General features: G+C 62.0%; 50 protein-coding genes, 1 pseudogene and 1 riboswitch (2 of these 52 cut by a window edge). Of the genes and pseudogenes, 20 read left to right on the forward strand and 31 right to left on the reverse strand.

The annotated features are described in order from the left end of the window. Positions 1 to 343, forward strand: the 3' end of a protein-coding gene (locus tag AC244_RS04355) for a flagellar biosynthetic protein FliO (protein ID WP_053247529.1). 608 nt of this gene lie to the left of the window's left edge; the window shows 343 of its 951 coding nt (coding positions 609–951); the start codon falls outside the window, past its left edge; its stop codon occupies positions 341 to 343. A 102-nt stretch (positions 344 to 445) separates the two neighbouring features. Here AC244_RS04355 and dksA read toward each other — a convergent pair whose 3' ends face one another. Further along, positions 446 to 865, reverse strand: a complete 420-nt coding sequence (gene dksA / locus AC244_RS04360; RefSeq protein ID WP_025427181.1) for an RNA polymerase-binding protein DksA — start codon at positions 863 to 865, stop codon at positions 446 to 448. A 413-nt stretch (positions 866 to 1,278) separates the two neighbouring features. On the opposite strand from dksA, the gene AC244_RS04365 reads away from it, so the two are divergent. The 3 genes from AC244_RS04365 to AC244_RS04375 all read left to right on the forward strand — a co-directional run bounded on the left by AC244_RS04365 (position 1,279) and on the right by AC244_RS04375 (position 4,500). Then, positions 1,279 to 1,800, forward strand: a complete 522-nt coding sequence (locus AC244_RS04365; RefSeq protein WP_053247683.1) for a SixA phosphatase family protein — start codon at positions 1,279 to 1,281, stop codon at positions 1,798 to 1,800. 124 nt (positions 1,801 to 1,924) lie between these two features. Next, positions 1,925 to 3,418 (forward strand): YcjX family protein, encoded by a 1,494-nt coding sequence (locus tag AC244_RS04370; RefSeq protein WP_053247530.1) that lies wholly within the window; start codon positions 1,925 to 1,927, stop codon positions 3,416 to 3,418. Further along, positions 3,415 to 4,500, forward strand: a complete 1,086-nt coding sequence (locus tag AC244_RS04375; RefSeq protein WP_053247531.1) for a YcjF family protein — start codon at positions 3,415 to 3,417, stop codon at positions 4,498 to 4,500. Before AC244_RS04370 ends, AC244_RS04375 begins: the two co-directional genes overlap by 4 nt. Before the next feature lie 9 nt (positions 4,501 to 4,509). Here the strand turns inward: AC244_RS04375 and AC244_RS04380 are convergent, their stop codons facing one another. Together AC244_RS04380 and AC244_RS04385 are read right to left on the reverse strand one after the other, a co-directional pair. Continuing rightward, on the reverse strand, positions 4,510 to 5,301 hold the full coding sequence (locus AC244_RS04380) for a molybdopterin-binding protein (RefSeq protein ID WP_053247532.1): 792 nt from the start codon (positions 5,299 to 5,301) through the stop codon (positions 4,510 to 4,512). Next, positions 5,298 to 6,158, reverse strand: coding sequence for a cytochrome b/b6 domain-containing protein (locus tag AC244_RS04385; protein WP_082366738.1), 861 nt, complete (start codon positions 6,156 to 6,158; stop codon positions 5,298 to 5,300). The genes AC244_RS04380 and AC244_RS04385 overlap by 4 nt, the downstream gene beginning before the upstream one ends. A 249-nt stretch (positions 6,159 to 6,407) precedes the next feature. Between AC244_RS04385 and AC244_RS04390 the strand changes: the two genes are divergently transcribed. Next, positions 6,408 to 6,959: a hypothetical protein gene (locus AC244_RS04390; protein WP_053247533.1), complete on the forward strand. Its 552-nt coding sequence runs from the start codon at positions 6,408 to 6,410 to the stop codon at positions 6,957 to 6,959. Between the two features lie 69 nt (positions 6,960 to 7,028). Here AC244_RS04390 and folK read toward each other — a convergent pair whose 3' ends face one another. From folK to folP, 3 genes are read right to left on the reverse strand one after another with little or no spacing between them, the layout of a single operon-like run. Next, on the reverse strand, positions 7,029 to 7,553 hold the full coding sequence (gene folK / locus AC244_RS04395; RefSeq protein WP_053247534.1) for a 2-amino-4-hydroxy-6-hydroxymethyldihydropteridine diphosphokinase: 525 nt from the start codon (positions 7,551 to 7,553) through the stop codon (positions 7,029 to 7,031). Beyond that, positions 7,543 to 7,911 carry a dihydroneopterin aldolase gene (gene folB / locus AC244_RS04400; protein ID WP_053247535.1) on the reverse strand — a complete coding sequence of 123 codons (369 nt, stop codon included), beginning with the start codon at positions 7,909 to 7,911 and terminating at the stop codon, positions 7,543 to 7,545. Before folB ends, folK begins: the two co-directional genes overlap by 11 nt. A 14-nt stretch (positions 7,912 to 7,925) precedes the next feature. Further along, complete coding sequence (gene folP / locus AC244_RS04405) at positions 7,926 to 8,777, reverse strand: dihydropteroate synthase (protein WP_053247536.1); 852 nt, start codon at positions 8,775 to 8,777, stop codon at positions 7,926 to 7,928. Positions 8,778 to 8,882: 105 nt separating this feature from the next. On the opposite strand from folP, the gene AC244_RS04410 reads away from it, so the two are divergent. Then, the gene (locus AC244_RS04410; RefSeq protein WP_053247537.1) at positions 8,883 to 9,512 is read left to right on the forward strand and encodes a DUF922 domain-containing Zn-dependent protease; all 630 of its coding nucleotides are present in this window, start codon (positions 8,883 to 8,885) and stop codon (positions 9,510 to 9,512) included. Positions 9,513 to 10,002: 490 nt separating this feature from the next. On the opposite strand, the gene AC244_RS04415 is transcribed toward AC244_RS04410, so the two are convergent. Both AC244_RS04415 and AC244_RS04420 read right to left on the reverse strand, forming a co-directional pair. Beyond that, positions 10,003 to 10,323 carry a 2Fe-2S iron-sulfur cluster-binding protein gene (locus tag AC244_RS04415; RefSeq protein ID WP_053247538.1) on the reverse strand — a complete coding sequence of 107 codons (321 nt, stop codon included), beginning with the start codon at positions 10,321 to 10,323 and terminating at the stop codon, positions 10,003 to 10,005. A 284-nt stretch (positions 10,324 to 10,607) separates the two neighbouring features. Beyond that, positions 10,608 to 10,976: an Hpt domain-containing protein gene (locus tag AC244_RS04420; RefSeq protein WP_053247539.1), complete on the reverse strand. Its 369-nt coding sequence runs from the start codon at positions 10,974 to 10,976 to the stop codon at positions 10,608 to 10,610. Between the two features lie 608 nt (positions 10,977 to 11,584). Between AC244_RS04420 and AC244_RS04425 the strand changes: the two genes are divergently transcribed. Next, positions 11,585 to 18,172: a kinesin gene (locus AC244_RS04425; RefSeq protein ID WP_053247540.1), complete on the forward strand. Its 6,588-nt coding sequence runs from the start codon at positions 11,585 to 11,587 to the stop codon at positions 18,170 to 18,172. A gap of 627 nt (positions 18,173 to 18,799) precedes the next feature. Then, a complete protein-coding gene (locus AC244_RS04430) occupies positions 18,800 to 19,732 on the forward strand; it encodes a ribose-phosphate pyrophosphokinase (RefSeq protein WP_053247541.1) in 933 nt (310 codons plus the stop codon). A gap of 346 nt (positions 19,733 to 20,078) precedes the next feature. On the opposite strand, the gene AC244_RS04435 is transcribed toward AC244_RS04430, so the two are convergent. From AC244_RS04435 to AC244_RS36235, 6 genes are all read right to left on the reverse strand, one after another. Then, positions 20,079 to 20,948 (reverse strand): cytochrome c1, encoded by an 870-nt coding sequence (locus AC244_RS04435; RefSeq protein WP_053247542.1) that lies wholly within the window; start codon positions 20,946 to 20,948, stop codon positions 20,079 to 20,081. Between the two features lie 32 nt (positions 20,949 to 20,980). Beyond that, the gene (locus tag AC244_RS04440; protein WP_053247543.1) at positions 20,981 to 22,303 is read right to left on the reverse strand and encodes a cytochrome b; all 1,323 of its coding nucleotides are present in this window, start codon (positions 22,301 to 22,303) and stop codon (positions 20,981 to 20,983) included. Positions 22,304 to 22,317: 14 nt separating this feature from the next. Then, positions 22,318 to 22,896 carry a ubiquinol-cytochrome c reductase iron-sulfur subunit gene (petA, locus tag AC244_RS04445; protein ID WP_053247544.1) on the reverse strand — a complete coding sequence of 193 codons (579 nt, stop codon included), beginning with the start codon at positions 22,894 to 22,896 and terminating at the stop codon, positions 22,318 to 22,320. A 365-nt stretch (positions 22,897 to 23,261) separates the two neighbouring features. After that, positions 23,262 to 25,127, reverse strand: coding sequence for an ABC transporter ATP-binding protein (locus AC244_RS04450; RefSeq protein WP_053247685.1), 1,866 nt, complete (start codon positions 25,125 to 25,127; stop codon positions 23,262 to 23,264). A 120-nt stretch (positions 25,128 to 25,247) separates the two neighbouring features. Beyond that, positions 25,248 to 27,101: an ABC transporter ATP-binding protein gene (locus tag AC244_RS04455; protein WP_053247545.1), complete on the reverse strand. Its 1,854-nt coding sequence runs from the start codon at positions 27,099 to 27,101 to the stop codon at positions 25,248 to 25,250. 55 nt (positions 27,102 to 27,156) lie between these two features. Continuing rightward, complete coding sequence (locus AC244_RS36235; protein WP_152975830.1) at positions 27,157 to 27,516, reverse strand: hypothetical protein; 360 nt, start codon at positions 27,514 to 27,516, stop codon at positions 27,157 to 27,159. Between AC244_RS36235 and AC244_RS04460 the strand changes: the two genes are divergently transcribed. Next, entirely contained in the window at positions 27,504 to 28,073 is a 570-nt protein-coding gene (locus AC244_RS04460) for a GNAT family N-acetyltransferase (RefSeq protein WP_053247546.1), read from the forward strand. The genes AC244_RS36235 and AC244_RS04460 overlap by 13 nt on opposite strands. A 6-nt stretch (positions 28,074 to 28,079) precedes the next feature. Continuing rightward, a pseudogene (locus AC244_RS04465) lies at positions 28,080 to 28,540 on the forward strand (tRNA (cytidine(34)-2'-O)-methyltransferase). A 77-nt stretch (positions 28,541 to 28,617) separates the two neighbouring features. Here AC244_RS04465 and AC244_RS04470 read toward each other — a convergent pair. Then, on the reverse strand, positions 28,618 to 29,193 hold the full coding sequence (locus AC244_RS04470) for an NADPH-dependent FMN reductase (protein ID WP_053247547.1): 576 nt from the start codon (positions 29,191 to 29,193) through the stop codon (positions 28,618 to 28,620). Positions 29,194 to 29,270: 77 nt separating this feature from the next. On the opposite strand from AC244_RS04470, the gene soxR reads away from it, so the two are divergent. Continuing rightward, positions 29,271 to 29,750: a redox-sensitive transcriptional activator SoxR gene (gene soxR, locus AC244_RS04475; protein ID WP_053247548.1), complete on the forward strand. Its 480-nt coding sequence runs from the start codon at positions 29,271 to 29,273 to the stop codon at positions 29,748 to 29,750. A gap of 116 nt (positions 29,751 to 29,866) precedes the next feature. Here soxR and AC244_RS04480 read toward each other — a convergent pair whose 3' ends face one another. After that, positions 29,867 to 30,127 (reverse strand): hypothetical protein, encoded by a 261-nt coding sequence (locus AC244_RS04480; protein ID WP_025427204.1) that lies wholly within the window; start codon positions 30,125 to 30,127, stop codon positions 29,867 to 29,869. 194 nt (positions 30,128 to 30,321) lie between these two features. On the opposite strand from AC244_RS04480, the gene hemF reads away from it, so the two are divergent. Beyond that, complete coding sequence (gene hemF / locus AC244_RS04485; protein ID WP_053247686.1) at positions 30,322 to 31,233, forward strand: oxygen-dependent coproporphyrinogen oxidase; 912 nt, start codon at positions 30,322 to 30,324, stop codon at positions 31,231 to 31,233. A gap of 117 nt (positions 31,234 to 31,350) precedes the next feature. On the opposite strand, the gene AC244_RS37085 is transcribed toward hemF, so the two are convergent. After that, on the reverse strand, positions 31,351 to 31,527 hold the full coding sequence (locus AC244_RS37085; RefSeq protein ID WP_161807835.1) for a hypothetical protein: 177 nt from the start codon (positions 31,525 to 31,527) through the stop codon (positions 31,351 to 31,353). Positions 31,528 to 31,683: 156 nt separating this feature from the next. Here AC244_RS37085 and AC244_RS04495 point away from each other — a divergent pair, with 156 nt between their 5' ends. Continuing rightward, entirely contained in the window at positions 31,684 to 31,956 is a 273-nt protein-coding gene (locus tag AC244_RS04495) for a BON domain-containing protein (protein ID WP_053247550.1), read from the forward strand. Positions 31,957 to 32,167: 211 nt separating this feature from the next. Here AC244_RS04495 and AC244_RS04500 read toward each other — a convergent pair whose 3' ends face one another. The 4 genes from AC244_RS04500 to AC244_RS04515 all read right to left on the reverse strand — a co-directional run bounded on the left by AC244_RS04500 (position 32,168) and on the right by AC244_RS04515 (position 36,312). After that, on the reverse strand, positions 32,168 to 32,752 hold the full coding sequence (locus AC244_RS04500; protein WP_234716846.1) for an ABC-type transport auxiliary lipoprotein family protein: 585 nt from the start codon (positions 32,750 to 32,752) through the stop codon (positions 32,168 to 32,170). 127 nt (positions 32,753 to 32,879) lie between these two features. Further along, positions 32,880 to 34,250 carry an MlaD family protein gene (locus AC244_RS04505; protein ID WP_053247552.1) on the reverse strand — a complete coding sequence of 457 codons (1,371 nt, stop codon included), beginning with the start codon at positions 34,248 to 34,250 and terminating at the stop codon, positions 32,880 to 32,882. Positions 34,251 to 34,334: 84 nt separating this feature from the next. Then, positions 34,335 to 35,144: an ABC transporter ATP-binding protein gene (locus AC244_RS04510; protein ID WP_053247553.1), complete on the reverse strand. Its 810-nt coding sequence runs from the start codon at positions 35,142 to 35,144 to the stop codon at positions 34,335 to 34,337. A 13-nt stretch (positions 35,145 to 35,157) separates the two neighbouring features. After that, a complete protein-coding gene (locus tag AC244_RS04515; protein WP_053247554.1) occupies positions 35,158 to 36,312 on the reverse strand; it encodes an ABC transporter permease in 1,155 nt (384 codons plus the stop codon). 138 nt (positions 36,313 to 36,450) lie between these two features. Between AC244_RS04515 and dgcA the strand changes: the two genes are divergently transcribed. Then, positions 36,451 to 37,434, forward strand: coding sequence for an N-acetyl-D-Glu racemase DgcA (dgcA, locus tag AC244_RS04520; protein WP_053247555.1), 984 nt, complete (start codon positions 36,451 to 36,453; stop codon positions 37,432 to 37,434). Here dgcA and AC244_RS04525 read toward each other — a convergent pair. After that, the gene (locus tag AC244_RS04525; protein WP_053247556.1) at positions 37,386 to 38,606 is read right to left on the reverse strand and encodes an MFS transporter; all 1,221 of its coding nucleotides are present in this window, start codon (positions 38,604 to 38,606) and stop codon (positions 37,386 to 37,388) included. The genes dgcA and AC244_RS04525 overlap by 49 nt on opposite strands. 104 nt (positions 38,607 to 38,710) lie before the next feature. Further along, a complete protein-coding gene (locus AC244_RS04530; protein ID WP_053247557.1) occupies positions 38,711 to 39,550 on the reverse strand; it encodes a UDP-2,3-diacylglucosamine diphosphatase in 840 nt (279 codons plus the stop codon). Positions 39,551 to 39,725: 175 nt separating this feature from the next. Between AC244_RS04530 and AC244_RS04535 the strand changes: the two genes are divergently transcribed. The 4 genes from AC244_RS04535 (at position 39,726) to AC244_RS04550 (ending at position 45,014) form a co-directional block, all read left to right on the forward strand. After that, positions 39,726 to 42,038 (forward strand): NADP-dependent malic enzyme, encoded by a 2,313-nt coding sequence (locus tag AC244_RS04535; RefSeq protein WP_053247687.1) that lies wholly within the window; start codon positions 39,726 to 39,728, stop codon positions 42,036 to 42,038. A gap of 177 nt (positions 42,039 to 42,215) precedes the next feature. Beyond that, positions 42,216 to 42,953: a helix-turn-helix transcriptional regulator gene (locus AC244_RS04540; RefSeq protein WP_053247558.1), complete on the forward strand. Its 738-nt coding sequence runs from the start codon at positions 42,216 to 42,218 to the stop codon at positions 42,951 to 42,953. A gap of 154 nt (positions 42,954 to 43,107) precedes the next feature. Continuing rightward, positions 43,108 to 43,752 (forward strand): acyl-homoserine-lactone synthase, encoded by a 645-nt coding sequence (locus AC244_RS04545; RefSeq protein WP_053247559.1) that lies wholly within the window; start codon positions 43,108 to 43,110, stop codon positions 43,750 to 43,752. A gap of 176 nt (positions 43,753 to 43,928) precedes the next feature. Then, on the forward strand, positions 43,929 to 45,014 hold the full coding sequence (locus AC244_RS04550; protein ID WP_053247688.1) for a DUF2865 domain-containing protein: 1,086 nt from the start codon (positions 43,929 to 43,931) through the stop codon (positions 45,012 to 45,014). On the opposite strand, the gene bluB is transcribed toward AC244_RS04550, so the two are convergent. The 3 genes from bluB to AC244_RS04565 all read right to left on the reverse strand — a co-directional run bounded on the left by bluB (position 44,923) and on the right by AC244_RS04565 (position 48,189). Next, complete coding sequence (gene bluB, locus AC244_RS04555) at positions 44,923 to 45,714, reverse strand: 5,6-dimethylbenzimidazole synthase (protein ID WP_082366719.1); 792 nt, start codon at positions 45,712 to 45,714, stop codon at positions 44,923 to 44,925. The two genes, AC244_RS04550 and bluB, sit on opposite strands and share 92 nt — an antisense overlap. A gap of 44 nt (positions 45,715 to 45,758) precedes the next feature. Continuing rightward, a riboswitch (cobalamin riboswitch) is annotated at positions 45,759 to 45,969 on the reverse strand. A 113-nt stretch (positions 45,970 to 46,082) separates the two neighbouring features. Then, complete coding sequence (locus AC244_RS04560) at positions 46,083 to 46,904, reverse strand: SDR family oxidoreductase (RefSeq protein ID WP_053247560.1); 822 nt, start codon at positions 46,902 to 46,904, stop codon at positions 46,083 to 46,085. A 91-nt stretch (positions 46,905 to 46,995) separates the two neighbouring features. Next, a complete protein-coding gene (locus AC244_RS04565; RefSeq protein ID WP_053247561.1) occupies positions 46,996 to 48,189 on the reverse strand; it encodes a phytanoyl-CoA dioxygenase family protein in 1,194 nt (397 codons plus the stop codon). Positions 48,190 to 48,289: 100 nt separating this feature from the next. On the opposite strand from AC244_RS04565, the gene AC244_RS04570 reads away from it, so the two are divergent. Further along, on the forward strand, positions 48,290 to 49,315 hold the full coding sequence (locus AC244_RS04570; protein ID WP_053247689.1) for a LacI family DNA-binding transcriptional regulator: 1,026 nt from the start codon (positions 48,290 to 48,292) through the stop codon (positions 49,313 to 49,315). A 257-nt stretch (positions 49,316 to 49,572) separates the two neighbouring features. Here AC244_RS04570 and AC244_RS04575 read toward each other — a convergent pair whose 3' ends face one another. From AC244_RS04575 to AC244_RS04595, 5 genes are all read right to left on the reverse strand, one after another. Then, positions 49,573 to 51,093 carry a diguanylate cyclase domain-containing protein gene (locus tag AC244_RS04575; protein WP_053247562.1) on the reverse strand — a complete coding sequence of 507 codons (1,521 nt, stop codon included), beginning with the start codon at positions 51,091 to 51,093 and terminating at the stop codon, positions 49,573 to 49,575. 162 nt (positions 51,094 to 51,255) lie between these two features. Next, positions 51,256 to 52,989 (reverse strand): ankyrin repeat domain-containing protein, encoded by a 1,734-nt coding sequence (locus AC244_RS04580; protein WP_053247563.1) that lies wholly within the window; start codon positions 52,987 to 52,989, stop codon positions 51,256 to 51,258. A gap of 165 nt (positions 52,990 to 53,154) precedes the next feature. After that, positions 53,155 to 53,982 (reverse strand): TolB family protein, encoded by an 828-nt coding sequence (locus tag AC244_RS04585; protein ID WP_053247564.1) that lies wholly within the window; start codon positions 53,980 to 53,982, stop codon positions 53,155 to 53,157. Between the two features lie 24 nt (positions 53,983 to 54,006). Further along, entirely contained in the window at positions 54,007 to 54,342 is a 336-nt protein-coding gene (locus AC244_RS04590) for a hypothetical protein (RefSeq protein WP_053247565.1), read from the reverse strand. 2 nt (positions 54,343 to 54,344) lie between these two features. Beyond that, a complete protein-coding gene (locus AC244_RS04595; RefSeq protein WP_053247566.1) occupies positions 54,345 to 56,027 on the reverse strand; it encodes an NAD+ synthase in 1,683 nt (560 codons plus the stop codon). A 269-nt stretch (positions 56,028 to 56,296) separates the two neighbouring features. Between AC244_RS04595 and AC244_RS04600 the strand changes: the two genes are divergently transcribed. Then, positions 56,297 to 57,671, forward strand: partial view of an LTA synthase family protein gene (locus tag AC244_RS04600; protein WP_053247690.1) — the 5' portion only. 548 nt of this gene lie beyond the right edge of the window; the window shows 1,375 of its 1,923 coding nt (coding positions 1–1,375); its start codon is at positions 56,297 to 56,299; the stop codon falls past the right edge of the window.

The raw sequence follows: 57,671 nt of genomic DNA on the forward strand, positions 1-57,671 counted from the left end.
CGACAAAGTGGAGGGCATTTTTGATGCCGCCCGCAGCCGGGTCCTGCCGACCCAGCCGCCGGTGCAGGAACAGCGCCCCGCACCTGTCGCACAACAGCAGCCCGTTGCGCAAAGTGCGCTGTCGGATTTCGAACGCATCCTCGACGCCGAAATCAGCGGAGACCTGCAGCGGCTGACACCGGCTGCAGCCGCTGCACGTCCGGAAAACCGTGTGCCGGTGGCCGCCACAGCCCGCCAGGAGCCGTTGCTCGGCGCACCGCTTGACGATGCCCGCAATGAGCCGACGATCGAGGAAGAGATGAACCGCATGCTCGCCGACATCTCCGCAGGCCGGAAACCCTGACGCATTCTGCGTCACGGCTCCATGAAACAAACACGTGAGCACAAAGAAAAAGGCGCGGTCAAACCGCGCCTTTTTCCAAAGCCTGATCCGGAAATCGGACCGTTATTCGTCCCTATAGACCTTTTCCCGACGCTCGTGGCGCTCCTGCGCCTCGATCGAGAGAGTTGCAATCGGCCGGGCGTCCAGACGCTTCAAGCCGATCGGTTCTCCGGTTTCCTCGCAATAGCCGTAGGTCCCTTCATCTAGCCGCTGTAGCGCCGCATCGATTTTCGAGATCAACTTCCGCTGACGGTCGCGGGCTCTCAGTTCAATCGCCCGGTCTGTTTCGGAAGAGGCTCTGTCGGCGAGATCAGGATGATTGGCGCTCTCCTCGGCCAAGTGATCCAGTGTCTCGCGTGCCTCGCGAAGGATATCGTTTCTCCAAGCATTCAGCTTGGCCCGGAAATAGGCCCGGTGGGTGGCATTCATGAATTCCTCGTCCTCGGAGAGAACAAAGGTACTAAGATCGATCTTCTCACTCAACGCGATTCTCCTGAAGAACATCTCATTGCGGCGGTGTATAGCCCCATGGAAGCCGCGATTCAAGCCTCGGATTAGACACTCAACCGTATTTTAACAATGCTTGCAATTCAGGCTAACTGGCGAATATTTCATCAAAATTACAGATGAGATCTTAGTCGTAAAGATGATCACCTACCCTTCGTCAAGAAGACCGGTCGTAACTTGGATGTCCTGCCGCCAGCGCGGCGCCGCCCTTTGCCGGGATTGCCGCGTCTGGCAGCAAGCGGGCAATCCCCTGAAAAAAGCGGCTCGCAGCTTGATCTTTGCATCGTCGACGGGAAAAGGTGGTGATCCGCCGCGAGACGCGCAAGACCCCGATCCGGCGATATTCGATCCCGTCGCGACCCGCGGCCGGCAGATACCGGAACTCATATATGCAAGACAGTGCCGCCAGGCCCTTCCGTCTCTTCCTCCTGCGTCATGCCCGCTCCGGTTGGGCCCTGCCCGGACAACGTGATTTTGATCGCGCGCTCGACGACACCGGATATGCCGAGGCGGAGCTGATCGCGCAGATGGCGGCCGATCGCGGGATCCGACCGGAGCTGATCTTGTGCTCGACGGCGGTGCGTTGTCGCCAGACCGCGGAACCCTTCTTCCGCACCGTCGGCGAAGACCTCGAGATCCGCTATGTCGACGCGCTCTATACCGGCCCGGCAAGTATCTACACCGACATCATCGATGCCCACCGGCATCTGAGTTCGCTGATGATCGTCGGACACAATCCGATGATCGACGAACTGTTCCACCGCTTTGCCGGAAACGAGGCGGCAGCAGACGCGCTTTCGCATGGGTATCCGCCCGCAGCCCTTGCTATCCTCGACGTCCCGGCAGGCTCTGGCAGCGTTGCTACAGCAACGCTGGTGTCGCTGATGCTGCCAACCAAGGAACCGAAATGACATGCCGTTGTTGCGGTGCGGGAAATGTTTCCTATATCGCCATGGCAAAGACCGCCCGCCACACCTCTCGGCGGCAGGCAATCGCATGAACGAAAGCGGCAAGGTCCGCGAGGGATAGCACGACTTGGCGCCAAATCTGACCAGCCTCAAAGACGACGCCCTGATCGCGCTCGACAATCTTACCGATCGTGCATCGGGCCTCGTCAATCCCTCCATCCGGTTGGGTGTCACCGGCCTTTCGAGAGCCGGAAAGACCGTTTTCATCTCGTCGCTGGTGCACAATCTCCTGAACGGTGGACGGCTGCCGGTGTTTGAACCGGTGCGCTCCGGCCGGGTCTCGAAGGTAAGGCTTGAGCCACAGCCGGACGACGCCGTGCCGCGCTTTCAGTATGAGGATCACATTGCCGCTCTGGTGCGCGATCGTATCTGGCCGGATTCGACGCGCGCGATCTCGCAGCTTCGCATTACCCTCGACTTCGAGAGCGCCAGTGGCTGGAACAGGCTGTTTTCGGCCGGCCGGCTGTCGCTCGATATCGTCGATTATCCCGGCGAATGGCTGCTGGACCTGCCGCTACTCGCGCAGGATTTCAAAGAATTCAGCGACAAGTCGGTGGCTCGCGCCCGTGCCCGCGGCCGCGCCAACCTGTCGGCGGATTGGCTGACGCTTGCCTCGTCTGCGGGACCGACTGCGACCGCCGACGAAAGCAGCGCGCGCCGGCTTGCCGAAAGTTTCACCGCCTATCTCAAGGCCTGCAAGGCGGACGCCCGTTCACCCTCGACCCTGCCGCCCGGTCGCTTCCTGATGCCGGGCGATCTCGAGGGGTCGCCGGCCCTGACCTTCTCGCCGCTGCCCGACCTGCCGGATGGCCGCGCACCCAAAGGCTCGCTCTGGGCGATGATGGAGCGTCGCTACGAGGCCTACAAGAAGCACGTCGTCAGCCCGTTTTTTCGCGAACATTTTGCCCGGCTCGACCGGCAGATCGTCCTCGTCGACGCGCTGCAGGCGATCAATGGCGGCCCGGACGCCCTACTCGATCTGGAGCAGGCGCTGGCCGATGTGCTGGCCTGCTTCCGTCCGGGCACAAACAGCTGGCTCTCGTCGTTCCTGACCCGAAGGATCGACAAGGTGCTGATCGCAGCGACCAAGGCAGATCATCTGCACCATGAAAGCCACGATCGTCTGGAGCGTATCACAGCGCGCCTGGTCAACCGGGCGGCCGCCAGCATCGACATGAGCGGCGCGGGGCTGGAAGTCATGGCGATCGCCTCGGTCCGGGCGACGCGCGAGGCAACGGTCGACCACGGCGGACATACGCTTCCGGTTATCGTCGGCACACCGATCGACGGCGAGAAGATCAACGGCGACACTTTTGACGGCGAACGGAAAACAGCCATATTTCCCGGTGACTTGCCGGATGATCCTGAAGTTCTTTTTAGGGCGATTGACGCCGATATGTCGGCTAAAACATTCGGCGACGTGCACCCGATGCCCGAGCTGAGTTTCGTGCGTTTCCGACCTCCGCATCTCGAAGAGACCGGTGGCGGCTTGAAGTTGTCGGTACCACATATACGGCTCGATCGGGCGATGCAGTTCCTGTTTGGAGACCGGCTGGCATGAGCGACGATTTCAACAGTCGGGGCCGCAAGCCCGGCGCCTTTTCCGTGAGCCCGGATCCGGAGCCGAAGCCGGCGGAAAGCGCTCGCCCCCGCCGCGCGCCGGCGAGCTTTGACGACAAGGTGGTGATGACGCCGGACGCGGAGGATCCCTTCCGGGAAACCACACTCGCGGTCGAGAGCCTCGCTCTGCCGGAGGCAAGTCCCCGCAGGCGTCGCCTGTCCGTCGGCAAGATCGCCATGGCGGCCTTCGGCATTCTCCTGTCGCTCGCGGCTGGCCTTTGGGTCGACCGCCTGATCCGCGACCTGTTCTCCCGCGCCGATTGGCTCGGCTATGCCGCTATGGGGGTCGTTGCCATCGGGCTCCTGGCGCTGCTGGTGGTCATTGTGCGCGAGCTTTCAGGCATGATGCAACTAACGGCCGTCCAGACCTTGAAATCGGAAACCGAGAGTGCGGCCGCTTCCGGCAACACCAAACTGGCGCGGTCTGCCTCGGAAAAGCTCGTCCATCTTCTCGCCGCCAATCCGCGCACGGCACGCGGCCGTACGCGGCTTAAGGAAACCGAAGGCGAGATCATCGACGGTCCGCATCTGCTCGACCTGACGGAGCGCGAATTGCTGACGCCGCTCGATCGCGAGGCGCGGCGTATCATCCTTGCCGCTTCCAAGCGCGTGTCGATCGTCACCGCCGTCAGCCCACGCGCGCTCGTCGATCTCGGCTATGTGCTTTACGAATCCGCACGCATGATCCGTGCCATGGCCGAGCTTTATGGCGGCCGCCCCGGCACGCTCGGCATGATCAGGCTGATGCGCGACGTCATCGCCCACCTCGCCGTCACCGGCTCGATCGCCGCCGGCGACAGCCTCATCCAGCAGGTGCTCGGCCACGGCCTTGCGTCAAAGCTCTCGGCGCGGCTCGGCGAAGGCGTGATCAATGGGCTGATGACGGCGCGCATCGGCATCGCCGCCATGGACCTTTGCCGGCCCATGCCTTTCCGAGCGCTGAAACGTCCCGGGATCGGTGATTTTCTCTCCGACCTCGCGCCCGGTGCCAGTCGCGCGACCGGCCAGGACGGCGACGTCTAGGCGGCAGTGCTAGATGCCCGCATACCAGTCGTAGCCGAGGTCTTCCCAGAAGCCGCCGCGTCCGCGTCCGAATGGCGACAGATCCGAGACGACCTCGATGGCGCTGATATACTTCGCCATCTTGTAGCCGAGTTGCCGCTCGATGCGGACCCGAAGCGGCGCGCCATTGGCAATCGGAAGCGGCCTTCCGTTCAATCCATAGGCAAGGATCGTCTGCGGATGGCGCGCATCGATAAGGTCGATCGATTCGTAGTAGGCCGCCGGTCCGGAAAGCCCGAGGTCCATGCGGTCGAAACAATGGAAGACGACATAACGCGCTTCCGGCTTGGCCCTGGCTTCATCAAGCACCCTGGCAAGCGGAACGCCGGTCCATTTGGCGATGCAGCTCCAGCCCTCGACGCAGTCGTGGCGCGTGATCTGGGTCCGCGACGGCATGTTGCGCAACTCGGTCAATGTCAGGCTGAGTGGCTTTTCGACCAACCCGGTGATACCGAGGCGGTATCCGGAGAAATCCTGCTGCCGGAGTGCGATGTACTCCGGATCGGTCGGCTCGGTCGAACCGTTCGGCCTTTGCCCCTGCCGGATTTCACTTTCGCCAAACTCAGGCGCCAACCGGTCGGCGTCCATTAGTAGCCGCTGCACTCGGTAAGTCAGATCGTTCGCCGATGCCAGGACGTCGCGGACTGGCGCTCTGTTTTTCAGCATGCCGTCAAATGCATCACAGCCGGCAAGCGGCAATGTCGAGGCGGCGATACCGGCGGCCGTCAGAAAGCGCCTGCGGTTGATCAGAAGTCGGCTCACTGTCCTGCCTCCTTGTGCGGCATCTCGCCATCGATGCGGTATCGTCCTGTTATCATCGAGCGCAATTCGTTGATCGGCCCGGCGGCAATCACCATGAAGATGTGTACGACGAAGAAGATGACGAGCAGAATCATGATGACGAAGTGGATCGTTCGTGCCGTCTGCCGGCCGGCGAAGAGATCGACCAGCCATGGCCAAGCCGCGTCCATGCCCGGCGACATCGTCAGCCCCGTCAGGATCATCAACGGAAAAAAGATCAGCAAAACAGCGGCATAAGAGAGTTTCTGCAAGCCGTTGTAACTGCGGCCATGATCGAACCGGAACCGCAGGTGGTTGATGAAGCTCTTTGGCAGGCTGCGGATGTCGGCGCCCGATGGCAGGATGTCACGGCGCAGGTGCCCGTTGATCAGGCTCGCAACCAACCAAACAAGAAAGACCGTCGCGAAAAGCCACGCGAAGAAGAAATGCACGACGCGGCCCGTCGCCAGGTCCTGATAGGACGGGACCGTCAACCAGGCCGGAAAGGCTCTGTAGACGCGGCGATCGTCGGGTCCGCTGACCCCAAGAACGCCCGTCGTGTCGAACTCGTGACCGAACAGCGTCGTCGTACCCTTGACCACCCCATCTTTGGTCCGCACGGCGCCGATGGAAAGAACACTGTTGTCGAAGGCAAATCCCGATTGCTGCCCGAGATAGAGCGTCGGATGGGCATTGAAGATCTGCAAGCCACTCAAGAGCAGGAAGAACAATGCCAGTGCCCACAGCCAATGGGTCAGCCGAGTGGCAAGTCCGTGGCGGCGGATTGTGAGCGTCCGCGAGACGTCCATTTCCGGGGTGTCGTTAATCGCCGCTGCCATCGTGAAACCTCCGCGTTTCAAGTGGATACGTACGCCGTTGCGATAGAGTTTCATAAACACGTCTGCGCGCATCGGTGCACATGACGGTGAGGCTGCTGTGACCGTCTCGCGGCCATCCGATCTGCTGCCCGCAAAGCGCTATCATCGACACAAAGAAGCCTTGGTATCCACCCGAAAGAAACCGTCCATTAACCATTTGAGCGCAAATGTGACTCCCAGTTTCGGACGTTGACCCATCAAGGATCGTTTATGTTCTCGCGCCCTTCTTTGATCGCTCGCGGCACTGCCGCCTTCGCGCTTGCAGCAACTGTCGGCGTTGCGACGCCAGCCATTTCCGGCGGCAAGGACAAGGCTTTCTTCGAGAAAGTCTCCGGCCAGTGGAAGGGTCCCGGCGAAATTGTCGCCGGAAAATACAAGGGTACCAAGTTCACCTGCGATCTCGCTGGCGAACCGGTTGCCGGCAATGATGCCGGCATCAAGCTCGACGGCTTCTGCCGGGTTGGCGTGTTTAAGCAGCCGATGTCGGCGCTGATCACCCAGAAGGGCGGCAGCTACACCGGCAAGTTCCTCGATGGCGCCGACGGCAAGGGCCTCGACGTGGTGTCAGGCAACGTCGCCAAGGACAAGGTCGTCGTCGGCATCAACCGCAAGAAGCTGAATGGCGCGATGATCGCCCGGCTTCAGAACGACTCGACGATGAACATCACGATCTCGGTCAAGGTCGAGGATACGATGGTGCCGGTGATCGGCGTCAGCCTCAACCGTCAGGTCGACAACATCGCCGTTGGCTCGATCAAGTAAGCGGCAGGACCGATCAAGAGAAAAGAGCCGGCCGAACGCAGGGACTTTTCTCTTGTACCCTACTCGATCTCAGGTCCCTGCCCGCCACCAGCCGCTGTCTTCGTCGGCCACCTCTATCCCGGTGACGTCGGCATCCGCCAGCCACTCTTCGACCCGCCGTCCGTTCACGCTCATGGCAGCAGCGAAGTCCGCAAGCGGCATCAGGACGAAACCGCGTGCGGTCATGCGTGGGTGCGGCAGTTCCAGCTTGGTCTCGGTCTGTGAGATGTCGCCGAAGGTCAGGACATCGATGTCGATCGTCCGCGGGCCCCAGCGCTCGTCGCGCACCCGCTTCATCTGCCGCTCGATGTCGAGGCAGGCATCCAGCAATGCTTCCGGGCCGAGCGTCGTTTCGACTTCGGCGCAGGCATTGAAGAACCAGGCCTGGTCGGTCTTGCCCCAGGGGGGCGTTCGGAACAGACGTGAAACGGCTCGAACCGTGCAATCCGGCCGGGCGTCGAGCATCTGCAGGGCTTCAGCCATGGCCTTTGGCGGCTCACCCAGATTTCCGCCAAGCCCCAGTGTCGCGATCGATCCGCTCATGTCAGGCGACATGCTCGACGGTCACTTCGACATAGTCGAGCACGCCGGGCACAGGTGCGTTCGGCTTGCGGACGGAAACCTTCGCGCGGCGGATCTGCGGGAAGCGCACACAGAGCGTCTTGGCGACCTCGAGGGCCAGCGCCTCGATCAGGTAGCGCCGACGTCCCGTGACGATTCGCTCGATCTCGGTAAAGGCGATGCCATAGTGCACGGTGTCGTCGATCGAATCATCGACCAGCGCCGTGCCCTGCTCTACTTCGAGCTCCGCATCGACGAAGAACCGCTGGCCGAGGAATTCTTCTTCGTCGAGAACGCCATGGCGCGCAAAGAAGGCACAGTTTTTCAGGGTGATCGTGTAGGTCGCGCTCATAGTTGTCCGTCCCGTCAGCTCTTCTTTGCACCCAGCATAGCATCCGCCATCATCAGCGCATCCCTGCTGTTTGCGACATCATGTACGCGGAAAATGGCAGCACCCGCCATGCGTAGCAGTGCCGTCGTCGCCGCGGTCGCGGCGTCGCGGTCGGCCGGCTCACGTCCTGTGACGGCGCCGAGGAAACGCTTGCGTGACGTGCCGACCAGAAACGGCAGCTCGAAACGGTGCAATTCCGCAAAACGCGCCATCAGTTCCAGGTTCTCATCCGTGTCCTTGGCAAAGCCGAAGCCTGGGTCAAGCACGATCCGTTGGTGTTCGATGCCGGCTTCTGCTGCGATCTGCAGCGAGCGCGTGAGAAAGTCGAATTGGTCATCGACCACATCGGCAAGCTTCTGGCGGTCGCGACCGGTGTGCATGACGCAGAGCCCCGCGCCCGTCTGCGCAGCAACCCGCGCAATATCCGGTTCGCGCTGAAGCCCGTGCACGTCGTTGACGATGTGGGCGCCGGCTTCGACGGCAAGCCGTGCCGTCTCCGCCCTGTAGGTATCCACCGATATGAGCGCATCGGTGTCGCGCGCCAATGCCGCGATGACCGGAAGTATCCGGCTCTGCTCCTCTTCGGCACTCACCGGCGCTGCATCGGGTCTGGTTGATTCACCGCCGACATCGAGGATCAAGGCACCCTCTTCGAGGCAACGCTTGCCCCGAGCGACGGCGGCTAACGTATCAGTGAAACGACCTCCGTCAGAAAAAGAGTCGGGGGTAACATTGATGATCGCCATCAAAACGCCACGCGACCCCAGTTCGAGGTTACGCCCATGGGCCAGTTTCCAGTAAAAATTTTGAAATGGATTGTAAGTCATTTCCCCTCACGATGCGCAGCCGACAACCATTTCGATTTGCTGTTGCACCCGCGCTGGCTATGCCCCAAGCTTGATTGAAGTTCAACTAAAGAGAACTACGCATTGATGTCTCTAGTACGCGTTCCGTTCAAAGCCGCCCTTCTTGCCCTTCTGGTAACGGTGCCCGTGGGCTCTGCATCCGGCGAAACGGTGATGAGCAAGAGCTTTTCTTATTTCTCGATCGGCGGTCGCACGGCCGCGGATCTCGACAAGGCTCTGTCCAAAGCCGGGCCGATGATGAAATCGACGGGCGCGCGCCATCCGGGCGCCACGCGCATCAAGTTTGGCGGAACCATCACCTACGTCAATCGCGGCGGACGCTGCGCGGTCGGCGTCGCCCGCGTCACGCTCAGCACGCGCATCATCCTGCCGCGCTGGAAATATCGCAAGCAAGCAAGCCGCGACCTCGCTTTGGTCTGGGATACGCTGTCGAGCGATATCAAGCGGCACGAGGAACGCCACGCAGAGATCGCGCGCAACCACGCCCGCAAGATGGAAAAGACGTTTCTGGCGCTGAAGCCGCAGGCGGACTGTGAAAAAATGCAGGAAAACGTCACGCGTGCCAGTGTCGAGGCGATCGCCAGCCATGACAAGGACCAGGCCCGGTTCGACCGGACCGAGGCGGCTAATTTCGACAAGCGTATGATCCGTCTGCTGCAATACCGGCTGGAAACGCTGAAAAAAACGCAGCGGTAGACAGGTCGACGCTCCACCATCACGACCGGCATAAGCATAGCGGCAATATACTTCGCCCTACCTGTTTAGCGCGCGGGCACCCACAGTATTTTATTGGTGAAATCTAGCGATAGCTGCAAATGAGCGACTCACCTACATTCGAAACATGAGACGTGAGGGGGAAATGAAACCCAACCCTCCGTTATCGAAAGCGATTTGGCGGGCCATGATGGGCCTTGCGGGACGTATAAATATTGCCGTTACTTGAAGTCAGCAGCGTCGGTTCGTTTCTTTAAGCGTAAAGCTCGACGACGCAGCAATACAGGTTCTCCTGGCGTGTCTTGATGCAGCAGATGTTCCCTCCCTCATCTGCGTGCGATACGCCCTCCTAGCCTCGCTCGTCACCCGACCAGCGAGGCGCTTTTTTGGCACAGATGGGCATCACAGACGGAGAGCGAGAGACGCGCAGGTGCATCGTCGCGACAGGCGCGCGGGTAGCCGCGGTCAGCGATCACGCCTGGCGTTCGGGCACGTGCACGACGAGCCCGTCCAGCGCGTCGCTGACCTTTATCTGACAGGAAAGCCGCGAAGTCGGACGTACGTCATAGGCAAAATCCAGCATGTCCTCTTCCATAGCTTCCGGAGCGCCGACGGCAGCCGTCCAGGCATCGTCGACATAGACGTGACAGGTGGCACAGGCGCAGGCCCCGCCACACTCAGCTTCAACACCCGGAACCGAATTGCGAACGGCGTTCTCCATGACGGTCGAGCCGTTCTCGACATCGAGTTCGTGGCGCGTGCCATCAAAGGCAACGATCGTAAGTTTTGTCATGTCACTTTCCGGAATAAGCTGATGGGACTGGCCGATAGCGCAAAGCCGCATGGTGCAGCGGGCGCGAATTCAGGGAAAGTTCTTCCAACAATTCGGCCATTCAGTCAACAAGAGCCGGCGGTGGCATCGCGGACGCGGCGTTTCAGCGCGGGCCGCGATGCACCTTTCTACAGCGCCGCGTGTCAAAAATGACGCGCAAAGGACGCTGTAACGCTTTAAACTTGCTGCATAATTTCTCCTTAAATCGGATCCGATTTAAGGATTTATGCAGTAGCAAGCTGCAATCAGCGGCAGAGCTTCAGGATGAACAGCTCCGCCTCAAGCACGCTTGCCGCAAGAACATCGGGCAAAGCGGGATCGGCCGGGCGCTGCTCGATCGCGCCCGCTGCAGCCGCAACGTCGACGGCGCCGACGGCGAGTGCTGCCCCCTTCAATTGATGGGCCGCCTGGGCACGTCCATTCACTTCGCCTTCGGTGATGTCCTTCATCACCTTGCGCGCTTGGCGGGCGAACAGTTGCAGCACTTCGATTTCAAGTGCCTTGTCGCCCATCGTTTGCGCGGCAAGATGGGCGAAATCGATGGGCTTCCTGCCGGAAGGAGAGGAGCTGCCCGGAGTATCGGGAGCTTCGAAGGCAATTCTGAGGGCCGCCATGAGCCAATTTCCCTATTGTTTGTATAGTGTTGGTCATTGTCCGATGCCGTCCCGCGTCATTCGCGGTCCGATTGCCATGGGCGGCACGGACGCCGTGACTGACGACGCCTGTTCACCAAGCACCGTCTCCGGACGATCGCTACGGTGTGCGCAGCTATCATCCTCCACGGGCGGGCGCTGCTATCGGCTTAAAACGGGGCGCAATATAGGCAGGAATCTGGGAAAATGGTTAACGACCGTTAAACCTCCTGATTTCCTTGTCTTTTTCGCCCTAAACCCCTCTACGGCATTAAGAATTCATTAGGATTTTAATGAAGCCGGAGTGCTGTTAATTGTAAGAACCTGGCTAATGTGTCACTACGATACGGTTAGGAACGGGCTTGCGTACGAAAATGGCAACCGTTCCGGTGGATAAGCTGTGCGAGTGGTGCCCTCGAGGGTCAATTCCGACTATCCATCGAGGAAATGCAGTGGGTGTTCAGTAGGGTATTGCGTAGATGTGATGCGCGTATCTTGCCGTCACCGCCCCGGTGAAGACAGTCCTGGCCGCCGTTGCGGACTAAAAGGACACGTTTCATCAGAGGCAAAAGGTAATGAGGCGTATCCCTATGGCGACGAAGAAGAGCAACGAGTCGATTGACGAAAAGGCCTTCCAGGCTCTGGAAGCGGCCCTTAAGATCGATTTTGACGAGCTTAAGGCGAGCCCTAACGACAAGACTTCCTTGGATGATCCGGAGGAAAATGTGTCTGACTCCACCAATCAGGCGGCTCAGCCCGATCACAGTCGAAATACAAAGCCTCAGCAGGAAGCCCCCCGCGCCGCGCGAGCAAATGACGCTGCACGCGGGCTCGCTCCGGAACCCGCACCGAAGTCGCCTCCCCTTTCTCCGGCAAACGACGATGGCCGCCGCTCTCCGGCGGCAATGTTGCGCGCCCTTGACGTTCGCTCGAACCGCGCCGCCATTCGTGTCGCCGCCCTCGTCTCGGTGGTCTGGGCCGTGGCCGGCCTCGGCGTTGCGAACCTGCTCTATGGCCCGCAGATCTGGCAGATCCGCACGCTGAGCGATCTCGCCGCCACCCCTGGTGCCGTCGGCGTCGCCATCGGCATCGCGCTGCCCATCATGCTCTTCTTCTCCTTCGCCATCATGATCGCCCGTGCGCAGGAACTGCGCAACGCCGCGCGCTCCATGGCCGAAGTGGCATTGCGGCTGGCCGAACCGGAAACCGCGGCGGCCGACCGGGTTATGACCGTCGGTCAGGCGGTTCGCCGCGAAGTCTCCGCGATGAACGAAGGCATCGAGCGCACGATTGCCCGCGCCACCGAGCTCGAAACGCTCGTTCACTCCGAAGTCAACGCACTTGAACGCAGCTACAGCGAAAACGAATTGCGGGTACGCACGCTGGTTCAGGAGCTGGGCCTCGAGCGCGAAGCCATCATCGGCCACTCCGAGCGCATCCGCTCGACCATCGCCGGTGCGCATGGCAAGCTGAAGGACGATCTCGACCAGGCTGGCGAAGACATCGCTTCGCGCATCGCGATCTCCGGCGAGGCTTTCGCCTCGTTGATCGACACGCGTGCAGCAGCTCTGAGCGAAAAGTCCGACACGGCGCTGCAGAACATCAGCACCATGCTGTCGAACCGCACGGACTCGCTCCTTTCCGGCCTGACAGCCGCCGGCCTCGGACTGAGCAGCGAGTTCGACACCCGCCTCGACCAGCTGAGCGACACGCTGACCAAGCGTGGCGAGCAGCTGCTCGGCCAGTTCGAGACCCGCGCCTCCTCGCTCGACGCCAACACTGAAAAGCTGAATGCCGCTCTGAATGAGCGCGCCCGCCAGCTCAATGAAACGCTCATTGCCCGCACCCGCGACCTCAACGAGAGCCTGAGCGTCGGCCAGCAGGCGATTGCCGGCGGCCTTGAAGACGTGCTTGCCACGCTCAACGCCACCCTCGACGAAAAGGGTGCGCATTTCCGCCAGAGCCTGCGCTCCAGCGCCGACGACGCCATTATGGATCTCGATCTGCGTGGCGGCTTCTTCGAAGAGAAGCTGCAGACGACCGTCGGCCAGCTTGCCACCGCCTTCGACGAACGCTTCCACGAGTTCGCCTCGGCCTTCGACAAGCGCGCAAGCATGCTCGACACCAAGCTGATGGAGAGCCTGCACCGCATCAACGAGACCGTATCCGGCGGTTCGGATGCCATCGGCGGTGCGCTCGACAGCAGCATAGAGAAGATCGGCTCGGCCCTCTCGGATCAGTCGCTGACGCTTGCGACCGCGCTCGGCGCGACGCACGACTTCATCGAGGAAACGATCGGCAGCCGCACGTCTGATCTCAGCAACCTGATCGGCGATGCCCACAGCCGTATCGACAGCGTGCTTTCCGAAAAGACCAGCAGCCTGATGGGTGCCCTTTCCGAGGCCCAGGATCGCATCGAGAGCGGCTTCGGCCAGCGCGCCGATGCACTGGCAACGGCACTGACGACCAGCGAGCAGCGGCTGACCGAGGGCCTCGACACCCGCACCGCGCAGTTCGTCGACGGCCTGCAGGCGGCCCATGCCCGCATCGAGCAGACGCTGACCGGTTCGACCGACGAAATCACCAGCGCCATCGCCGCAAGCCAGCACCGCCTCGACAACACCCTGTCTGAGCGCACCCTTGCTCTCTCTACCGTGCTTTCGACCGGAACGGACGCGATCGAAGGCGCTGTCGGCGAAACGGCCGACCGGCTGGAGCGCGTTCTGTCGGAACGCAGCCAGGCGATTGCAGAGACCCTGTCGAGCCAGACATCGGCACTCGACGGCGTTCTTGCCGAGCGTTCCGCCCACATCACTTCGACGATGACGGCCCGCGCCAACGAAATGGCGGACTCCTTGAGCCGTCATGCGGAAGACGTTGCCGACAACCTCACCTTCCGCGCCACGGCCGTTGCCGAGACGATGACGGACCGCGTCGGTGAGATCGAACAAAAGCTTTCGGACAGCGTGTCCCTCGTTGCCGAGAACCTCGGCGGCCGGGTCAGCCAGATTTCCGACACCCTCACCAACACCAGCGCCCGCATCGCAGAAGACCTCAGCGGCCGCGTCGGCAAGATCTCGGACGTCCTGACGGCCACGAGTGCCCATATCGCCGAAGCGCTGACGGCCCGCACCACCGAGGCGACCGCCTCGCTCGCCGGCAAGGCGACGGAAATCGAACAGACGCTCACCGGTCGCGCCGAGCACCTGCGCGAAACGCTGTCCTCGACGCACGAGCAGATCCGCGCCACGCTCGACGACCGGATCAATGCCATCAACCTCGCCGTCGACCAGGGCCGCGATCAGCTGGAAGGCATGCTGTCCGACCAGTCCATGTCGATTGCCACGAGCCTCGCCACCAGCGCCAGCATGCTCGAAATGTCGCTCGAAGAGCGCCAGGCGGCACTTGCCGGCATCATCGATCGCAGCGGCGAAACGCTTGAAGCCCGTATGCGCTCGACCACCGGCAACATCGCCGAGCGTCTGGCGGAAACGGCAGGCCAGATCAGCCTGGCTGCCGACACGCTGACCAATCGCGTCGACATGTCGATCAACGGCCTCAATGACCGTCTCGACGACACCGGCCTGCGCATCGAGACGAGCCTTGGCGCACTTGAAGAGCGCATGCGCGACAGCGCCGAAAATGTCGGTTCGATTGCCGATGCGGCCGGTGCTCGTGTCGAGACCCGTCTTGGCTCGCTTGAAGAACGTATGCGCGGCAGCGTCGATAATGTCAGCGCCATCGTCGATGACACGACCGCCCGTATTGAGACCCGTCTGGGTTCGCTCGAGGGGCGGATGCACGGGAGTGTCGATAAGGTCGGCGTCATCGTCGATGAAACCAGCAGCCGTATCGAATCCCGCCTCGGGACGCTGGAAGACCGCATCCGCGACAGCGTCGGCAATGTCAACGCGATCGTCGACGACACCGGCTTCCGCATCGAGGCCAGCATCGGCACTCTGGAGGATCGCATCCGCGACAGCGTCGGAAGCGTCAACGCCATTGTCGACGATACCGGCGCCAAGATCGAGACCAGTATCGGTTCCCTGGAAGGCCGTATTCGGGGCAGTGTCGGCAGCGTCAATGCACTTGTCGATGACACCGGCCTGCGCCTCGAAACGAGCCTCGGCTCGCTTGAAGAGCGCATCCGCGACAGCGTCGGCGGCGTCAACGCTATCGTTGACAACGCGGGCCAGCGCATTGCCGACAGCCTCGGTGAGCGCGCCGGCGATATCGACCGCGTCAGCGAGGAAGCGGCAAGCCGCATTTCCAGTGCCATCAATGCCGGTACGGACCGCATCGAGGAGCGTCTCGGCACCATGGACCGCGCCCTCAACATCGGCCTCGAAAACGTCAACCGGACGATCGAAGGCAAGGCCGCGGTGCTTGTCACCAGCCTGCGCGGCGCCGTCAGTGAAGTAACCCAGGAGATCGACGCCGAAGCCGGCCGCATCGAGGGCAAGACTGCGGACCTCGTCACCAGCCTGCGCGGCGCCGTCAGTGAAGTAACCCAGGAGATCGACGCCGAAGCCGGCCGCATCGAGGGTAAGACTGCGGACCTCGTCACCAGCCTGCGCGGCGCCGTCAGCGAAGTAGCGCAGGGGATCGACGCCGAAGCTGGCCGTATCAAGGGCAAGACCGCCGACCTCGTCAGCAACCTGCGCGGTGCCGTCGGCGATGTTGCCCAGGAACTCGACGCCGAAGCCACCCGCATCGAGGGCAAGGCCGCCGGTCTCGTCACCACCCTTCGCAGCGCGGTCAGCGAGGCAGCGCAGGAACTCGACGCGGAAGCGGCCCGTTCCGCCGGTCTTCTTTCCAAGGCCGGTCAGGATTTCGCCAATGTACTGGCGGCCCGCAACTCCGATTTCGCAAATGCCATCGAGCAGACCGCCTCGGCAACAGCCGCACGCCACGCCGAACTCGCACGCTCGGTCGCCGACGCATCCGACACCGCCACTGCACGCCTTGCCGCTACGCACGGCCAGGTCGCCAGCCACGCCCAGAACATCCAGCAGGGCCTTGCCGATGCCGAGAAGGCTCTGGAAGCGCGAAGCGAGGCGATCCGCAGCACGCTCGACGACCGGACCCGCGAACTCAACTCGATGCTCGCCGGCCGCTCGATGGAGCTGTCGCGCATCATCGACGAGCAGGCACGCCCGGTCATCGATCAATATGCCGCAACCGGGCGCGAGACTGCTGAGCGCATCGCCAGCCTGACGCAGGACAGCACCGATCGCCTGCGTGCGGAAAATGCCGCATTGGTCAATGCCATTACCGAACGCACCGGCGAGACGCTCAACGCCATCTCGCTGCGGGCCGAGGAAACGGCAAAGGCGATGAAGATGGTCGAGAACCGTCTGCAGTCGACAGCCCTTGGCCTGATTGACCAGCTCGCCGCCAACAACACGGCGATCGCAACCGTCATCGACCATGCAAGCAACAACCTTGGCGACATGGACCAGCGGCTCGAGGCTACGGCCGCCCGCTTCTCCGAAACCACGCGCCAGGCCTCCGACATGTTGTCGACCTCCACGCGCCTCATCGAAGGCAAGGTCGACAAGCTCTCGGAAATCTCCGCCTCCACACTGTCGCAGATCGGCGGCATCGTCGGGCGCTTCGAGGATCACTCCAAGGTGCTCGGCCAGGCCTCGGACCTGCTGGGGGCCGCCCAGTCGAACCTCGTCAGCACGCTCGAGGAACGCCAGGATGCCTTGCGCACCCTGTCCGTCGGCCTCGTCCAGCGCTCGGAAGAAATCGAACGCACCATGCGTGCACTCGAAGGCTTCGTCGATGGCGCCTTCCAGCGTGCCGAAGAGCGCTCCGGCCTCGTTGCCGGCAACCTGCGCAGCGGCATCCAGCAATCCTTCTCGGATGTCGGCCGCCTGCTGTCGAGCACCGAACAGCGCGCAGCCGAAGCGGCCGAATCCATGCGCAATGCGCTGGCACAGGCCGGTGACGAGGCTGGTGCCTCGGTTGAAGCGGTCTTCTCGCGTGCCGAAGAGCGGTCGCGCCAGATTGCCGACACGCTGCGCTCCGGCGTCGAGACCTCGTTTGCCGACGTCAACAAGACGCTCTCGGCGGTCGAAGGCCGTGCGCTCGGCGCCTCCGAAGCGCTCCGCCAGGCGATTGCCAAGGTGGGCGAAGATGCCGGCTCGGCGATCGAGGGTGCCTTCGCAAGCGCAGAAGAACGCTCCAAGGAAGTGACGTCCCGCCTGCGCGGCAGCGTCGCCTCGTCGGTCTCTGATGTCGAGCGCATGCTCAACGAGAGCGGCAAGAAGTCCGACGGCGTAGCAGCCCAGCTGCGCGACGCCGTTCGCGTGGCGATCGACGAAGCCATCGGGCGCTTCAGCGGCGCGACCGACGATATCCGCCGCTCGGCAGGCGAGATCCGCAAGGAACTCGACATGACCCGCGAAGAGCTGAAGCGCAGCGCCTTCGACCTGCCGGAAGAAGCCAAGGAAAACGCCGCCGTCATGCGTCGTGCCGTGGCCGAGCAGATCAAGGCCCTGCAGGAGCTGTCGGAAATCATCGGCAAGTCGTCGACGCAGCTCGAAGTCGCCCAGCCGCTGCGCCAGCAGCCGGTCGCAGAACCGCGTCGCCAGGATCCGGCGCCGGCACTGCGCGGCAGCCTCGGCATCGAGCAGGCGACCGTTCAGCAGCCTGCCCCGACCCAGCCGGCAACGCAGGCCGTCACCAGCGAGGTCGCAGAAGGCGGCGGCTGGATGCGCGACCTGCTCCGTGCCGCCTCGCGCGAGGAAGCTCCGGCTGCTGCGCCGCAGCGCCCTGCTGAAAGCCAGCCGGTCGCCCGCAGCGCAGACAACCGCAATCCGCGCCACGTGGTCGAGTCTTTGAACTCATTGTCGGTTGATATCGCCCGCGCCATTGACCATGACGCATCCGTCGATCTTTGGCGCCGCTACCAGCGCGGCGAGCGCGACGTCTTCACCCGTCGGCTCTACACGCTGAAGGGCCAGCAGACCTTCGACGAGATCAAGCGCAAGTACGACCGCGAGCCGGAGTTCCGCACCGCCGTGGACCGTTACATCGCCGATTTCGAGAAGCTGCTCGCCGACGTCGCGCGCAACGATCCGGACAAGCGCATCACCCAGACCTACCTCACGTCCGACACGGGCAAGGTCTACACGATGCTCGCCCACGCCGCCGGCCGCTTCAACTGAGGCAGCCCTAATCGATCAGATCTGACGGCCCCACCGCACGGTGGGGCCGTTTTCGTATGTGCCGGTCGCAACGCAAGCAAACGCCGAACCGGCGTCCTTTTGGGCGCAGCGAAACGTTTGGCATCGGCAGCACGATGTTGCGAATTCTAGAGCGTTTCCGGTTCAGACGGAGTCGCAGAAACCCTCTATCTCTTTGTTTTTACGCATTTCCTGACGGAAAACCGCTTCGCACTTTTCTTGGAAATGCTCTATTGCGGGCGCCATATCTTATCCAGTTACCACAGTTTATCTGGATACCACACGACGGAACCGATTGCCCTCCGCGGCCTTACCGGCTGCTGTCACCAACCAACAGCCCAACCAATGGGTTGCGGCGGCGCCACTGAGGCCTGTGTGCGAGAATAACGCAATCCTGTGCGGTGCCGCCGTGGTGCCGGGGCGCAGCCTGCGGGTCGCTCAATGCCTCCGTGCTTCTCTATGAGGCGTTGCCAATGACTGCTACCGGCCCAAACCGGTCATTTCGCAAAAATGAGAAGCGCGTCGTTGTGATTCCACACACAAGGCTCTAAAGGTGCCCGCGAACTTAAATCTCTGTTCCCGAAGGCTCCTTGAAACAGGATCGCGCTAATGAAGCTGGTGACCGGTAACTCCAACCGCGCCCTTGCCGAAGCCATTGCCAACTACCTAAATCTTCCCCTCACAGACTGTACGGTCAAACGCTTCGCCGACCAAGAAATCCACGTTCAACTCCATGAGAATGTGCGCGGCGAGGACGTTTATATTCTCCAGTCAACAAGCGCCCCCGCCGATGGCAATCTCATGGAGTTGCTTATCCTGACCGATGCGCTGCGCCGCTCATCTGCCCGCCGTATCACGGCCGTGATCCCTTACTTCGGCTATGCCCGTCAGGATCGTCGTGACATTGGCCGCACTCCGATCTCGGCGAAGTTGGTAGCCAATATGATTGCTGGTGCAGGTGTCCATCGCGTCATAACGGTAGATCTCCATACCGATCAGATTCAGGGCTTTTTCGATATTCCGACTGATAATCTTTACTCAGCGCCGGTCATGACCCGCGACATTGAGGAGAACTACGACTCCAAGAACTTGATGATCGTTTCGCCCGACGTGGGCGGCGTGGCACGAGCTCGCGCCATCGCCAAGCGCATTGGTGCCGATCTTGCGATCGTCGATAAACGGCGACCCCGCGCAGGAGTGTCGGAAGTTATGAACATCATTGGTGATGTGTCCGGGAAAAGCTGCCTTCTGATCGACGACATCGTAGATAGTGGCGGGACGTTGATCAACGCGGCTGAAGCCTTGTTGGAAGCTGGTGCCAAGGAGGTTTCGGCTTATATCACTCATGGTGTGCTTTCCGAAGGTGCCTGCGAACGCATCGGTGCCAGCAACCTCAAGGAATTGGTCGTGACCGATTCCATTAACGAGACCGAAGCTCAACGTCAGACCCCCAATATCCGACGCATCATTATCGCGCCGTTGATTGGCGAAGCCCTCGCACGCACGGCCAAGGAGCAAAGCGTTTCAAGCCTTTTTAACTGATTTGACGCATGGCGCGATACCAACTGCAATGGCCGCAGTTGGCGCATAGCTGCGATGGCGCTCCACTGCTGGTGGCACATTTGATACCGAATGCCGGAATTCTCCCGCCCGTGTGTGAGCGGCACACCGCTTACGCTTCTTGTGCCGTGTCGCCATGCGACACCAAGCCCCCGACAGGCCACACTGTGCCATTGACACGGCAACCGGCATGTCCTTACCCGTGCGGATTGACCTCGCACGCGTTTCGCGTCTCCGAACGAAAACAGCACCGCGCAAACAAAAATGGCCCCGGACGAACCGGGGCCTTTTCTCAGGTTTCGATCAAGCTGGCCGAGCCAGATTGCGATCAATGTTCCTTGTTGGCGTAAACCGACTTCTTGGTCAGATAGATGAGACCGGTAAAGATCAGCAGGAACACCATGACCATGAAGCCGGTGCGCTTGCGATCTTCCAGGTGCGGCTCGGCAGCCCACATCAGGAAGGCCGAGACGTCCTTGGCATACTGGTCCACCGTCTGCGGCGCACCGTCGTCGTAGGTAACCTGATCGTTGGAGATCGGCTGAGCCATCGCCAGTGCTGAAGCGCTGGCGAAGTAAGGGTTGTAGTGCGTGCCTTCGGCGACCTGAACGCCTTCCGGCGGCTCGTGATAGCCGGTCAGCAGCGCGTGGATATAGTCCGGGCCACCTTCCTGGTAGGGCCAGAACATATCGAAGACGAACTGCGGGAAGCCGCGTTCGATGCCGCGCGCCTTGGCGATCAGCGAGAAGTCCGGCGGTGCAGCCCCGTTGTTCGAAGCAGCAGCAGCTTCCTTGTTCGGGTACGGCGACGGGAAGTGGTCCGAAGGCACGGCCTTGCGGGTGAACATTTCGCCGTCGGCGTTCGGGCCGTCCTGAACTTCGTAGTTCGCCGCAAAGGCCTTCACCTGAGCGTCGGAATAGCCAAGGCCATCAAGTGTACGGAATGCCACCAGATTCATCGAGTGGCAGGCCGAACAGACTTCGGTGTAGACCTTCAGGCCGCGCTGCAGCTGGCCCTTGTCGTAGGTCCCGAACGGGCCGGCAAACGACCAGTCCTGCTGTTCCGGCTTGTGGATCGGATAGTGGGGCGTGCCGCCGCCATGCTCCTCGCCACCTGCCGCCTCTTCAGCGACAGCAGCTCCGAGACCGAGGCCAGCGACGACAGCAAGTGACAGAATGCCTGTTACAAGCTTTTTCATTGTTGTGGGTTCCTTATCAATCGCTGTTCTGATCAGACGCGTGCGGCGGCCGGCTGAGCCTTCGCATTCTTCTTCTCCAGCACCGCTTCGGTGATGGAGTTCGGAATGCGCTTGGGCGTCTCGATCAGGCCGAGAACCGGCATGATGACGAGGAAGAAGCCGAAGTAGTACAGCGTGCCGAGCTGGGAGTAACCCACATAGTTACCCGCGAGGTCGCCGCCAAAGATCAGGCCAAACAGACCACTGCCTTCCGCCGGGCGCGAGCCGAGCCAGCCGAGCATGATGGCGTTGACGACGAAGATCCAGAAGAACAGCTTGTACCAGGGACGGTAAACAGCCGAGCGAACCTTGGACGTATCAAGCCAGGGCAGGAAGAACAGGATGATGATCGAACCGAACATCACCAGAACGCCGCCGAGCTTGGAGTCGATCGGGCCGACATTGAAGGTGATGGCGCGCAGCATCGCGTAGAACGGCAGGTAGTACCATTCCGGAACGATGTGAGCAGGCGTCTTCAGCGCGTCAGCCGGAATGTAGTTGTCCGGGTGGCCAAGGAAGTTCGGCATGTAGAAGACGAACCAGGCGTAAACGAGCAGGAAGACGGAGACGCCGAGTGCATCCTTCAGCGTTGCGTAGGGCGTGAAGGGAACGGTATCGGTCTTCGACTTCACTTCGACGCCCGTCGGGTTCGTCTGGCCGGTCACGTGCAGAGCCCACACGTGAAGCACGACGACGCCGGCGATCATGAAGGGCAGCAGGTAGTGCAGCGAGAAGAAGCGGTTCAGCGTCGGCTGGTCGACGGCAAAGCCGCCAAGCAGGAACTGTTGGATCCACTCGCCTACCAACGGAAAGGCCGTGAAGAAGCCGGTGATAACGGTCGCACCCCAGAAAGACATCTGACCCCAGGGCAGAACGTAGCCCATGAAACCGGTCGCCATCATCAGGAGGTAGATGACCACGCCGAGGATCCAGAGGATTTCGCGCGGTGCCTTGTACGAGCCGTAGTAGAGGCCGCGGGCAATGTGCAGGTAAACGGCGATGAAGAAGAACGATGCGCCGTTGGCGTGCATGTAGCGCAGAAGCCAGCCGTGGTTGACGTCGCGCATGATCTTTTCGACCGAGTTGAACGCAACGGTCGCTTCAGCCGCATAATGCATCGCAAGCACGACGCCGGTCAGGATCTGGACGACCAGCATCACTGAAAGCATGGCACCAAAGGTGTAGGCATAGTTCAGGTTCCGGGGAACCGGATAGCTGATGAAGCTGTCGTGAATCATGCGCGGCAGCGGAAGACGGGAATCAACCCATTTCTCAATGCCAGTCGTTGGCGTGTAGGTTGAATGTTCAGCACTCATTATCAGTAGTCCCCTCAACCGATCTTGATAACTGTGTCGGAAACGAACGCGAAGGTCGGCACGGGGAGGTTTTCCGGCGCCGGACCTTTACGGATTCGGCCTGCCGTATCGTAGTGCGAACCGTGGCAGGGACAGAACCAGCCACCGAAATCACCGGCCTGACCAAGCGGCACGCAGCCGAGATGGGTACAGGAGCCGATCATCACGATCCAGTTTTCCTTGCCTTCGCCGGCGGAGCGATCGAGATCGTTCGCCTCGGCGTCAGTCGGAAGGTTGGCGTTACGCGCAACCGGATCCTTAAGGTCGGCAAGAGTGACCGCTTTGGCCTCTTCCACTTCCTTCTCGGTGCGGTTGCGGATGAAGATCGGCTTGCCGCGCCATTTGGCCGTCAGCGACATGCCGGGCTGCAGGCTCGATACGTCGACCTCGATCGAGGCGAGCGCGAGCGTCGATGAATCCGGACGCATCTGGTCGATGAAAGGCCAGGCCACCGCGCCGGCGCCAACGACGCCCGCCATGCCCGTAGCCAGATAAAGGAAATCGCGGCGAGTGGGCTCGCCCAAGGTCTCGCTTGAAGTGTCGTGTTCGCTCACGGCTAAACCATCCTCTCACGCAATGTTGCGGAAACCGCATCCGCCCAGCGAGATCCCTGCCCTTGCGGTTTGACCTAGGTCAAGGAAACACGCCCAATCAATGTGCTGGCACCTTAGCCGGCTTGCTGTTGCAAACACGTTATTCGGTGTCAGAATCCGTTAAGTTCTGCGCGCACACGGCTCGCAGATTCCCCGTCAATCCGGCGCGTTCTATGCTTGATCGCAAATTATGTCCAGCCTTGACAAGGGCGGGTGGGCAGATTGTCGCGGGGAAAAGCGCGGCCAATTGGCACAAGCACTTGACGGTTGGCATCCCCACTGGCCGACAGTCGTCGGAGGGGCGTGAAAATGGGCGCTGGACTGCCCTACTCCGCGGCTTCCTCGCGGGCCAGAAAGCCGCCGGATTGCCGCGACCAGAGGTCGGCATAAAGACCGCCCCGGGCGATCAGTTCGGTGTGGGTTCCGTCCTCGATGATCCGGCCCTTGTCCATGACGACGAGCCGGTCGAGGGCGGCGATCGTCGACAGTCGATGAGCGATAGCCAGCACCGTCTTTCCCTGCATCAGCCGGTCGAGATTAGACTGGATCGCCGCCTCGACCTCGGAATCGAGCGCCGACGTCGCCTCGTCAAGAACGAGGATCGGCGCATCCTTGAGCATGACGCGTGCGATGGCGATCCGCTGCCTCTGCCCGCCCGAAAGCTTGACACCGCGTTCGCCGACATGGGCATCGAAGCTCCTGCGGCCGCGCTGGTCCTGGAGATCGAGGATGAACTCGTAGGCCTCGGCCTTCTCGGCCGCCATCACCAATTGCTCCTCGCTTGCGTCCGGGTGGCCGAAGAGGATGTTGTCACGAATGGAGCGGTGCAGCAGCGAGGTATCCTGGCTCACCATGCCGACCTGCGCGCGCAGCGATTCCTGCTTGACTGCCGAAATATCCTGCCCGTCGATCAGGATGCGCCCGCCTTCAAGGTCGTAGAAGCGCAGGAGCAGATTGACGAGCGTCGACTTGCCGGCGCCCGAACGGCCGACGATGCCGACTTTCTCTCCGGGACGAATGACCAGGGAGAAGTCGTCGATGACGCCAGCGCCCTTGCCGTAGTGGAACTTCACATGCTCGAAGCGGATTTCCGGCTCGCTGACCGAAAGCTCCTTGGCGCCCGGCCTGTCGACAAGGCCGATCGGTTGGGAGACGAGCTCGGCCGAATTCTGGATCGTGCCGATGTTGCGCATGATCGAGTTGAACTGCGTCATCATGCGCCCGAGCAGCATGTTGAGCCGCAATATAAGCGCCAGCGTGAAGGCGACCGCACCCGAACTGATCACGCCGCCAAGCCAGAGGTGAATGGCATAGACCGCAATAGCCGCGATCATCATGCCCGACAGGAGCGCAAGTGATGCGCGAACGGCAGTCAGAAGCCGGGTAAAGGGAATAACTGCGCGCTGGAAACGATCGAAGCCGGCGCGGATATAGCGATCGTTCTCGTCGTCACGGCCGAAGAGCTTCAGCGTCTGGATGTTCGAATAGGCATCCACCATCCGGCCGTTCAGCATCGAGGCCATTTCGGCGGTGTCGCGGGCATGCTTGCGGATGCGCGGGACGAAAAAGCGCGCCAACGCCAGGAAGATGACGATCCAGAATGCCACCATCGCCGCAAGGCGCCAGTCGAGCTGGGCAACCAGCGCCATGGTCGAGGCGGTATAAATGACGATGAACCAGACGACCTGCAGCAGCGACACGATCAGGTCGCTGGTCGCCTGTGCGCCCGACCAGACCTTCGTCACGATCCGTCCGGAAAAGTCATTCTGGAAGAAGGAAAGCGATTGCCGCGCGACGTGTGTATAGGACTGCCAGCGCACCAGATTGAGAAAGCCGGTGATGATCGACTGTTCCTCGACGAGCGCCGCCAGCGACACCGCGACGAAGCGGAACACCAGCACCGTCAGCAGCATGAACAGCAGTTCGGGGCCGTTGGCGGAAATCAACCCGCTCCAGCCCGCTTCCGGCTTCACCGTGTCGAGCAGATCGACAAGCCGGCCGACGAAATAGAAAAGCCCTGCCTCCAGCATGGCGACAAGGCCGCCAAGGATGGCCATCGCCAGAAACGGCCCCTTGGCCTGACGGGCATAGAACCAGGCGAAACCCCACAGTGATTTCGGCGGCTGCAATCGCTCCCGCGGCGCAAACGGCTTGATCGAGTTCTCAAAGATGCTGACGATGGCGCTGAGCATGGTTCCGATATAGGCGGTTCGGCGGCAACAGCAATCGCTTTCCGCCATCGAGCGCATTACAATTGCTTAACGTCAAGTGGCAAACCCCGCCGCCTGCATGCGCGGCGGGGCCGCAGCGGATCACTCCGCCGCTTCTTCCTTCTCGGCGTCGTCGGCGATGAAGCCGCCCGACTGGCGCGACCAGAGGTCGGCATAAAGGCCGCCCTTGGCCACGAGTTCGGCATGCGAACCCGTTTCAACGATCCGGCCGGCCTCGAGGATGACGAGGCGATCCATTTCCGTCAGCGTCGACAGCCGGTGGGCGATGGCGATCACCGTCTTGCCGGCCATCAGCGCGAACAGGTTCTCCTGGATCGCCTGCTCGACCTCGGAATCGAGCGCGGACGTCGCTTCATCGAGAACGAGGATCGGCGCGTCCTTGAGGAAGACGCGGGCGATGGCGATGCGCTGGCGCTGGCCGCCGGAGAGCTTGACGCCTCGTTCGCCGACCTGGGCATCGAGCGCCCTGCGTCCCCGGTTGTCCTCGAGACCCTGGATGAACTCCCAGGCATTTGCTCGCTTCGCCGCGGCAATGATCGCCTCGTCGTCCGCTTCCGGATGCCCATAGGCGATGTTGTCGCGGATGGAGCGATGCAGCAGCGAGGTGTCCTGCGTGACGACGCCGATCTGGGCGCGCAGGCTATCCTGGGTGACAGTCGAGATATCCTTGCCGTCGATCCGGATTGCGCCCGATTCCACGTCGTAGAACCGCAGCAGCAGGTTCATCAGCGTCGTCTTGCCGGCGCCCGAGCGTCCGACCAGACCGATCTTCTCGCCCGGCTTGATGTCGAGCGACAGGTGATCGATGACGCCCTTCGCCTTGCCGTAGTGGAAGCGAACGTTGTCGTAGGTGATCGCGCCCTTCTCCGCCGTCAGCGGCTTGGCGTCCGGCTCGTCGACGATGTCGTGCGCCTTGGTCATCATGCCGATGCCGTCATAGACCGTGCCGATGTTCTCGAACAGCGCCGAGACTTCCCACATGATCCACTGCGACATGCCGTTGATGCGCATGGCAAGACCGACGGCAATCGCAATGGCGCCGACCGAGATGGCACTTGTCAGCCACAAATGGATGCCAAGCGCGCTGATGGCAAAGAGCGCAATGCTGTTGTTGGCGTATACGAGCACATGGAACAGCGTCACCTTGCGCATCTGGCGATGCACGGTGTCGAGGAAGCCGTCCATGCCGGCGCGCGCATAGGTTTCCTCGCGACCCGCATGCGAGAACAGCTTGACGGTACCGATGTTGGTGTAGCTGTCGACGATACGGCCGGTCATCATCGAACGTGCGTCCGCCTGCTCCTTGGAGATCTTCTGCAGGCGCGGCACGAAATAGCCGACGATGCAGATGTAGATCACCAGCCAGACGGCGAGCGGCGTCACCAGCCGCCAGTCGGCAGCAGCAACGACGATCAGCATCGTGACGAAATAGCTGACGACATAGACGAAGACGTCGAGGATCTTCATCACCGTTTCGCGGACAGCAAGCGAGGTCTGCATGACCTTGGTCGCCACGCGGCCGGCGAATTCGTTGGCGAAGAACGTCATGCTCTGACGCAGCAGATAGCGGTGCATCTGCCAGCGGGCGATCATCGGGTAATTTCCGAGCAGCACCTGGTGCATGACCAGCGAATCGATCGCCACCAGCGCCGGCAGGCCGATCAGGACCAGACCGCCCATCCAGATGAGCCGGTGGCCTTCCGCTTCCAGGAAGCTCTCGCGATTGGCGTTCGACAGCCAGTCGACCATGTTTCCGAGAAACTGGAACAGAGCCACTTCGCCGATCGCGATCAGCATTGTGCAGACAGACATGATGAGCAGCCACGGAACCGCAGGCTTGGAATAGTGCCAGCAGAAGCCGAAAAGGCTTTTCGGCGGAAGCACAGGCTCTTCCGTCGGATAGGGATTGAGGCGGGATTCAAACCAGCCAAACATTGTCTTGCTCCTTCAGAGTATTTTGAAGGAAGGCGGGTATCTCTCCCCGCATTCTTTATCGTGAAAATTTCAGTCCGGAAATGCTGCCCCGCCATAGCGGGTTTGTCTTCCGGAGTTCCGGAAGCGCGCATAAATCTCTTGAAAGATAGGTCGCGGAACCGGTCAGGCCAAACGGTGGCCCATCACTCCTGGAAGGCGTGTCAACATCAATATAGTCATCATTGCCTCCGTCGGTTCGCGTTGAAGAGGTCTTCTGTCTACCTCTATTCGCCTCGATATGCCAGATTGTCGCAGGCACTTTCTTGCCTGTTTTTTCATCGTTCGGCTGGATGTTGCCCATTCGGCACAGATTAGGGACCACAAAATCAGCACGAGCGCGGACGGCATCGGTAGGAAACGCATATGAACGCTTCATCGACCACCCCTCCCGAACTGAAAGGGCATGGTTTCCTGCTGAGGCGCCCAATCGGTGGCGACGTCGACGCACGGCTCGCCCTTGGGCGTGACCCGGAGATCTACCGCATGTTCGGAGGCAGCGCCTCTCCTGCCCGCTACGGGCGAGCGGACGCAGAGATGTGGCTGCAACGCACCATCGAACATCCGGCCGCCTGGATCATTGATCGCAACGGGCTCATCGGCGAAGTCAGGCTCGACAATATCAACCGGCACGACCGGCGCGCCTCCTTCGCCATCGGCATCCTCGATCCGAAACTGCTGGGCCAAGGGCTTGGCACCGCGGTCACGAAGCTTGTATTGGGCCATGCGTTCGGCGAACTCGCCCTGCATCGCATTTCGCTGCGCGTGCTTGCCTTCAACGAACGTGCGATTGCCAGCTACCGCAAATGCGGCTTCTCGATCGAGGGGCGCGAACGGGAGGCGGCACTGATCGATGGCGAATGGCACGACGACATCATGATGGGGATTCTTGCGCACGAATTCTCCGCCGCACCAGACATGCCGCAAGGAAAGTAAACAGACGTGAGTGACCTTCGCATCGCCCTCTACCAGCCCGACATTCCCGGCAACACCGGCACGATCCTGCGCCTTGCGGCCTGCCTTGGCCTTGCCGTCGACGTCATCGACCCGGCGGCCTTCGCCTTTCCGCCCGCAATCAGAACCGCCCCGACATGGACTTTACCGCCTCGGCCCCCCCCCCCCGCCACATCAATTGGGAACGGTTCGAGGCGTGGCGTGTGCCGACGGGACGCAGGCTTGTGCTTGCCTCGACCAAGGCCGCCGTGCCCTACACCCGTTTCGAATTCCGCCCGGACGATATTCTGCTGTTCGGCCGGGAAAGCGCCGGTGTGCCAGACCATGTGCATGATCGCGCGGAAGGCCGCATCCTCATCCCGATGGCCGAGGGGCAACGGTCGCTGAATGTCGCCATGTCCGCCGCCATGATCGCCGGCGAGGCGATCCGCCAAGTCCAGTCGTTCTGACAAGCGTCGCATCATACCGTCCCTGCCCTTCCTGATGGGGGTTACGATGGCGCCACCAACGGCAGCGCCCTTCAAATTCAGGCGGCCACTTCGTTATAGGGCGTCAGCTTGCGCGCCTGCTTCAATGTCCGCGCCCACCAGATGAGCCGATCCATCATCAAGAACAGTGGCGCGCGCATCTCCTCTGGCTTGTAGAGGTTGCCGGCCGCATCGAATTTCGACCAGGCCTTGGCAAACTGGACGCCGTCGCGCAGCGTTACCGCATGCAGCTCGCCAAAGACCTGCCGCAGTTGCTCGACGGCGCGGATGCCGCCCGAAGCGCCGCCATAGGAGACGAAGGCGACGGGTTTGGCATGCCAGGGCTCGTAGACTGAATCGATCAGCTCCTTCAGCGCGGCCGGGTAGCCGTGATTGTATTCCGGCGTCACCACCAGGAAGGCATCCGCCTCGGCCACCTTGCGCTCCAGCCACTCGCCGGGATTGACCGCAGCACCTACGCCACGGGACGCTCTCAGCCGCGCTGGGTCGATAACCGTGAGATTGAACACGTTCGAATCCGAAATCTCGCGGATCAGCCAATTGGCGACCGTATCGCAGAAGCGCCCCTGTCGGGCGCTGCCGTAGATCACCGCAAGCGTCATTTTCTCTGTCATGGGGGTCGGCTCCTTGTTGTGAATTCCATGGAGCTCATGCTATAAAACCTCAACATTAGTTGAGGTCAATAGCTGTCATGACGATTGTAAGAAACAGCGAAATGCGGCGCGAGCTGACTGTCGGCGAAGTCGCAGAACGCAGCGGTGTCGCGGTTTCTACCCTCCATTTCTATGAGGCCAAGGGACTGATCCGCAGCAATCGCAGCCGCGGCAACCAGCGTCGCTATCCCCGCAGCGTGCTGAGGCGCGTGGCAGTGATCAAGGTCGCCCAGCGGACCGGAATTCCGCTTTCGGAAATCCAGGAGGCGCTGACGGTGCTGCCGGACGACCGGCCGCTGACGGTACAGGATTGGGCACGGCTGTCGGAGAGCTGGCGGGAGCAGCTGAACACGCGCATAGCCAGCCTGATGGCGCTGCGCGACCATCTGACGAGCTGCATCGGTTGCGGATGCCTGTCGCTCAGGGAGTGTCCGCTGCGAAATCCGCACGATGTGCTCTCGATGGAAGGCGCCGGGCCGCGGCTGATGGATGCGACGGAAGAGGACGGTCAGCCCTAGGACGCATTGCGGCCGCGTGGCGGCAATTGGGCAAGCGCCACCATGCTTGCTAACGTGCCGAAGGAAAACAAAATGGCGATCGTCATAGCCCAGCGATTGCCGGCCGAGCCGGGGCGTCAGTCGGCGGTCGGCAATCGGCGCATGGTGAATTCGATCTCGTCGCCGTCGAGCTGGCGCCAGCTTTCCACCTCGGTCCAATAGGCGGCTTTCGGCCAGGTATCGAACCATTCGCGGGCCTTGGCGCGGGCAGCACTTCGATCGAGCCGAAAGGTTTCACGCACGAAAAGGCCATCGCCTCGTGTCGGATTGTCCCGGCGATGCCGGGCGATCTGGCGCCGCAAACCATCAAGCGGCGGACCTGCGGGTATTCTTGCCATGGGCCATACCTCTGGAGGTAAAGATAGTGTGAGTATCGGGCCATTGCGAGTCCGTTTTACACTGCCCAGCCGATGCGGCACACTGGCCCGATGACCCGACCGCCGTTGCCAATCTGGCGGAAATATGAACTGTGGCGCACATCAACGAATCGGCGGCTTTCCGGCGCGCAAAGCCGCGAACAGGACAAATTTTCATGGAACGACCGCAACTACCCCAGGGGCTGCCTGCCGATATCGAAGACAAGAAGGCTGCAGCCAGGGCCTGGTTCGAAAGCCTGCGCGATACGATCTGCGCCGCGTTCGAGGCTGTCGAAGATGATCTGACCGGCCCCTTGTCGGACCGTGAACCGGGCCGCTTCGTCGGCAAGGAGTGGAGCCGAGACGGCGGCGAAGGCGGCGGCGGCCGCATGTCGATGATGGAAGGCCGTGTCTTCGAGAAGGTCGGCGTTCACACCTCGACCGTGTTCGGCGAATTCTCGCCCGAATTCCGCGAGCAGATCCCGGGCGCCAGCGAAGACCCACGTTTCTGGGCGTCGGGCATCTCGCTGATCGCGCATCCCGTGAACCCCAACGTTCCGGCCGTGCACATGAACACCCGCATGGTCGTCACCACCAGCAACTGGTTCGGCGGCGGCGCCGACCTGACGCCGGTGCTCGACCGCCGCCGCGTCATGACCGACCCGGACACCCAGCTGTTCCACCGCGCCATGGAGATCACCTGCAACCGACACGCGGTCGCGGATCACGCCAGGTTCAAGCAATGGTGCGACGACTACTTCTTCCTGAAGCACCGCAACGAGCCGCGCGGTACCGGCGGCATTTTCTACGATTGGCTTCAGTCTCCGGCCGAGCAAGGCGGCTGGGAAGCGGACTTCGCCTTCACCCGTGACCTCGGCAAGGCGTTCGCGCTCGTCTACCCCAAGATCGTGCGCACCAATTTCAACACGCCATGGACCGAGGAGGATCGCGACGAGCAACTCGTTCGTCGCGGCCGCTATGTCGAGTTCAACCTGCTCTACGATCGCGGCACCATCTTCGGCCTCAAGACCGGCGGCAACGTCGAGTCGATTCTTTCGTCCCTGCCCCCGGTCGTACGCTGGCCCTAGAGTATTTCCAGGAAAAGTGCGAAGTGGTTTTCCTACAGGAAATGCTTAAGAACAAGGAGATAGAGCGTTTCTGCTGCGAGCCGGAAACGCTCTAGCGAGCCTGAAGGTGCGCAGGCGTCATTTGCAGATGCGCACCTTCTTGATCACCACCCTGCCATAGGCGCCGTAGGTCTTCACCGTCTTGACGACGCAGGTCTGTCGCTGGCCATAGCTGTAGTTGCCGGCTTTTGCCGGCATGGCGATAGCAAGGACGGTCGTCATCGCAAGTGCGACGGCGAGGAAAGAATGACGCATGGATGGTTCCCCGTTCGAATTCTGCGGCCAGGAATGACGTGCGATCCGCATGTGCGACCGATCGCATGAAAGCCAGGTTCGCGCTGTTTCGATTGGAACACCTGAACAAATGGCCGAGCGCAGCGTTGTCTTTCCACCAAGGAAAGAGGCCGGACGATGATCTTCAAGAAGCGCACATTCCACGGCATTGAGCCGGAACGCAGCACGGGGGACCACCCCGCCGAACTCGAACGCCGCGTCGCGCACGGACTGGCCGTGACGCCGGGACTCGATGCAGCCGACGTCACCGTCGTCTGCAAGGGAAATACGATCGTGTTGGCCGGCCATGTCGCCACGACAGCTGAAATCGCCCGCGCGGAAGAAGCCGCAAGGCTGACGGAAGGGGTGGCGGAGGTGGTCAACCGCATCGAGGCGGCAGAGATCAGATAGATCTGACGCGTTTCCAGAAAAAGTGCGAAGCGTTTTCCGTCAGGAAATACGTAAAAACAAAGAGATAGAGCGTTTCCGCGGCTCCGTCTGAACCGGAAAACGCTCTACAGCGCCGCGCGTCTTATCAGACGCGCAAAGGACGCTGTAGCACTTTGAACTGCTGCATGTTTTGTCCTGAAATCGGCTACGATTTAAGGAAACATGCAGTAGGTCAAATAGAGCTGAGTGTCCAGCCGACGATCTCAGCTACAACAGTCGCGAAGGCCTGGTCGAGTGCCCTCACGAAGGCCGGGTTGTCAGTGCCCTTCACGCCTGCAGTCGCGCGGAACGCCTTCTGTACGCGCACCGTGCCGTTCCGGTCATTGACGATCTTCGCAAAGATCTCGACCACCGCCGTGTCGGCGCCTTGCGTCGATATCTCGAAGGACCGGATATCACTGATCACCTGATAATCGATCGCCAGCCCCTGGCCTGGCTTGCCGACGCCGCCGACCTTGCCTGAGTTTTCGAACGCCTGAACCAGCTTCGCCTGCACGATGCGCGGCAGACGGTCGCTCCATTGCGCCTTGGAGAGATACTGCAACTCCGAGCCGGAAAGGCGGATGACGACCTGGTCGCCGTCGAGCGCCTTCAGAGCCGTCGGTTCCGGCACGAGGATCTGCTTGTTGGTCGCTGCACGTCCTTCGACGACGGGCGAAGCGGAAAGGCTGAACGTGTCGTTGACGGCGGCACGGGTCCCGCATCCCGCCAACAAGACAGCCAGCGTGAAGACCAGGGCAGAGCGCATCGCTCCCATCTCACGCACACACACCAGCCCCGAAAAATTCATACTGCCCAAACCCTTGTCCAATACGCAGCACCTTAGAGCGCTCTCTTTAATGAAAGCAACCCGCCCGGCCCCACGCCGGCTTTGTCTACCCGACTCAGCGTCGGGTGCGACCATCGTATTGTTTGACAGTTTCGCCGCCGAACAAGAGGCGCTGCGGATTTTTGTCGAATGTCGAGATCGTATTCTCGAGGCTCTGTACGGTGCGGCGCGTATCGGTCACCAGCGCCTCGACATCGCGAAGACCGGAGCCCGAGAAGCGCTTCAGATTGTCGGCGATCGGGCCGATCTGGGCGTTGAGGTTGTCGGCCATCTTGCGGAACGATTCGAGCGTCGTGCGCGCCTCGGCCGAAAGCGACGGCGCATCGGCATCACCGAGGAAGCCGTCCACCTTGACGAGAATGCTGTCGACCCGGTTCGAGGCAGCATTCAGCTTGCTCGCCATCTGCGTAACGTCAGTGATCGTGCGATCGATGTCCTGCTGGCGCGCGGTGATCTTTTCGGCAAATTGCGTGATGTTGGCGACCGCCTTGCGGGCGTCGGCGCTGGCCGCCGAAATGTCGTTGACGACCAACTCGACCTTCTGCTTGTCGACGGCAGCCACCAGCGTATCGACGCGCTCGAGCGTCTTTTGCGCATTCTTGCCGAACTGGTCATAGGTCTCGACCGTGCGCTTGAACGCCGCGATGGTTTCGGAAACTCCGCCCGAGGCGGCCTTCAGGTCGTTGCTCAACTGCTCGACGTTGCTGACGATATGATCGATCTTCTTCGGATCCACCGACTTCACCAGCACATCGGCCGAGGCCAGCGTCGAATCGAGCTTCTTCGACGCGGCATTGATTGATGCCGAAAGCTCGGTCACGCTTTTCAGGAAGTCGTCAATCGCGCCGGAATTGTCGGCAAGCGCCTTGGAGAATTTCTCGGCATTGCCGATCGTGCCCGTCAGCGGCCCGCGCACATCCTTGACGAAACCCTGGATGTCGGCGATTGCATCGTTGGCGCGGTCCATGATCGCGTCCGCCGTCGCGAGCAGGCTCGTGACGCTCGACTGGTCCGCGAGGATACGGGCCTGCGTGCCCTTCTCAAGCGCGCTGCGCAGAATGTTCTCGTCGCCCTTGTTACCGCCGCTGAGCTCGATATAGGCGGCACCCGTCAGTCCCTGCACTTCCAGCGTCGCCTTGGTCGATCTCAGCACCGGCGCATCGATCGAGACTTCGGTCACCGCGATAGAGTAGCGCGGATCGTTGGCGTCGATCGCCAGATTGCGCACCGAACCGACGGGAATGCCGTTGAAGCGGACCGGAGAACCGACGGAGAGCCCGTTGGCGGAGCCGGGAATATTGACGACCAGCTCGACCATTTCGCCGCTGCGGCCATATTGCGACATCCAGTAGACGAAGCCGAAGGCCGCCGCGATCACGAACACCGTGAAGAAGCCGACAATGGCGTAATTCGCTTTAGTTTCCATTCGTTCCGACTACCTCAGTGGCCGTCCTACCGGCCGTTCTTCTGCTCAGGACACCCATGGGACAGTCCGACGGGCACCCTGCCGCTATTCGTCGTGCCGCACGATCGACCGCGCGCGCTTGCCCCGGAAATAGGACTGCACCCAGGGATCGTCGCAGGCCAGCATGTCCTCGACGGTCCCCTCGACCAAAACCTTCTTGTTTCCAAGCACCGCGATGCGATCGCAGACCGAAAACAGGCTGTCGAGGTCGTGAGTCACCATATACACGGTCAATCCGAGCGTGTCGCGCAGCTTGGCAATCAACTCGTCGAACTCGGCCGCACCGATCGGATCGAGGCCCGACGTCGGCTCGTCGAGAAAGACGAGATCGGGGTCGAGAGCCAGCGCCCGGGCGAGTGCCGCCCGCTTGATCATGCCGCCCGAAAGCTCGGAAGGATATTTGTCGGCCGCCTCCGGCGCCAGTCCCACCAGCTCGATCTTCAGGCGCGCCAGCTCGTCCATCAGGCTCTGCGGCAGATCGAGATATTCACGCATCGGCACCTGGATGTTTTCGCGCACCGTCAGTGCCGAGAACAGCGCGCCGTGCTGGAAAAGCACGCCGAGGCGCATGTCGAGCGCAATCCTGTCGGCCTCCGACATCTTGTCGTATTCCGCGCCGAGGATCTCGATCGTGCCGGAGCGCTTGGCCAAAAGCCGGAGAACCGTGCGCATCAATACAGATTTGCCGGTGCCGGAGGCACCGACGAAGCCGAGGATTTCGCCGCGGTAGATCTCGAGGTTGAGCTTGTCGAGAACGATGTGGGAACCGAAGCCGACCGTCAGGTCGCGCACGGACAGAACCGCTTCGTGCCCATTGGCGGCTTCCGGCTGTCTATCTGTGGCTGCTTTGCTCATCGTTCCATTCGCCTCAGAAGTCGATTGCCGCATAGAACATGGCAAACAGGCCGTCGATCAGGATCACCACGAAGATCGATTTGACCACCGAAGACGTCACGTGGCGGCCGAGCGATTCGGCGCTGCCGCCCACCTTCAGCCCTTCGACCGCCGCCACCACGCCGATGATCAACGCCATGAACGGCGCTTTGATCATGCCGGCTGCAACCGACGAAAAATCGACGGCTTCCTGCAGGCGCGACAGGAAGGTCGCAACCGTGATGCCCGAATAGGTCCAGGCGACCAGAGCCGCACCGGTCAGTGCTGCGAAGTTGGCAATGATGGTCAGGAGCGGCAAGGCGATCGTCAGCGCCACAAGGCGCGGAAACACGAGGACGCCGACCGGACTGAGGCCCATCACCTTCAGCGCGTCTACCTCTTCGCGCATCTTCATCGAGCCGATCTCGGCGGTGATCGCGCTGCCCGAACGACCGGCAATCATGATTGCCGTCAGGAGAACGCCGATTTCGCGCAGCTGCAGGATGCCGACGAGATCGACGACGAAGACTTCGGCGCCGAAATAGCGCAGCTGGAATGCGCCCTGCTGCGCAATGATCGCCCCGATCAGGAAGGACATCAGCATGATGATCGGCACGGCCTTGACGCCCATGCGGTCAATCTGGTGAACGATGGCGGCCGGCGAGACGCCGCTGTGTCGTCCAAGCTTGAGCTGGGCGCCGCGAACCGCCGAGCCGAGAATGTACATGGCCGCGACGATATCGTTCCAGGTCGCGAGCATCACCTCGCCGACCGGCGCGAATATCTGCTGGAACAGCGGAATATGCTCGCCTTCGTCTTCCGGTGTCGGCAGTTCCGCCGGCAATGCGCCGATCAGCTCGACATAGCGCTGTCCGCCATCGACGAGCTGGATCTCGTCCTTTTCAGGACCGGCAATCTGCGTCATGAAACGCCGGATGATCCAGGCCCCCGCCGTGTCCATGGCCGTCACACCCGATAGATCGAACTGCCTGACGCTGCCGCCCTTGCGCGCAAGCTGATCGAGCTTAGCGCCCATGGCTTCGGCTGTCTCGTGCCGCCAGACGCCTGAAAAGACGTAAGTGCCACCAGAGCCTCCGGCGTCTCCGCCGAGCGCGACATCCGCAACGATCTTGGTCTGGGAACGCGTCACCTGGTCTCTGTCATCCCGATTTGCTAACCGCTCGTAAAAGCTTGCTCCGTCATAACGGCTCACATCCTTGATGTCATCCGGACGAAGCCGGTAACATCGCGACCAATGTGCCAGATAGCCCCCGCCGGAGAAGATTTCATGTCAACTGTGCTCGAAGCGACAACCGAAGACTTCCCGATTGCGGGCACATTCACGATTTCGCGTGGTTCGAAGACCACGGCAAGCGTGGTGACCTGCCGAATCACCAACAACGGCACCAGCGGTTGGGGCGAATGCGTGCCCTATGGCCGCTACAGCGAAACCATTGCCTCGGTGCTCGCCGAGATCGAAGCCATTCGCCCGGAGATCGAGGCGGGGCTGACGCGCGTGGAGCTACAGTCGGCGATGAAGCCGGGTGCTGCCCGCAACGCCGTCGACTGCGCGCTCTGGGATCTGGAAGCAAAGCAGAAAGGCAAATCTGTCCATGAGCTTGCCGGCCTTTCCTCACCCGAAACCTTGACAACAGCCTATACACTATCGCTTGCCGAACCCGAAGCGATGCGTGCACAGGCAGCGCAATATGCCCACCGCGCTCTGCTCAAGATCAAGGTCGGCACGTCGGACGATGCCTCGCGCATCCGCGCCGTGCGCGAAGGTGCGCCGGAGAGCCGCATCATTCTCGATGCCAATGAGGGTTGGACGCCCGACAGCCTCGCCTATCACTTCGCCATCTGCGCCGAACAGCGCATCGACCTGATCGAGCAGCCGCTGCCGGCGGGCAATGATCAGGCCTTGGCCACGATCGCCCGCCCCGTTCCGGTCTGCGCCGACGAGAGCGTGCATGCGACCGGTGACCTCCCGGCCCTCGTCGACCGCTATGATGCCGTCAACATCAAGCTCGACAAGACCGGTGGGCTGACGGAAGCGCTTCGCATGCGCGAGGCCGCGACGTCGCTCGGCCTCAAGGTGATGGTCGGCTGCATGGTCGGCACCTCGCTCGGCATGGCACCGGCAATCCTGGCGGCGCAGGGTGCGGATTTCGTCGACCTCGACGGCCCGCTGCTCCTGGCGCGCGATCGCACGCCCGGCCTGCGCTACGACGCTTCGCTGGTCTTCCCGCCGGAGCCGCGCCTCTGGGGCTGAAGGTACCAGGCGGCGACGGCAAAGCAGCAGCCGGCAAAAGCGACGACCGACATCGAATAGAACCCGTTCACCCCGTACCAGGCATAGAGATAGCCGGACAGGAAGGTGAAGATCGCCGTGAAGATGCCGGTGTAGAAGAAGTAAAGCCCCTGGGCCGATGCCTCCTGCTCCTCGACGACGCGCTCCACCAGCTTGTTCTGCATGCCGGTGTGCATGATCGCGTAGGTGAAGGCGTGAAAGCACTGCAGCACGAAGTAGCCGGAAAAGCCGAGATCCATCGGGAAGATGATCCAGCGCACCACCGCCAGCGAGCAACCCGACAGGATCATCGTCCAGACGCTGAAGCGCCGGATGATCGCCTTGGCGAAGATGAACATCGTCACCTCGGCGGCAACACCGGCGCTCCAGAGAATGCCGATTTCCGTGCCGCTATAGCCGATATGCTGCCAGTAGATCGCCGAGAAGGCGAACAGCATCGCATGGCTGGCGTTCACCAGCGTCACGCCGACCAGCAGCAGCTGCAGATCAAGCTGGCGCAACGACTTCGGCGGGGGCTCGGTCAGCGCCGTGATCGGTGACGGCCGCCGCGGCCGGCCGACACGCGGCGCCGCGAAGGCCATCAGGATCGTCAGGCCGAAGCCGATCGCCATCGCCGGCAGCACCATGTCTCCACCGAAGATGCCGATCATCCAGCCGCCGAGCATGGTGGCCCCGATAAAAGCGACGGAACCCCAAAGCCGCATCTGGGCATAGTCGAAGCCCCAGCGCCGGACACCGGAAAGCGCGATCGCCTCAACGATCGGCACATAGGGCGAATAGACCGCCGACTGCAGCGTATAGATGATCAGAACCGGCCAGAACTCGCGGGCGTAAAACAGCACGAAGGCCGTCGCCAACGACAGGAATCCGGACCAGATCAAGACGATCGTGCGCTCTCCGAGCCGGTCGGCGATCACACCCGCTATCGGCGCTGTAAACACGCGTACGAACATCGGCAATGCCAGCACGACGCCGATCTCGAAATCGCTCATGGAAAGCGTCGTCAGCCAGACCGGAAAATACGGCATGGCGAAACCGTTGACGATCAACGGAGCGCAGAAGAGCAAGGCGGTGCGAAGCGTAAAATAACGCGGCGGAGGGCCCACGGCAGCGGGCGCTTGGGAGGGAATCATGGGCGAACCTGATGGCTATGGGCCAGCAATAGCATAGCCCACCGCGGGATCGCCATAACCTAGATTTCGCTACAGGCGACGTTTGCGTCTCGCCACCGTGCTAGTCAGGCCGCCCGTTGCGTCAGCAACTGGGCCAGCAAGCGTTCCGCCTCGGCAGTCCCCTCAGCCTCGACGGCGCCGCCGCGCATCTGGTGCCAGGTGATCAGCTCCATGGTACCGTCGTGATGTTCAGCGATCGCCGTGCAGCTTTCGACCCAGTCGCCGGTATTGATGTAGCGCACGTCGCCGATGTCGTCGATCACCGCATGGTGGATATGGCCGCAGATAACCCCTTGCGCGTCATGGCGCCGCGCCTCGTCGGCAACCACCTTCTGGAACTCGCCGATGAAATTGACGGCGTGTTTGACCTGCAGTTTCGCCCAGGACGAGAACGACCAATAGGGCATGCCCAGCCGGCGACGAATGGCGGCAAGGCCGATGTTGATGGCGATCGCCGTATCGTAGGCCCAGTCGCCGAGATAGGCGAGGATGCGGGCATTGCGCACAACCACGTCGAATTCGTCGCCATGCAGCACCAGATAGTTGCGGCCGTCAGCACCCTTGTGCATGTGGCGCTGCGCCACCTCGATGCCGCCGAAGTGAACGCCCGGGAAATCGCGCATGAACTCATCATGATTGCCGGGGATATAGATGATGCGTGTGCCCTTGCGCGCCTTGCGCAGCAGCTTCTGGACGACGTCGTTGCAGTTCTGCGGCCAGTACCAGCTGCGCTTCAGCCGCCAGCCGTCGACGATGTCGCCGACGAGAACGATGGTCTCCGCCTCGTGATGGCGCAGAAAATCAATGAGAAAGTCGGTCTTGGCGGCCTTGGAGCCGAGGTGGACGTCGGAGATGAACAACGTCCTGAGATGTCGTACGGAGTTGTTTTGCGGTGCCGCCATCATACCAGCCTCGTCTTGATTGCGCCTTCTCAGGCCCGTCAAAACCAGACTCGTGTTTCAGGAAGATGACACGGACGCCGGCCGGTTCGTCGCACCGGCCGAAAAGAACCGCGCAAAAACTGTACGCGCTTCGCAATTCATGCAACAAGGCCACGTCCAAAAAAGAGGAATGCAGACTATGAGCACGGGCGACAAAACCAAATCCCAAACAGGTCCAGCCAGCGGCGACATCGACCAGCAGGCCCTTTTCTTCCATCGTTACCCTCGCCCTGGGAAGCTCGAAATCCAGCCCACCAAGCCGCTCGGCAACCAGCGCGACCTCGCGCTCGCCTATTCGCCCGGCGTGGCTGCCCCCTGCATCGCCATCCGCGACAATCCGGAAATGGCTGCCGACTACACCGCACGCGCCAATCTTGTCGCGGTCATTTCCAATGGCACGGCCGTTCTCGGCCTCGGCAATATCGGCCCACTCGCCTCCAAGCCGGTGATGGAAGGCAAGGCCGTCCTGTTCAAGAAATTTGCCGGCATCGACGTCTTCGATATCGAGATCGACGCTTCGAGCATAGAGCGCATGGTCGACGTCATCTCCGCGCTGGAGCCCACCTTCGGCGGCATCAACCTGGAAGACATCAAGGCGCCGGAATGCTTCGAGGTCGAGCGCCAGCTGCGCGAAAAGATGCAGATCCCGGTCTTTCATGACGACCAGCATGGCACCGCGATCATCGTTGCGGCCGCCATCCTCAACGGTCTGGAGCTGGCCGGCAAGGACATCGCCAAGGCCAAGATCGTCACCTCGGGAGCGGGTGCTGCAGCGCTCGCCTGTCTCAACCTGCTGGTCACGCTTGGCGCCAAGCGCGAGAACATCTGGGTGCACGACCTCGAGGGCCTCGTCTACAAGGGCCGCGAAGTGCTGATGGACGAATGGAAGTCGGTCTACGCCCAGGAAAGCGACAACCGGGTGCTGGCCGACAGCATCGGTGGCGCCGACGTCTTCCTCGGTCTCTCCGCCGCAGGCGTGCTGAAGCCTGAATTGCTCGTGCAGATGGCCGAAAAGCCGCTGATCATGGCACTTGCCAACCCGACGCCGGAAATCATGCCGGAGGCTGCCCGTGCGGCGCGCCCGGACGCAATGATCTGCACCGGCCGTTCGGATTTCCCCAACCAGGTCAACAACGTGCTTTGCTTCCCGCATATCTTCCGCGGTGCGCTCGACTGCGGCGCAAGCACGATCAACGAAGAAATGAAGATGGCTGCGGTCCGTGCCATCGCCGGCCTTGCTCGCGAGGAGCCGTCCGATGTGGCCGCCCGCGCCTATTCCGGCGAGACGCCGGTCTTCGGTCCCGATTACCTGATCCCGTCGCCCTTCGACCAGCGCCTGATCCTCAGGATCGCGCCGGCCGTCGCCAAGGCTGCCGAGGAAAGCGGCGTCTCCACCCGTCCGATCCAGGACTACGACGCCTATCTCGACAAGCTGAACCGCTTCGTCTTCCGTTCGGGCTTCATCATGAAGCCGGTCTTTGCCGCCGCCAAGAATGCACAGAAGAACCGCGTGATCTTCGCTGAAGGCGAAGACGAGCGCGTGCTGCGCGCAGCACAGGTCCTGCTGGAAGAAGGCACGGCCCGCCCGATCCTCATCGGCCGTCCGCAGATCATCGAGACGCGCCTGCGTCGCTACGGCCTGCGCGTTCGTCCGGACGTCGATTTCGAAGTGGTCAACCCCGAGGGCGACCCGCGCTACCGTGACTATGTCGAGGATTATTTCGCCCTCGTCGGCCGTCTCGGCGTCATTCCGGAAGCAGCCCGTACGATCGTGCGCACCAACACCACCGTCATCGGTGCGCTTGCCGTCAAGCGCGGCGAAGCCGATGCGCTGATCTGCGGCGTCGAAGGACGCTATAGCAAGCACCTTCGCGACGTCTCGCAGATCATCGGCAAGCGCGAAGGCGTTCTCGACTTCTCCGCCCTCAGCCTGCTGATCTCGCAGCGCGGCGCCACGTTCTTCACCGACACCTATGTCAGCTACTGCCCGAGCGCCGAAGAAATCGCCCAGACAACCGTCATGGCGGCACAGGAGATCCGGCGCTTCGGCATCACGCCGCACGCGGCCCTGGTTTCGCACTCGAACTTCGGCTCGCGCGATTCGGAAAGTGCGAGCAAGATGCGCCAGGCGCTGCAGCTTGTGCGCGAACTCGCGCCCGACCTAGAAGTCGATGGCGAAATGCATGGTGATTCCGCCATCTCCGAAGTGCTGCGTCAGCGTGTCATGCCCAACAGCACGCTGTCGGGCGAAGCCAACCTGCTGGTCTTCCCGAATCTGGATGCCGCCAACATCACGCTTGGCGTCGTCAAGACGATGACGGACAGCCTGCATGTCGGCCCGATCCTGCTTGGATCGGCGCTGCCGGCGCACATCCTGTCGCCGTCCGTTACCTCGCGCGGCGTCGTCAACATGGCGGCACTCGCCGTCGTCGAAGCCAGCCATCCGGGCTAACGGCGCCCTCGTTTACAGGGCCGCTGAACCTGGCGGCCCTGTGTTACTCCCGCGATCCCGGGCAACAACCATTGTTTGCAAGGATCGACAATCCACAGCAAATACGGCTGTCGCTTCTGGACAAAAGGTGAACCCCCAACCATTGTTGGGTTTCAGGGCAAGAATTGGTGTTGTGGCATGACTGAACAACAGGCTGTCCTCGACATGCTGGAAATCCTGGAATGCGGAGGCTGTATCGAGCCGGCCCATTTCTTTACGTTGATGCGCCGTACCTTTCGCATCGCTCATCTCCTTTATCTTGAAGCCGAGCCCCACCCCGACGAGCTCAAGATCTGCCGGTTGCACCACACCTTCGGTGCCTACGCGGCCGAGCTTTATCTGACGCGGGGGCTCTATCGCATCGACCCGATCCTCAAGCTGGCGCTCGGCGGCGTCAGGCCCGTGGAATGGACAACGGCGCGCCATCGCTTTCCCGAATGCGAGCCATTGTTCAAGACGGCCGAAGAGATCGGACTTTCCAGCGAAGGTGTCGCCCTGCCGCTGCCCTCGCCGGCCGGCCGCATGGCGTTGCTTGCCATCAACGTCAACATGTCGGCCGCAGAGTGGTCGATCTATCGACGCAACCACCTGCGCGACTTCCAGCTCGCCGCCAACCTGTTTCATGCCGGCATGCTTGAGAACGCAGCCATGACGGGGGGGCTGAACACGCGCGACATGCGCCTGACGGGCCGTGAAACCGAGGTTCTGACCTGGTCGGCGGCGGGTAAAAGCTACTGGGAGATTGCCACCATTCTCGGCATTTCCGAGCGCACCGTGCGTTTCTTCATGACCAACGCCCGCCGAAAGCTCAACGTCGTCTCCAACACGCAAGCGGTGGCGCAGGCCGTTCGCCATGCGCTGATCCCGACGGTTTGATCCGGCTCCAAGACACTCCTCCCTCGCCCATCTGAAAACCCGTCGAAATTTAGAGGGAAAAAACCGTTTCCGGAACTGTCACTACCGACAGTTTCGTCACTTCCGCAGGACTGACAGCATCGCGCCATCCCCCAAAACAAGGATGGAGAGAACGATGATCAGGATCCTCAACGGCAGGACACGCGGACAGCACCCGCAGGCCATCGACGAGATGTTCAAGCTGCGTAAGCGCGTCTTCCACGATTTCCTGAAATGGGACGTGCAGACCGATGGGGAATGGGAGATCGACAATTATGACAAGTCGAATCCGCTCTATGTGCTGTCCTATTCGCCGGAGACGGGAAAGCTGCGCGGGTCGCTGAGATTGCTGCCGACGCTCGGCCCCAACATGCTGGACGATACGTTCCCGATCCTGCTTGGCGACAACCCGCAGGTCCGTAGTGCCTCGATCTGGGAATCGAGCCGCTTCTGCATCGACCCGGAGATCTCCCAGGATCGCGCCTCGAACCAGGTGACCGTGGCCGCCGCAGAACTGATGTGTGGTGTCGGTGAACTCGGACTTGCGTCCGGTATCAGCCATATCGTGACGGTGACCGACGTCTTCCTCGAGCGGATGTTCCGCCGCATGGGTTGCCCCGGCGAGCGCATCGGCGAGCCACACCGGATCGGCTCGGTCTATGCCGTGGCCGTCGCCTGGGAGGTGACGCCATCGCTGCTGAGCGCCATGAAGGCAGTGGCCGCGATCGAAGGCACGGTTCTCGAACGGCCGATGTCGCTGGAAACGGCCCGCGCCGCCTGACATCGGATCGGCACCTTCCATTCCTGCGATCGGACGGAGCTGTTAACGCAATGCGAGGCTTGTCGTTGCACCGGCGGCGACAAGCCTTATGATAGGGCGGAAACAGGAATTGCCGACGGCGACCGATCCCGCACAACAAGGGTGGCGCCGCGCGGTTGCAGGAAGAGACGTTCGCCTTGTTCCGGAACATCAAAACCCTTGCGGCGGCGAGCCTGCCGTTGCTTCTGGTTCTGGCCGATCAGGCGCTGGCCTCCAGCGTCTGCGACCGCCTGAACACCCGGCTTGCCGAACTCCCCGCCGCCATCGCAACAACGGCCGATACGCGCGACTATGCGAGCGCGATTTCGAGGCAGAACATCGAGTTGCGCCGGGCGCGCAACGACCGCCGGCGCGCCGGCTGCGGCACGGGCAGCGTCGTCGTCTTCAACGGCGGCGACCCGGATATCTGCTCCGACATCAACAGCCTGATCGCCGAGATGGAAGACAATCTGCGCATCCTCAAGTCGGAGCGCCAGCAACTCGTGTCAGGCGATGGCGACGACACGCGCCGGCGAATCCTGGCCGCGCTCGAGATCAACGGTTGCTATGGCGACCGCGAGGAATTCGCCAGCGCCGACCCGGATGAGCCGGAAACGCATCGCAACATCCTGCGCGACCTGCCGCCGGACGAAAGCTACGGACCGATGCTGCGTGACGGTGAGATGGGCGTTTACCCACCGGAAAGCGGCGTCTATTCCGGCACGCTTCGCACCATGTGCGTGCGCACCTGTGACGGCGCCTTCTTCCCGATCTCGTCCGAGGCAAGCCCGGCGGATTTCGCCCGCGACGAGCAGGCCTGCCGCGCCCGTTGCCCGGGTGCGGAAACGGAACTCTTCTTCCACGAGCTTGCGACCGAAGAGAGCGACCAGATGGTCTCCGCCTCGACGGGGCGTCCCTATACGGAACTGCCGAACGCTTTTGCCTATCGCACGCGTGGCGCCGGCAAGCCCGGAGTTTGCGGCTGCCAGATTCCAAAGACCGCGACCACGACGCCCAAGGCTGGTGGCGGCAATACCGGCAGCAGCGAATCGTCGATCATCGTCATCGAAGGCAAGAAGGATGCAGCGGCCCCTGCCGCCAAGGCGGCGGCGGAAGAGCGCCCCTATGATCCCGCCAAGAGCAAGGTGCGGGTCATCGGGCCGACGTTCCTGCCTCAGGAGGAGACGTCGATCGATCTTCGCCATCCGAAGGGGCCGGCCTATCAGCCGGTTCAGAGCAACTGATCGCAGTGTCCGTCTTTCGACGGGTTCCCCAACCCTCCTCGAACACCAGTTCCTCCAGCGGCAACCGCTGGCGCCAACCCTTCACCGCAAGTTCCGGCTCCTGGTAGAGGCGATCGACGTACCCGAGGCAAAGCCAGGCGACGATCACGACATGATCGGGAATGCCGAGGATCGCCTTGATCTCGCTTTCGTGAAAGATGCTGACCCAGCCGACGCCGACGCCTTCGGCGCGCGCGGCGAGCCACAGATTCTGCACGGCACACACCGTGGAATAGACATCCATGTCAGGATTGTGGGTGCGGCCGAGAACGACCGCCCCGCCGCGCGTGCGGTCGCAGGTGACGCAGATGCTCAAGGGGGCCTTGCGGATCCCCTCCAGTTTCAGCGAGCGGTATTTTGCTTGGCGATCGCCATCGAACATCAATGCAGCTTCATCGTTGGCGCGGGAAAAGGCCTGCCATACCCGCTCGCGGGTCTCCGTCTGGCGCACGAGCACGAAATTCCACGGCTGCATGAAACCCACTGAGGGCGCGCGGTGGGCGGCATTGAGCAGGCGCATCACCGCATCGTCGGGCAAGGGGTCAGCCAGGAATTGGTCCCGCACGTCCCGGCGTGTCTCGATGGCTCTGTATACGGCTTCGCGCTCGTCGGGTGAAAAGGCCTCGGCGGCGGCAAGGCCGCCATTCGCGTCAGTCAGCATCGTTCGATCCCCAACAATGCACAACCTTCCGCCGTCCGCGCGGATATCGGTCCATCTTGCCAGGCCGGTCTTCTGACTTCGGATCAACCGGTCGCCTCACCTTCCCAGATCACATGAGGATCCAGTGGCAAGACCTTGAGCAAGCTCAAAATCCCTCGAGGCAGCCGTCCCCGTCACAGCGTTGGGCACGTTCCGGAGTGACACCGGATTCCCGATTCTCCCGCCTGCGCGGGCACCTGACGGCGCCATATGGGCACAGGCGGAATGGAAAGACAAGCAAGCCCGAGATGGCGGCGCCGGCAGTCCCTAGGTCGATCGGCAGCGACCGATGTTTACGATCCGCCGCGTGCCGCCCGCGCGGCTCGCTGTCAGAGCGGCGCGACCGGGTGCGGCGAGCCGTCATAGCCGCCCCAGACCGACTGGTCGAAGCAGATGACCGAACCCGTCATCAGGCCGGATTCGTCAGACGACAGGTACGCACAGGCGCGCGCGACCTCCTTGGGGTCGACAAGCCGGCCGAAGGGTTGTCCGGCGGCGGCCTTTTCCAGCCAGTCGGCAGCCGCCCCGTGAAACTCGCGCTGGATGCGGTCTTCGCCTTCGGATGCCATCCAGCCGATGTTGAGGCCGTTGACGCGAATGCGGTTGCGCAGCAGCGCATAGGCGGTGTTCTTGGTCAGCGTCTCCAAAGCCCCCTTGGACGAGCAGTAGGCAGCGATGAACGGCTGGCCGGCCATCGCCGACATCGAACCGATATTGACGATCGTGCCCTGCGTGCCCTCGCGGCGCATAACCTTGATCGCCTCCTGCATCAGGAAGAACGGCGCACGCACATTAATGGCGAACATCCGGTCGAACAGCTCGGGGCTGGTGTCGAGAATCGTACCGCGATCGGTAATCGCCGCCGCGTTGACCAGCGCGTCGACGCGCCCGAATGTCGCGTCGCAGGCGTTGACGACCTTGCGGGCATCCTCGACCTTTTCGAGGTCTGCCTCAACATAAAGCACCTGCGCGCCGCTTGCCTTGCGGATCTGCTCGGCCTTCGCTTCGCCCTTGGCAGCGTTGCGCCCGCAGATGACGACGCCTCGCGCGCCACGTTCCGCAAACAGGCTGGCGATCGTTGCACCCAGCCCCTGCGTACCACCGGTGACGATGGCGATCTTGCCGTCGAGACGGCCATATTGCTCAGTCATGAAAATCCTCCCAGGAGTGAATGTCTCATCGAAACGGGAAAACGGCCCCCGCCGCAGAGCGCCGGGGACCTGAGATATCTATGTCTGTTCTTCAGCTCAGCTTGCGCTGTGCCTGCTCGTCAAGCGCGTTGCGGAAATCCGCCTCGCTCCACTTGCTCGCAAGCGCCTCATGCATCAGTTGCGACTGGGTTTTCGGCGCGAGACCGCCCAGCGGCGGATCGCGATCGAGATTGGTCGGGAAGGAATAGCCCTCGGCACAAGAGGCAATCGCATTGGCCGCCTCGCTGGCCGAGAGCGTGCCGGATGCCGTCAAGGCCATCAGGGCCGGATGGAGCGCCGCACTCATCTTCACGCGATCGACGGTCTCCATCGCCCGTCCGAAGGCCGACGAGACCTGAAGCAGGTTGGCAACGCGCTTGATATCGGCCGAATGGTTGCTGCCGGCCGCATGGAACAGCGCCGGATTGAAGAAGACGACATCACCCTTTTCCAGCGGCAACTGCACGTGATGCTGGTCGAAATAGGCCCGGAACTCCGGGCGCTTCAACGCGAGATAGCCGGGCAGATACGTCTGGCTATAGGGCAGGAAGAGCGTCGGGCCGCTCTGAAGCGGCATGTCGCAATGGGCGACGGCCCCTTGCAACGTCAGCACCGGCGATAGCCGGTGCACATGTGCCGGATACTGCTCGATGATATCAGAGGTCTGGAAGCCCAGATGGTAGTCGCGATGGGCCGACTGCGACGCGCCGCCCGGATTGACGCGATTGACCTGCGCCGTCATCTGGTAGTTCGGACCAAGCCAGGCTTCGCTGACGAGCGCTACAATGGCGTTGGCGTAATATGCGGCGAAGTTCTCAGGGCTTTTCAGGCAGTGCTTTTCGAGCGAGTTCCAGATCCGGTCGTTGGCGCCGGGCTTGGCAAAGTGGTCGCCACCACCGCTGTTGGTGCGGTGCTGTTCCTCGATGATGGCGTCGAAAATACCGCTGGCGGCATCGATGACGGCCGTGTCGGCATAAGCGCGCTTGAACACCGCGACGCCGGGCCCGGTCGCAAGCGCCTCGCAGATCTCGGCCAGGGCGGCGCGGCGTCCCTCGGAAGTGGCACAGGCGGAAACCAGGCTGGCGCTGTCATAGATCAGCACATTCTTCTCGCAGGCGAGCGCATGCGGGTAATCCGCAAGGTTCGTCTGGCGCTCCACTTCGGCCCTGAACGCTTCGATGTCGCAGGCATCCTCACTCAGCCACACGCGGTCGAGCCGCTGGCGCGCATTGTTGTCGGTCTTCATCCCGTTTCCTCCTCAGAAACTTTCGATGTCCCGACTATAGGCGCCGCCAGATCGTGATATAGAGCAGGAATCCATCAAAAAACCATCAGGAGAGATGGCGTTGGCTCATCCGTTTCTGGTCAAGGATATCGCCTTTCAGGCAGGGCTCAGCACCGCGACCGTCGATCGTGTCCTGAACGGGCGACCTGGCGTGCGCCAGCAGACCGAAGCGCGGGTGAAAGCCGCCATCCGGGAGCTGGAGAAGCAGCAATCCGGACTCGAAGTTCAAGGCCAGAAGCGCGCGATTGATGTCGTGATGGAGGCGCCGGAGCGCTTCACCGAGGCGGTCAGGCAGGCATTCGAAATCGAAGCCCCGACTTTCATGCCGACGACATTCCGTTGCCGTTTCCACTTCGCCGAGACCATGCGCCCGCACGACATCGCACAGCTGCTCGATCGCATCCGTCTGCGCGGCACCGACGGCGTCGTGCTGAAGGCGCCGGATGTGCCCGAAATCATCGACGCTGTCGCCCGCCTGGAGCAGGCGGGAATTGCGGTCATCACGCTCGTCACCGATCTGCCGAACTCGGCACGCACCGCCTATGCCGGCGCCGACAACCGCGCGGCCGGCGAGACGGCTGCCTATCTCATCGGCGAACGTTTTGCCGAAAGCTCCGCGACCGTACTGGTGACGATTTCAAGCAGCCGCTTCCGTGGCGAGGAGGAGCGCGAGATCGGTTTTCGCCGGGTGCTGCGTGAACATTATCCGGCGATCCGCATCGTCGAGATCAGCGAAGGCTATGGCAAGGACGCCGAGACGGGTGTGCTTGCTGCAAAGGCGCTTGCAGCGCACGCCGATATCAACGCCGCCTATTCGATCGGCGGTGGCAACCGCGCCGTGCTGGCCGCCTTCGAGCGCCATGGCCGCGACTGCGCGCTGTTCATCGCCCATGACCTCGATCAGGACAATCTGGCGCTGTTGCGCCAGCGCCGGATCCATTTCGTCCTGCACCATGATCTGCGCAGCGATGCCCGCATGACCTTCCGCGCCATTCTCGCCAGCAGAAGCGGCGCCGGCCAAAAGCTCAGCAGCAGCCGGCTCTCCGCCGTCGAGGTGATCACCCCTTACAACGTGCCCATCGCTTGAGAACGAGCCGGTGAGAAAGGCAGGCCCTACGACTTACGCGGGGCCTGCTTCAGCACCTCTGGCCCGCCGAACGTGTCGAACTATGCATGCATGCTTGCTTTCCCCCTATCGGATCAGTGTGCGGACGAACTCTTCGCCAAGACCGACCGATTTACAGTGTGCCGCATAATGGTCGCGCGCCTCAGCCACGCCTGCATTTCGACCGGCGACAACGACGCCCGACTTTTGTTGGGTGATCGCCCCGCTCGGTGGACGATTCAGCCGGCGTGACGCCTGGCCGCCTGTTCGACAGACACAGCCTCACCTTGCGCCGCGAGGTCGTCTGCGGTTTGGACGCGGTTGCGTCCACGTCGCTTGGCGAGATAGAGCGCCTCGTCGGCAGCTGCCAACAGCGCGCGGGCCGTGCGGCCATGCCGAGGCGCAAAGGCAATGCCGACACTGCCGCCGACGCGCAGCATCTGTCCCTCGAAGTCGATCGGCGTCTGCGCATCGATGACAAGACCGGCTGCGAGATCGGATACATCCGTGCCCTTGCTGACCGAACGCAGGATGACGGCAAATTCGTCGCCGCCAAGGCGGGCAACGGTTCCGCGCACGCCAACCCGCAGGCGGTATCGGTCGGCGATCGCCATCAACACCGCATCGCCCGCCGCGTGTCCTTGCCGGTCGTTGACGGCCTTGAACTCGTCGAGGTCAGCGTAGACCAGCGCGAACGGCCGGTTCTTGACGTCAAGCAGAGCCGCAGCGAGCGCATCGTCAAAACCACTGCGATTGAGCAGCCCGGTGAGGCGATCGTGTTTCGCCATGTGGCGGTTTCGCGCCTCGCTCTGCTGAAGGGCGGCAAAGACCGACGAGAATCGGAGAGCTACGAAGGCCATCAGCAAAGCCGCCACGATGGCGATAACGATGACGCTCGGCAGGATCTCCGCACGCACGAAGCCGCCGGGGGATTTGGGCGTCCAGGCTATGACAAGGCAGGAGGCGTCCGCGCAACGGCCCTCGGAGACATGCACGCTGTCGGCCGGCCGCTGCGATAGCGGCACGAAGGTCAGGCCGGTCACGCCGAGCCTTGCCTCGATTTCCCGCATCAACTTCGCCGTCAGCGGACGAACCGAGACCATGAACACAGGCTCGCGACGCGCGGCAGGAACCTGCAGCGTTTCGGGGATCACCGCCTGAACCACGGCGATACTCATCTGTCCCTGGATTTCACGCAGATCGACGGCATGGATACCGGGCACGACCGGCGCCAGCGATTGCCGGTCGGGCCTGGTGATGTCAAGCGTATAGCTTCCGTCGTTGTTTCTCAGCGCGTTGTCGTAACGGCGTCGGGCCTCGTCAAGCAGATCGTCGACCTCGCGAAGCGGGACCCCGGCCGCTCCTGTCGACACGACCAGACCGTCCCTCAGAGCGGTCGAAACATGTCCGTCAGCATCGCTGAAGATCAGCCAGGAGAAGCCATAATCCTCCCACAGCCAGCCGGCCAGCTGTTCTGAGACGAAGGTATCGCTTATCCGCCCGGGTGCCAGTTCGGCATAGGTGTCGTTCCAGAAAGAAATTTGCGCCTGGAATTGCACGGCGGCGTCCATCTGGTGGCGCAATTCGTTCGCCACCAGCCGGCGCTCTGCCGAAAGCCCGAAGCGGTCGGCCTCGACGACGGAGCGGTTGAGAACGAAGACGAGGCTGGCGATCGTCAGGACCGCGACCAAGGTGCAGGCCGCGTGGATCGCCCAGACCGCCTTGTTGCGCTTCGATTGCCGAAACTTATTCCCGATCACGCCAACGCCCCCTCACCGGGCCAGCCGTCAAAGGCGAAGGGTGGCACCAGTCAGACGCCACCCTAAAGATCAAAGCAGAAATTTAGTTTAAGCAATCTGGTATTGAAAGCCTTAAAGACTTCAACCGCCTAGTATAACCAGCAATCTGTAGTCGTGCGACCGCTAGTTGGACGGCAACGTCCGGCGCAACAAAAAGATTATTTCCTCGTCACCTTCGTCGCGCGCCATATCGCGGATCGAGCGCGCACCAGTGCCATCGCGCAGGTTGGCATTCGCGCCTTTTTCGAGCAGCACCTTCACCACCGTTGGTCTCCTGTTGACGACCGCAATGGCAAGCGGCGTCATCCAGTCGGTCTGCGGATTAGGTCGCCCGCGCCCACGGAATTGTCCGAAGGGGATGTCGAGCAGCTCCGGCTTTTCATCGACGATCTCCAGCACTCGTTCGCCCTTGCCGAAGGCGGCAGCGGCAAACAGGTCGAGCGGCTGGTTTTCGAGGAAGCGCACCATATCAGCCTTGCCGTTATATTCCGCCCAGCCGATCGGTGGCGCGTGGTGATACGGGTCGCGCGCCATGGCGTTGGCGCCATGATCGAGCAGCAGCTTCGCCATTTCGATATGCCCGTGTAGCGCCGCCTCGTGCAGCGGCGTGCGCGACGTCATGCGGTTGACGTCGAAGCCGAGCGACAGCATCAGCACCACCTGGGTCTGCTGGTTTTCGCCCGCAGCCTCATGCAGGATTGCGGGATGGGCCGCCTGTGTGCGCGAAACCAGCGTCGGATCCCCGGCTGCCAGTGCCTTCGCCTGCTCTTCCTTGCCCTCACCAATGGCCCGCGCCAGGCGATCGACATCGGTGAGTTCCGTAACCGTGGCGCCATGTGCCACCAGATAGCCGGCGAGCGCCGCGTCGCCGCCGAGTTCAGCCCATTGGTAGGGCGTGCGGCCTTTCATGGTGCGGTTGACGTCGGCCCCATGTTGGACCAGCAGCCGCACCCGGTCCGCCATCTTCTTTTCCAGCGCCCAGACCAGCTGATAGTCAAAGACCCGCTCGCTGTTTTCAATCAACTGGCCATTTTCGCGGACAAGCCAGTTGTTCCTGTCCTTCGCACTCAGTCCGTGCCGCAACAGAAGGGTGATGCAGGTGTTGTCGGGCTCGAACATTCGGTTGTAGAGCGCCTGGCTGTCATTGGCCTTGGCGCCGGCCTTGAGCAGAAGTTCGGCAAAGGCGATGCAATCCGGGTGTTCCGGCTGCCGCTCCTTGCCCGCCTCGCCCTGGCCGAAGACGCCGGTGAGCGCGGTAAAGCGATATTGCCCGTCATCCATCCAGAAGGCATTGGCATCGGCGCCGCGTGCCACCAGCCGCTCTCCGGCCGCAAGAGACGATCGGCCGGGAACGCGAGCATAGGTGGCATAAAGCAGAGGCTCCCAATCGTAGGGCCCACCACGCCTGCCGGTGAGTTTCGGATCCTTGTCGAGCCAACGGTCGATGGCTTCGCCATCGCCGAGTGCTGCGGCAACGTGGATGCTTTCGCCGGCAATTTCCGGATGTTCGTCAAGCAAGGCTTTCGCCTGCGCATATCGCTCCGGGTCGGCCGCGATATCAGCGAAGTAGGACACGGTCGCCAAGGCCAGGAAACGGTTGGCAAGCTGTTCGGTGGCCGGTTTTCCCGGTTGAGCGCGTTCGAGATGCGTTTTCAATCGCGTCCAGCTGGAAAACCCGAACTCGCGGGCAATGACCAGCTGGGCATCCTGCAGGCCCATGGCGGCGGGCTCGGAGAAATATGGCAGCGCCCGCTGGCGTGCTGCGGCATCACCAGCCTTCAGGGCCTTGTGAAAAGCCTTGGCCTGTTTGCGGATGGAATCGAGGGTAGCGTTCGCGGGAAGATCGCGCGTGATCATGAAAGACCTCCTTTCATTCACGTCCGGTATCCGCGCCCACAGACTGAAAAGAGGTGTGGCAACCAAGTTCAGTGAAACAGGTGGGTCTGGCCCTTCCCGCGGATCGGGTGCGCCCTGCGAACGACAAGATCGCTAGCATGCAGCCCATATTCTTGTCTAGTCTGCTCAGCTTTCCGGTTCGTAGCGAACAAAGGCAAAGCGGTCGCCCTTGGGCGACCAGTTGGGCACATTCATCGTGCCCTGCCCGCCGAAGAGTACGAACAGCTCCCGTGCATTGCCACCGTCCATGTCCATCAGTCGCAAGCGAACATCGAGGTCTCGCGGATGGTCAAAGACATCGCCGTCGTAGGAGAGAACCAGGAGGTGTCGCCCGTCCGGCGAGGGATGCGGGAACCAGTCGCCATAGGGGCTGTCGGTAATTCGCTCAGCGTCGGTACCATCAGGCCGAACGCGCCAGATCTGCATGCGGCCGGTGCGGCTGGAGTTGAAGTAGATCCACGCCCCGTCCGGCGACCAGTCCGGCCCGTCGTTGCGGCCCTCGCCCTGCGTCAGCCGCCGCTCCTCGCCGCCGTTGACCGAGATCGTATAGATATCGAAGACCTGATCGCGAATGCCGCAATAGGTCAGCGCCCTGCCATCCGGCGACCAGCCGTGCCAGTAGGACGGCAGGTTCGATGTGATAAGGCGCGGGCTGCCGCCAGCAGCCGGCAGCAGATAAATCGCTGACTTGCCGAACTCGGTCTTGTCGCTGATCGCGATCGTGCCGCCATCCGGCGAAATGCCGTGGTCGTTGTTGCAGAGATGGGCAAAACCGGTGTCGATCTCGGCAGGCTCCGAGCCGTCAAAGGCAAGCCGGTAAAGCCGCCCGTCGCCATTGATGACGAGAGACCGCCCGTCCGGCGACCAGTTCGGCGCCTCGACCAGCCTGTCCGTCTGCCAGACGACGCGAGTCTCGCCGGTCACGATGTCATAGGTTTCGACGGAACTGCGCATGCTCTTCTCCTGCCGCAATCGCAGCTATTTGCGTTCTTCGCCCGCCGACTGCATTGCCAGTACCTTGGCGCAGATCGACTGCATCAGGCCGAATTTGCGCTGGTCCCGCCAGGTCGAGACGAAACCCCAGGCCAGCAGCAGCAGGATGCAGACGAAGGCCACGCCGACGACGGCGAGGCTGCCGGTCGCAAGACCATAGATCCCGAACACCGCCGGTGTTGCGAAATAGGCGACCTGGGCCGAAACCTGCCCACCGGCAGAACCATCACTCAACGACCAAAGCCGGATCAGCCGGATTTCCTCGTCCGTAAACTCCGGACGGCTCTCCCTGCCGTCCTGCCCTTCGGAGAAGATGCTCACCGCTAACCCCGGTCGCGGAACCGGTTGGTGATCGGATAGCGCCGATCGCGACCAAAATTCTTCTTGGTGATCTTCACGCCGGGTGCCGACTGCCGGCGCTTGTATTCAGCGATGTAGAGCAGATGCTCGATGCGGTGCACCGTCGCCTCGTCGTGACCGCGCGCCACGATCTCTTCCGTACTCATCTCCTTTTCGACGAGGCATTCGAGAACATCGTCGAGCACCGGATAGGGCGGCAGGGAGTCCTGGTCCGTCTGGTGGGGACGAAGCTCGGCCGAAGGCGCTTTGTCTATGATGTTTTGCGGGATCACCACACCGGACGGACCGAGCGCGCCCGGCGGCACCGTGCTGTTGCGCCAGCGCGAAATCCCATAGACCTCCATCTTGTAGAGATCCTTGATCGGATTGAAACCACCGTTCATGTCGCCATAGAGCGTGGCATAGCCGACCGACATTTCCGACTTGTTGCCGGTGGTGACCACCATAGAGCCGAACTTGTTGGAGACAGCCATCAGGATCGTGCCGCGCGTGCGGCTCTGCAGGTTTTCTTCGGTAATGCCCGTTTCCGTGCCTTCGAACATATCGGCGAGCGCACCGAGGAAGCCCTGCACCGGCTCTTCGATCGGCACGATATCGTAGCGGCATCCAAGCGCTTCGGCGCAATCCTTGGCGTCCTTCAGCGAATCCTTCGAGGTATAGCGGTAAGGCAGCATGATCGTGCGCACGCGCTCCTCACCGAGCGCATCGACGGCTAGTGCTGCGCAGATCGCCGAGTCGATGCCGCCGGACAGGCCGAGCACGACATTCTTGAAACCGTTCTTGTTGACGTAATCGCGGAAGCCAAGCATGCAGGCGCGATAGTCGGCCTCCTCCCGCTCCGGCAGGCGCGATTGCAGACCGCCGGCACAGTGCCAGCCATTGTCGCCCTTTTTCCATTCGACGATCGACAGTGCTTCCTCGAACTGGCTCATCTGGAAGGCGAGCGACTTGTCGGTGTTGAAGGCGAAGCTTGCACCGTCGAAGACCAACTCATCCTGGCCGCCGAGCTGGTTGGCGTAGATCATCGGCAAGCCGGTCTCGATCACCTGCTTCAGCACGACCTGATGGCGCACGTCCACCTTGCCGCGATAATAGGGAGAGCCGTTCGGCGACAGCAGGATTTCGGCGCCGCTTTCCGCCAGCGTCTCGCACACACCGAGGTCGCCCCAGATGTCCTCGCAGATCGGAATGCCGATGCGGATGCCGCGGAAATTGACCGGCCCGGGCATCTCGCCCTGATCGAACACGCGCTTCTCGTCGAACTCGCCATAATTCGGCAGATCGACCTTGTCACGCACCGCGATGACCTTGCCGCCGTCGAGAACGGCCACCGCATTGTGCCGGCCGGTTTTGGCTTGGCGTGGGAATCCGATGACGACGCCGGGGCCGCCGTCTGCGGTCTCCGCCGCCAGCTTTTCCACCGCCTGCAGGCAGGCCTTGAGGAAGGCCGGCTTGAGGACCAGATCCTCCGGCGGATAGCCGGAAATGAAAAGCTCGGTGAGAAGCAGGAGATCGGCGCCCTGGCGCGCCGCATCGGCGCGCGCCTCACGCGCCTTTGCCAGATTTCCGGCGATATCGCCGACCGTCGGATTGAGCTGGGCGACTGCGATGCGAAGCAGGGTGGGAGCGGCTTTGTGAGCGGTCATGAGCGGGCCTGTCGGTCTGTTCTCGAACGAATGCGTCTGACTTTCGCCCCGATCTTTAGCGCAATCCGCGCCAAAATGCCCACAGCCAATCGCCGTGAAGCAAAAAATTCCAAATAATTCTGCTTTTCCGGCTTGTTATCGGCGCGGGCTCGCGCGCCCTGACGTCACGAAAACCTGTTTCCAAACACCCTGAACAAGCCATTCATCCCCTGTTCAAAATGACAGTCGTATGACAGTTACACGACACATTGATGAAATTGGAGAAGATGTTGGCTAATATCGATTCAGCCGTAGCGAGGAGATCACGAGTCTACGTCGGTAGACCCGGATTTGCCGCACGGCACGCCAAGACGCTGACCTCCGCACGCAGTGCATTGTTCTCGCTGGCGATCGCGGCTGCGCTCGTTTTTGCAGTCGAGTTGATCGTGCGCCAGTCGATGGCCGACACAGTTGCCTACTTCCTCGATCCGATGCGCCCTGCCTGGACCACCGTCGGCGCATTCTTCCTCATCCTGCTCGCCATCGATGGCGTTTTCGGCCGCGAACACAAGTCCGCCGTGCTCCTTGCGCCCCTGGCGATCATCCCGGCCGTCATCTGCCAGCAGAAGCAGGTCTTCCTGTCCGACCCGCTCTATCCCACCGATTTCCTGTTCGGCCGCCAGATCCTCGAACTGATGCCGGTTCTGGTCAAGGACCGCCCTTGGACCGCCGTCGGCATCGTTGTCGGCCTCATCGCAGCCGTTGCCGCCATCGGCCTCTTGCTGCGCTACGCCTGGCGCAATTTCCCCAAGCTGACGCGCCGCGAGCGCATCGCGCGTGCGGCCTTTGCGTTGCCGCTGCTCTTCGCCTTCTGGAACGTCATGGACTACAACCAGTTTTCCTGGATCCGTGACCGCCTGAAGGTCATCCCGATCATGTGGGATCAGACCGAAAACTACCGCCACAATGGATTTGCGCTCGCCTTTGCGATCAACCTGCCGATGGCCAATGTCAGCGCGCCGGGCGGCTACATGGCCGATGCGATCGACCGCATCCCGGTCAAGCCGCTGCCGGCCGGTACCTCCCACCGCAGCAAGCCTGATGTCATCGTGCTGATGAGCGAATCTTTCTGGGATCCGACGCGTCTGCCGAACGTCAAGCTGACGCCCGACCCGATGCCGACGATCCGCGAGATGCAGTCCGGCAACGTGTTCTCGCCCGAGTTCGGCGGCATGACGGCCAATGTCGAATTCGAAGCGCTGACCGGCTTCTCGAACGCCTTCCTGCCCTATGGCAGCATTCCGTACCAGCAGTATATCCGCAATCCGATCCCGTCGCTTGCCACCTTCTTCCGTGGCGAGGGTTACGTTTCGCGCGCCATCCATCCGTTCCAGAGTTGGTTCTGGAACCGCACGGCCGTCTACAAGGCTTTCGGCTTCGACACGTTCAAGTCGGAGGAAAACATGCCGCCGATGAAGAAGCGCGGCATCTTCGCCTCGGACGAATCGCTGACCAAGGAGATCATCCGCCAGGCGGATGCGATGGACGACCCGTTCTTCTTCTTCGCGGTGACGCTGCAGGGCCACGGCCCCTATGAGCCCAACCGCTATGCCAAGAACACCATCAAGGTCGAAGGCAACCTGCCCGAGAGCGACCGTCAGGTGC

The organism is Ensifer adhaerens (assembly GCF_001270265.1).
In the GTDB taxonomy this organism is placed as follows: domain Bacteria; phylum Pseudomonadota; class Alphaproteobacteria; order Rhizobiales; family Rhizobiaceae; genus Ensifer; species Ensifer adhaerens_B.

Bases quoted from the DNA above. Each gene is read 5' to 3' on its own strand.
- AC244_RS04365 (WP_053247683.1), top strand. From the start codon at position 1,279: ATGCAAGACAGTGCCGCCAGGCCCTTCCGTCTCTTCCTCCTGCGTCAT.
- AC244_RS04375 (WP_053247531.1), top strand. From the start codon at position 3,415: ATGAGCGACGATTTCAACAGTCGGGGCCGCAAGCCCGGCGCCTTTTCC.
- AC244_RS04385 (WP_082366738.1), bottom strand. From the start codon at position 6,158: ATGGCAGCGGCGATTAACGACACCCCGGAAATGGACGTCTCGCGGACG.
- AC244_RS04390 (WP_053247533.1), top strand. From the start codon at position 6,408: ATGTTCTCGCGCCCTTCTTTGATCGCTCGCGGCACTGCCGCCTTCGCG.
- folK (WP_053247534.1), bottom strand. From the start codon at position 7,553: ATGTCGCCTGACATGAGCGGATCGATCGCGACACTGGGGCTTGGCGGA.
- folB (WP_053247535.1), bottom strand. From the start codon at position 7,911: ATGAGCGCGACCTACACGATCACCCTGAAAAACTGTGCCTTCTTTGCG.
- folP (WP_053247536.1), bottom strand. From the start codon at position 8,777: ATGACTTACAATCCATTTCAAAATTTTTACTGGAAACTGGCCCATGGG.
- AC244_RS04410 (WP_053247537.1), top strand. From the start codon at position 8,883: ATGTCTCTAGTACGCGTTCCGTTCAAAGCCGCCCTTCTTGCCCTTCTG.
- AC244_RS04415 (WP_053247538.1), bottom strand. From the start codon at position 10,323: ATGACAAAACTTACGATCGTTGCCTTTGATGGCACGCGCCACGAACTC.
- AC244_RS04420 (WP_053247539.1), bottom strand. From the start codon at position 10,976: ATGGCGGCCCTCAGAATTGCCTTCGAAGCTCCCGATACTCCGGGCAGC.
- AC244_RS04425 (WP_053247540.1), top strand. From the start codon at position 11,585: ATGGCGACGAAGAAGAGCAACGAGTCGATTGACGAAAAGGCCTTCCAG.
- AC244_RS04430 (WP_053247541.1), top strand. From the start codon at position 18,800: ATGAAGCTGGTGACCGGTAACTCCAACCGCGCCCTTGCCGAAGCCATT.
- AC244_RS04435 (WP_053247542.1), bottom strand. From the start codon at position 20,948: ATGAAAAAGCTTGTAACAGGCATTCTGTCACTTGCTGTCGTCGCTGGC.
- AC244_RS04440 (WP_053247543.1), bottom strand. From the start codon at position 22,303: ATGAGTGCTGAACATTCAACCTACACGCCAACGACTGGCATTGAGAAA.
- AC244_RS04450 (WP_053247685.1), bottom strand. From the start codon at position 25,127: ATGCTCAGCGCCATCGTCAGCATCTTTGAGAACTCGATCAAGCCGTTT.
- AC244_RS04455 (WP_053247545.1), bottom strand. From the start codon at position 27,101: ATGTTTGGCTGGTTTGAATCCCGCCTCAATCCCTATCCGACGGAAGAG.
- AC244_RS04460 (WP_053247546.1), top strand. From the start codon at position 27,504: ATGAACGCTTCATCGACCACCCCTCCCGAACTGAAAGGGCATGGTTTC.
- AC244_RS36235 (WP_152975830.1), bottom strand. From the start codon at position 27,516: ATGAAGCGTTCATATGCGTTTCCTACCGATGCCGTCCGCGCTCGTGCT.
- AC244_RS04470 (WP_053247547.1), bottom strand. From the start codon at position 29,193: ATGACAGAGAAAATGACGCTTGCGGTGATCTACGGCAGCGCCCGACAG.
- soxR (WP_053247548.1), top strand. From the start codon at position 29,271: ATGACGATTGTAAGAAACAGCGAAATGCGGCGCGAGCTGACTGTCGGC.
- AC244_RS04480 (WP_025427204.1), bottom strand. From the start codon at position 30,127: ATGGCAAGAATACCCGCAGGTCCGCCGCTTGATGGTTTGCGGCGCCAG.
- hemF (WP_053247686.1), top strand. From the start codon at position 30,322: ATGGAACGACCGCAACTACCCCAGGGGCTGCCTGCCGATATCGAAGAC.
- AC244_RS37085 (WP_161807835.1), bottom strand. From the start codon at position 31,527: ATGCGTCATTCTTTCCTCGCCGTCGCACTTGCGATGACGACCGTCCTT.
- AC244_RS04495 (WP_053247550.1), top strand. From the start codon at position 31,684: ATGATCTTCAAGAAGCGCACATTCCACGGCATTGAGCCGGAACGCAGC.
- AC244_RS04500 (WP_234716846.1), bottom strand. From the start codon at position 32,752: ATGGGAGCGATGCGCTCTGCCCTGGTCTTCACGCTGGCTGTCTTGTTG.
- AC244_RS04505 (WP_053247552.1), bottom strand. From the start codon at position 34,250: ATGGAAACTAAAGCGAATTACGCCATTGTCGGCTTCTTCACGGTGTTC.
- AC244_RS04510 (WP_053247553.1), bottom strand. From the start codon at position 35,144: ATGAGCAAAGCAGCCACAGATAGACAGCCGGAAGCCGCCAATGGGCAC.
- dgcA (WP_053247555.1), top strand. From the start codon at position 36,451: ATGTCAACTGTGCTCGAAGCGACAACCGAAGACTTCCCGATTGCGGGC.
- AC244_RS04525 (WP_053247556.1), bottom strand. From the start codon at position 38,606: ATGATTCCCTCCCAAGCGCCCGCTGCCGTGGGCCCTCCGCCGCGTTAT.
- AC244_RS04530 (WP_053247557.1), bottom strand. From the start codon at position 39,550: ATGATGGCGGCACCGCAAAACAACTCCGTACGACATCTCAGGACGTTG.
- AC244_RS04535 (WP_053247687.1), top strand. From the start codon at position 39,726: ATGAGCACGGGCGACAAAACCAAATCCCAAACAGGTCCAGCCAGCGGC.
- AC244_RS04540 (WP_053247558.1), top strand. From the start codon at position 42,216: ATGACTGAACAACAGGCTGTCCTCGACATGCTGGAAATCCTGGAATGC.
- AC244_RS04545 (WP_053247559.1), top strand. From the start codon at position 43,108: ATGATCAGGATCCTCAACGGCAGGACACGCGGACAGCACCCGCAGGCC.
- bluB (WP_082366719.1), bottom strand. From the start codon at position 45,714: ATGCTGACTGACGCGAATGGCGGCCTTGCCGCCGCCGAGGCCTTTTCA.
- AC244_RS04560 (WP_053247560.1), bottom strand. From the start codon at position 46,904: ATGACTGAGCAATATGGCCGTCTCGACGGCAAGATCGCCATCGTCACC.
- AC244_RS04565 (WP_053247561.1), bottom strand. From the start codon at position 48,189: ATGAAGACCGACAACAATGCGCGCCAGCGGCTCGACCGCGTGTGGCTG.
- AC244_RS04580 (WP_053247563.1), bottom strand. From the start codon at position 52,989: ATGATCACGCGCGATCTTCCCGCGAACGCTACCCTCGATTCCATCCGC.
- AC244_RS04585 (WP_053247564.1), bottom strand. From the start codon at position 53,982: ATGCGCAGTTCCGTCGAAACCTATGACATCGTGACCGGCGAGACTCGC.
- AC244_RS04595 (WP_053247566.1), bottom strand. From the start codon at position 56,027: ATGACCGCTCACAAAGCCGCTCCCACCCTGCTTCGCATCGCAGTCGCC.